This is a genomic window from Methanobacteriaceae archaeon (assembly GCA_030656015.1).
Lineage (GTDB): Archaea > Methanobacteriota > Methanobacteria > Methanobacteriales > Methanobacteriaceae > UBA349.
On the sequence record JAUSNX010000002.1, the window covers coordinates 1 to 57,671 of the forward strand.

At 32.5% G+C, this 57,671-nt stretch carries 56 protein-coding genes and 1 tRNA gene (1 of these 57 running past the window's edge); 20 read left to right on the forward strand and 37 right to left on the reverse strand.

Features of this window, described 5'->3' with window-relative positions:
- Nucleotides 1-110: 110 nt before the first annotated feature.
- Entirely contained in the window at nt 111-1,016 is a 906-nt protein-coding gene (locus Q7I96_02700) for a transglutaminase-like domain-containing protein (GenBank protein MDO9626521.1), read from the forward strand.
- A 318-nt stretch (nt 1,017-1,334) separates the two neighbouring features.
- Complete coding sequence (locus Q7I96_02705; protein MDO9626522.1) at nt 1,335-1,778, forward strand: hypothetical protein; 444 nt, start codon at nt 1,335-1,337, stop codon at nt 1,776-1,778.
- A 102-nt stretch (nt 1,779-1,880) separates the two neighbouring features.
- Here the strand turns inward: Q7I96_02705 and Q7I96_02710 are convergent, their stop codons facing one another.
- Entirely contained in the window at nt 1,881-2,264 is a 384-nt protein-coding gene (locus tag Q7I96_02710; GenBank protein MDO9626523.1) for a nuclear transport factor 2 family protein, read from the reverse strand.
- A 163-nt stretch (nt 2,265-2,427) separates the two neighbouring features.
- Here Q7I96_02710 and nudC point away from each other — a divergent pair, with 163 nt between their 5' ends.
- Entirely contained in the window at nt 2,428-3,264 is an 837-nt protein-coding gene (gene nudC / locus Q7I96_02715) for an NAD(+) diphosphatase (GenBank protein MDO9626524.1), read from the forward strand.
- An 88-nt stretch (nt 3,265-3,352) separates the two neighbouring features.
- Nucleotides 3,353-3,781 carry a hypothetical protein gene (locus Q7I96_02720; GenBank protein MDO9626525.1) on the forward strand — a complete coding sequence of 143 codons (429 nt, stop codon included), beginning with the start codon at nt 3,353-3,355 and terminating at the stop codon, nt 3,779-3,781.
- Between the two features lie 126 nt (nt 3,782-3,907).
- Here Q7I96_02720 and hdrA read toward each other — a convergent pair whose 3' ends face one another.
- The 5 genes from hdrA to Q7I96_02745 all read right to left on the reverse strand — a co-directional run bounded on the left by hdrA (nt 3,908) and on the right by Q7I96_02745 (nt 11,580).
- Entirely contained in the window at nt 3,908-6,322 is a 2,415-nt protein-coding gene (hdrA, locus tag Q7I96_02725; GenBank protein MDO9626526.1) for a ferredoxin:CoB-CoM heterodisulfide reductase subunit HdrA, read from the reverse strand.
- Nucleotides 6,323-6,494: 172 nt separating this feature from the next.
- Nucleotides 6,495-7,427, reverse strand: coding sequence for a ferredoxin:CoB-CoM heterodisulfide reductase subunit HdrB (hdrB, locus tag Q7I96_02730; protein MDO9626527.1), 933 nt, complete (start codon nt 7,425-7,427; stop codon nt 6,495-6,497).
- A 102-nt stretch (nt 7,428-7,529) separates the two neighbouring features.
- Nucleotides 7,530-8,126 (reverse strand): 4Fe-4S dicluster domain-containing protein, encoded by a 597-nt coding sequence (locus Q7I96_02735; GenBank protein MDO9626528.1) that lies wholly within the window; start codon nt 8,124-8,126, stop codon nt 7,530-7,532.
- A 264-nt stretch (nt 8,127-8,390) separates the two neighbouring features.
- The gene (locus tag Q7I96_02740) at nt 8,391-10,541 is read right to left on the reverse strand and encodes a cation-translocating P-type ATPase (protein ID MDO9626529.1); all 2,151 of its coding nucleotides are present in this window, start codon (nt 10,539-10,541) and stop codon (nt 8,391-8,393) included.
- A gap of 214 nt (nt 10,542-10,755) precedes the next feature.
- On the reverse strand, nt 10,756-11,580 hold the full coding sequence (locus Q7I96_02745; protein ID MDO9626530.1) for a DUF4013 domain-containing protein: 825 nt from the start codon (nt 11,578-11,580) through the stop codon (nt 10,756-10,758).
- A 260-nt stretch (nt 11,581-11,840) separates the two neighbouring features.
- Here Q7I96_02745 and Q7I96_02750 point away from each other — a divergent pair, with 260 nt between their 5' ends.
- The 3 genes from Q7I96_02750 (at nt 11,841) to Q7I96_02760 (ending at nt 13,953) form a co-directional block, all read left to right on the forward strand.
- Entirely contained in the window at nt 11,841-12,302 is a 462-nt protein-coding gene (locus Q7I96_02750) for an HXXEE domain-containing protein (protein MDO9626531.1), read from the forward strand.
- 42 nt (nt 12,303-12,344) lie between these two features.
- A complete protein-coding gene (locus tag Q7I96_02755) occupies nt 12,345-13,175 on the forward strand; it encodes a GNAT family N-acetyltransferase (GenBank protein MDO9626532.1) in 831 nt (276 codons plus the stop codon).
- A 151-nt stretch (nt 13,176-13,326) separates the two neighbouring features.
- Nucleotides 13,327-13,953 carry a type 1 glutamine amidotransferase family protein gene (locus Q7I96_02760; GenBank protein MDO9626533.1) on the forward strand — a complete coding sequence of 209 codons (627 nt, stop codon included), beginning with the start codon at nt 13,327-13,329 and terminating at the stop codon, nt 13,951-13,953.
- Between the two features lie 223 nt (nt 13,954-14,176).
- On the opposite strand, the gene Q7I96_02765 is transcribed toward Q7I96_02760, so the two are convergent.
- On the reverse strand, nt 14,177-15,832 hold the full coding sequence (locus Q7I96_02765) for a lipocalin-like domain-containing protein (protein MDO9626534.1): 1,656 nt from the start codon (nt 15,830-15,832) through the stop codon (nt 14,177-14,179).
- Nucleotides 15,833-16,184: 352 nt separating this feature from the next.
- Here Q7I96_02765 and rsgA point away from each other — a divergent pair, with 352 nt between their 5' ends.
- The 4 genes from rsgA (at nt 16,185) to Q7I96_02785 (ending at nt 21,617) form a co-directional block, all read left to right on the forward strand.
- The gene (gene rsgA / locus Q7I96_02770) at nt 16,185-17,234 is read left to right on the forward strand and encodes a ribosome small subunit-dependent GTPase A (protein ID MDO9626535.1); all 1,050 of its coding nucleotides are present in this window, start codon (nt 16,185-16,187) and stop codon (nt 17,232-17,234) included.
- Nucleotides 17,235-17,298: 64 nt separating this feature from the next.
- Nucleotides 17,299-17,463, forward strand: a complete 165-nt coding sequence (locus tag Q7I96_02775; protein ID MDO9626536.1) for a hypothetical protein — start codon at nt 17,299-17,301, stop codon at nt 17,461-17,463.
- 240 nt (nt 17,464-17,703) lie between these two features.
- Complete coding sequence (locus Q7I96_02780) at nt 17,704-20,478, forward strand: DUF3578 domain-containing protein (protein ID MDO9626537.1); 2,775 nt, start codon at nt 17,704-17,706, stop codon at nt 20,476-20,478.
- A 5-nt stretch (nt 20,479-20,483) separates the two neighbouring features.
- Nucleotides 20,484-21,617, forward strand: coding sequence for a 5-methylcytosine-specific restriction endonuclease system specificity protein McrC (locus tag Q7I96_02785; protein MDO9626538.1), 1,134 nt, complete (start codon nt 20,484-20,486; stop codon nt 21,615-21,617).
- A 321-nt stretch (nt 21,618-21,938) separates the two neighbouring features.
- On the opposite strand, the gene Q7I96_02790 is transcribed toward Q7I96_02785, so the two are convergent.
- The 3 genes from Q7I96_02790 to Q7I96_02800 form a co-directional block, all read right to left on the reverse strand.
- Complete coding sequence (locus Q7I96_02790; GenBank protein MDO9626539.1) at nt 21,939-22,394, reverse strand: GNAT family N-acetyltransferase; 456 nt, start codon at nt 22,392-22,394, stop codon at nt 21,939-21,941.
- Nucleotides 22,395-22,740: 346 nt separating this feature from the next.
- Entirely contained in the window at nt 22,741-23,283 is a 543-nt protein-coding gene (locus Q7I96_02795) for a DUF4411 family protein (protein MDO9626540.1), read from the reverse strand.
- On the reverse strand, nt 23,283-24,494 hold the full coding sequence (locus Q7I96_02800) for an ImmA/IrrE family metallo-endopeptidase (protein ID MDO9626541.1): 1,212 nt from the start codon (nt 24,492-24,494) through the stop codon (nt 23,283-23,285). The genes Q7I96_02795 and Q7I96_02800 overlap by 1 nt, the downstream gene beginning before the upstream one ends.
- A 209-nt stretch (nt 24,495-24,703) precedes the next feature.
- Between Q7I96_02800 and Q7I96_02805 the strand changes: the two genes are divergently transcribed.
- Nucleotides 24,704-26,725 carry a hypothetical protein gene (locus Q7I96_02805; GenBank protein ID MDO9626542.1) on the forward strand — a complete coding sequence of 674 codons (2,022 nt, stop codon included), beginning with the start codon at nt 24,704-24,706 and terminating at the stop codon, nt 26,723-26,725.
- An 87-nt stretch (nt 26,726-26,812) separates the two neighbouring features.
- On the opposite strand, the gene cysS is transcribed toward Q7I96_02805, so the two are convergent.
- Together cysS and Q7I96_02815 are read right to left on the reverse strand one after the other, a co-directional pair.
- Nucleotides 26,813-28,180 (reverse strand): cysteine--tRNA ligase, encoded by a 1,368-nt coding sequence (cysS, locus tag Q7I96_02810; protein MDO9626543.1) that lies wholly within the window; start codon nt 28,178-28,180, stop codon nt 26,813-26,815.
- Between the two features lie 83 nt (nt 28,181-28,263).
- Nucleotides 28,264-28,334 (reverse strand) — tRNA-Cys (locus Q7I96_02815).
- Nucleotides 28,335-28,560: 226 nt separating this feature from the next.
- Between Q7I96_02815 and Q7I96_02820 the strand changes: the two genes are divergently transcribed.
- From Q7I96_02820 to nifU, 4 genes are all read left to right on the forward strand, one after another.
- Complete coding sequence (locus Q7I96_02820; protein MDO9626544.1) at nt 28,561-29,868, forward strand: O-acetylhomoserine aminocarboxypropyltransferase/cysteine synthase; 1,308 nt, start codon at nt 28,561-28,563, stop codon at nt 29,866-29,868.
- A gap of 133 nt (nt 29,869-30,001) precedes the next feature.
- Nucleotides 30,002-31,471, forward strand: coding sequence for a homoserine O-acetyltransferase (locus Q7I96_02825; protein MDO9626545.1), 1,470 nt, complete (start codon nt 30,002-30,004; stop codon nt 31,469-31,471).
- Nucleotides 31,472-31,601: 130 nt separating this feature from the next.
- Nucleotides 31,602-32,765 carry a cysteine desulfurase NifS gene (gene nifS, locus Q7I96_02830; GenBank protein ID MDO9626546.1) on the forward strand — a complete coding sequence of 388 codons (1,164 nt, stop codon included), beginning with the start codon at nt 31,602-31,604 and terminating at the stop codon, nt 32,763-32,765.
- A gap of 9 nt (nt 32,766-32,774) precedes the next feature.
- A complete protein-coding gene (nifU, locus tag Q7I96_02835) occupies nt 32,775-33,158 on the forward strand; it encodes a Fe-S cluster assembly scaffold protein NifU (GenBank protein MDO9626547.1) in 384 nt (127 codons plus the stop codon).
- A 110-nt stretch (nt 33,159-33,268) separates the two neighbouring features.
- Here the strand turns inward: nifU and Q7I96_02840 are convergent, their stop codons facing one another.
- Together Q7I96_02840 and Q7I96_02845 are read right to left on the reverse strand one after the other, a co-directional pair.
- The gene (locus Q7I96_02840; protein ID MDO9626548.1) at nt 33,269-33,634 is read right to left on the reverse strand and encodes a response regulator; all 366 of its coding nucleotides are present in this window, start codon (nt 33,632-33,634) and stop codon (nt 33,269-33,271) included.
- Between the two features lie 134 nt (nt 33,635-33,768).
- Nucleotides 33,769-34,128 carry a VOC family protein gene (locus Q7I96_02845; GenBank protein MDO9626549.1) on the reverse strand — a complete coding sequence of 120 codons (360 nt, stop codon included), beginning with the start codon at nt 34,126-34,128 and terminating at the stop codon, nt 33,769-33,771.
- Nucleotides 34,129-34,566: 438 nt separating this feature from the next.
- Between Q7I96_02845 and Q7I96_02850 the strand changes: the two genes are divergently transcribed.
- The 3 genes from Q7I96_02850 (at nt 34,567) to Q7I96_02860 (ending at nt 37,822) form a co-directional block, all read left to right on the forward strand.
- Nucleotides 34,567-35,007 (forward strand): Lrp/AsnC family transcriptional regulator, encoded by a 441-nt coding sequence (locus tag Q7I96_02850; GenBank protein ID MDO9626550.1) that lies wholly within the window; start codon nt 34,567-34,569, stop codon nt 35,005-35,007.
- Between the two features lie 71 nt (nt 35,008-35,078).
- A complete protein-coding gene (locus tag Q7I96_02855) occupies nt 35,079-36,329 on the forward strand; it encodes a CBS domain-containing protein (protein MDO9626551.1) in 1,251 nt (416 codons plus the stop codon).
- A gap of 233 nt (nt 36,330-36,562) precedes the next feature.
- A complete protein-coding gene (locus Q7I96_02860; protein MDO9626552.1) occupies nt 36,563-37,822 on the forward strand; it encodes an Nramp family divalent metal transporter in 1,260 nt (419 codons plus the stop codon).
- A gap of 112 nt (nt 37,823-37,934) precedes the next feature.
- Here the strand turns inward: Q7I96_02860 and Q7I96_02865 are convergent, their stop codons facing one another.
- The 23 genes from Q7I96_02865 to Q7I96_02975 form a co-directional block, all read right to left on the reverse strand.
- The gene (locus tag Q7I96_02865; protein MDO9626553.1) at nt 37,935-38,153 is read right to left on the reverse strand and encodes a TIGR04165 family Cys-rich peptide; all 219 of its coding nucleotides are present in this window, start codon (nt 38,151-38,153) and stop codon (nt 37,935-37,937) included.
- Between the two features lie 752 nt (nt 38,154-38,905).
- Entirely contained in the window at nt 38,906-39,541 is a 636-nt protein-coding gene (locus tag Q7I96_02870) for a CBS domain-containing protein (protein MDO9626554.1), read from the reverse strand.
- Nucleotides 39,531-40,295 carry a 4Fe-4S binding protein gene (locus Q7I96_02875; protein MDO9626555.1) on the reverse strand — a complete coding sequence of 255 codons (765 nt, stop codon included), beginning with the start codon at nt 40,293-40,295 and terminating at the stop codon, nt 39,531-39,533. The genes Q7I96_02870 and Q7I96_02875 overlap by 11 nt, the downstream gene beginning before the upstream one ends.
- Nucleotides 40,296-40,496: 201 nt before the next feature.
- Entirely contained in the window at nt 40,497-41,519 is a 1,023-nt protein-coding gene (locus Q7I96_02880) for a carbohydrate kinase family protein (protein ID MDO9626556.1), read from the reverse strand.
- Between the two features lie 147 nt (nt 41,520-41,666).
- Nucleotides 41,667-42,557, reverse strand: coding sequence for a formylmethanofuran--tetrahydromethanopterin N-formyltransferase (locus tag Q7I96_02885; protein MDO9626557.1), 891 nt, complete (start codon nt 42,555-42,557; stop codon nt 41,667-41,669).
- Nucleotides 42,558-42,610: 53 nt separating this feature from the next.
- The gene (locus tag Q7I96_02890; GenBank protein ID MDO9626558.1) at nt 42,611-43,645 is read right to left on the reverse strand and encodes a hypothetical protein; all 1,035 of its coding nucleotides are present in this window, start codon (nt 43,643-43,645) and stop codon (nt 42,611-42,613) included.
- Nucleotides 43,646-43,766: 121 nt separating this feature from the next.
- Nucleotides 43,767-45,122 (reverse strand): 4Fe-4S binding protein, encoded by a 1,356-nt coding sequence (locus Q7I96_02895; GenBank protein MDO9626559.1) that lies wholly within the window; start codon nt 45,120-45,122, stop codon nt 43,767-43,769.
- A gap of 157 nt (nt 45,123-45,279) precedes the next feature.
- Complete coding sequence (locus Q7I96_02900; protein MDO9626560.1) at nt 45,280-46,308, reverse strand: 4Fe-4S binding protein; 1,029 nt, start codon at nt 46,306-46,308, stop codon at nt 45,280-45,282.
- 139 nt (nt 46,309-46,447) lie between these two features.
- Nucleotides 46,448-47,575, reverse strand: coding sequence for a nickel-dependent hydrogenase large subunit (locus tag Q7I96_02905; protein ID MDO9626561.1), 1,128 nt, complete (start codon nt 47,573-47,575; stop codon nt 46,448-46,450).
- Nucleotides 47,575-48,021, reverse strand: a complete 447-nt coding sequence (locus Q7I96_02910; protein MDO9626562.1) for an NADH-quinone oxidoreductase subunit B family protein — start codon at nt 48,019-48,021, stop codon at nt 47,575-47,577. The genes Q7I96_02905 and Q7I96_02910 overlap by 1 nt, the downstream gene beginning before the upstream one ends.
- 117 nt (nt 48,022-48,138) lie before the next feature.
- On the reverse strand, nt 48,139-48,522 hold the full coding sequence (locus tag Q7I96_02915; protein ID MDO9626563.1) for a DUF1959 family protein: 384 nt from the start codon (nt 48,520-48,522) through the stop codon (nt 48,139-48,141).
- Between the two features lie 128 nt (nt 48,523-48,650).
- A complete protein-coding gene (locus tag Q7I96_02920; protein MDO9626564.1) occupies nt 48,651-48,974 on the reverse strand; it encodes a DUF2104 domain-containing protein in 324 nt (107 codons plus the stop codon).
- Nucleotides 48,975-48,986: 12 nt separating this feature from the next.
- Nucleotides 48,987-49,244 (reverse strand): hydrogenase, encoded by a 258-nt coding sequence (locus Q7I96_02925; GenBank protein ID MDO9626565.1) that lies wholly within the window; start codon nt 49,242-49,244, stop codon nt 48,987-48,989.
- A 155-nt stretch (nt 49,245-49,399) separates the two neighbouring features.
- Nucleotides 49,400-50,263 (reverse strand): NADH-quinone oxidoreductase subunit H, encoded by an 864-nt coding sequence (locus Q7I96_02930; GenBank protein ID MDO9626566.1) that lies wholly within the window; start codon nt 50,261-50,263, stop codon nt 49,400-49,402.
- Nucleotides 50,264-50,415: 152 nt separating this feature from the next.
- Nucleotides 50,416-50,631 (reverse strand): DUF788 domain-containing protein, encoded by a 216-nt coding sequence (locus tag Q7I96_02935; protein ID MDO9626567.1) that lies wholly within the window; start codon nt 50,629-50,631, stop codon nt 50,416-50,418.
- A gap of 100 nt (nt 50,632-50,731) precedes the next feature.
- Nucleotides 50,732-51,409: a proton-conducting transporter membrane subunit gene (locus Q7I96_02940; protein ID MDO9626568.1), complete on the reverse strand. Its 678-nt coding sequence runs from the start codon at nt 51,407-51,409 to the stop codon at nt 50,732-50,734.
- Between the two features lie 112 nt (nt 51,410-51,521).
- Complete coding sequence (locus Q7I96_02945) at nt 51,522-52,193, reverse strand: EhaG family protein (GenBank protein ID MDO9626569.1); 672 nt, start codon at nt 52,191-52,193, stop codon at nt 51,522-51,524.
- Entirely contained in the window at nt 52,190-52,672 is a 483-nt protein-coding gene (locus Q7I96_02950; protein MDO9626570.1) for an EhaF family protein, read from the reverse strand. Before Q7I96_02950 ends, Q7I96_02945 begins: the two co-directional genes overlap by 4 nt.
- Complete coding sequence (locus tag Q7I96_02955; protein ID MDO9626571.1) at nt 52,669-52,929, reverse strand: EhaE family protein; 261 nt, start codon at nt 52,927-52,929, stop codon at nt 52,669-52,671. The genes Q7I96_02950 and Q7I96_02955 overlap by 4 nt, the downstream gene beginning before the upstream one ends.
- Nucleotides 52,922-53,197, reverse strand: coding sequence for a DUF2108 domain-containing protein (locus Q7I96_02960; protein ID MDO9626572.1), 276 nt, complete (start codon nt 53,195-53,197; stop codon nt 52,922-52,924). The genes Q7I96_02955 and Q7I96_02960 overlap by 8 nt, the downstream gene beginning before the upstream one ends.
- A gap of 130 nt (nt 53,198-53,327) precedes the next feature.
- On the reverse strand, nt 53,328-53,579 hold the full coding sequence (locus Q7I96_02965) for a DUF2109 domain-containing protein (GenBank protein ID MDO9626573.1): 252 nt from the start codon (nt 53,577-53,579) through the stop codon (nt 53,328-53,330).
- A 158-nt stretch (nt 53,580-53,737) separates the two neighbouring features.
- Nucleotides 53,738-54,241, reverse strand: a complete 504-nt coding sequence (locus tag Q7I96_02970; protein ID MDO9626574.1) for a hypothetical protein — start codon at nt 54,239-54,241, stop codon at nt 53,738-53,740.
- Complete coding sequence (locus Q7I96_02975) at nt 54,234-54,551, reverse strand: energy-converting hydrogenase A subunit A EhaA (GenBank protein MDO9626575.1); 318 nt, start codon at nt 54,549-54,551, stop codon at nt 54,234-54,236. Before Q7I96_02975 ends, Q7I96_02970 begins: the two co-directional genes overlap by 8 nt.
- 609 nt (nt 54,552-55,160) lie before the next feature.
- Here Q7I96_02975 and Q7I96_02980 point away from each other — a divergent pair.
- Nucleotides 55,161-57,671 carry the 5' portion of a DUF1616 domain-containing protein gene (locus Q7I96_02980; GenBank protein MDO9626576.1) on the forward strand. 750 nt of this gene lie beyond the right edge of the window, so 2,511 of the gene's 3,261 nt are visible here — the first part of the coding sequence; its start codon is at nt 55,161-55,163; its stop codon lies off the right edge, out of view.

Sequence of the window (57,671 nt, forward strand, 5' to 3'; positions counted from 1 at the left end):
TAAAGTGGCATTGATATGGAGGCGGTAAAATTTCGCGAAAATTAAATCTAGTTTTCGTATTATCATTATGTTTAGCTTTTTTAAGCTTTAGTGGAATTCACGCCACTGACGTGAATCAAACATCACTGGAAAACGCAAATAGTACCAGTGGTGGAACAATACAAAATCCAACTAACACTACAAACCAAACAACAAGTAAAACACTTAGTACCAGCAGTGATTCAGTAATTGACAACAGTAGCAGCAGTGTTAAAAACAATACAACTTATTACAACGTAACAGTTAAAGTACCCTACCAGTACTGGTATAAGGCCAAAGTCAAAGTAGCACATAGCAAGTATGTAAACCAGAAAGTAAAGGTAAAATACAAGTCATACTACAAGGTTAAGTACAAATACCACGGAAAATGGTATATCAAAAACAAATACACCTGGAAATACAAGTACGTCTATAAAACAGTGCAAAAAACTTACTACACCTATACTTACAAGTGGACCTACCAGATCAGATACAAAACAGAAACCAAATTAACAACAACTAAACCAACATCATCATCACAATCAATCAGCAGCGATCCCTACCTTAGTTCCAGTAAAAATTGTCAGGTAACGGACTCAACTATACAATCAATGGCCAAAAAAATAACCAGCGGCGCAACCACTTACACTGCCAAAGCAACCAAGATCTTCAACTGGGTCAGAGATAATTTAGCATACAGCTTTTACTACAATACCAAATACGGAGCTGTAAAAACTCTTCAATACAAAAAAGGAAACTGTGTAGATCACTCACACCTTATGAATGCTTTGATGAGAGCTGTGGGAATAAAAACCCAGTATGTGCACGTTAATGCTAAATTTACCAGTGGAAGTACTTACGGTCACGTCTTTTCCGAAGCATATGTCAATGGAAAATGGGTAAAAGCAGATGCTACCAGTTCCAAAAACAGTTTTGGTGTAATTAAGAGTTGGACACTTTCTAAATTCAAGGGCTATTATTCATCATTGCCCTTTTAAATATTAGGGATTTTCCCTAATACTTTTTTTATTTTAAAATCAAGCATTTTTACTAAATAGTTTTTATTAAAAGTTTTAATTTTATTAAATAATCTTTTTAAGAGCTTTTTTAACTATTTTAATACCAATAATATTCCTAATTTATTTTAAATACTCTTATTTGTTTTAAATTGTTTTTAGAATCATAATAGGATATATAAAAAAATTATTGACTATTAATTTTACTTAATAAATTTAATCATTACTCCATGAAAATATTTATAGTATTTAATACTCAAATTAAAAACTATATAAAAGTAAAATATGAGGAGGGTTTTTATGGAAAAGAAAATGAATTTTTTAGCAGTACTAACTGTTCTGTTCATGGTTTGTGCAATTGTTCAAGTTGCAGAACCTGCAGTTGCTGCAAAAACTACTCAAAAAGCATTTAAAGTAGACCAGGGAACCAAATATTTTTATAGTGGCCAAAGTGGGCCTATGAAAATGTCATGGAAAACTTATCTATATCTTCCTAGTAACAATAGAAAAATATACCAAACATTTTATGTGAAAGATAATGGAAGATCCAGTGGGCACTGGGTAGTAAGTTGGCATGAAATTATCACCCTACAAAAGATTTCTAAAACTAAAATGAAAATCACAGACTACAGTGACAGTGAATTAGGCCCAGGGACAACCGTTACTTATAAAAACACCAAATTAAGTACCAGAAAATACTACTGGTATGTTTATCGTCCAGCTATGCTCAGAAACCTCAGTTAAATTCATTAATTTTTTTATTTTTTTATCTAATTAAAAAATAATATTTTAAAATAATATTTGAATTTTTATAAAATAGGATATACAAATATAACTGATTAATTCTTAGCTAATATCCTCAATAGAACTTATTTTACCGTCTTGGAACTTTAATACAGTCCTGCCTTTAAGTTCAACTTTTTCTCCTTTAGAAGGGCCTTCAGGAACATCCACTGCCAAAATACCCATAAAATTGATTTTAATATCCGCAACATCCTCATCAAATTCAATTTCATCGATTTTAAGTTCCCTCTTTTCAAATAAACTAACTGCTTGGCGGGCCTGATTAATAAAAGCTTTTTTGCCATTTAAAGATAGTGTGACATGGCCCTGAGAAATATTTTTGAATTCTACATCTTCATGGAGATAGGAAACCATTTTATCCACATCAAATTCATTATAAGATTTGAAATACTTTTCGACCATTAATTTCTTTTCTTGATTTTCCATAATATGACCTTGTTAGTGATTTAGTAAATGATTATCAAATTAACTTAACTATTTAACATTCATAGTTAATTATATTTTTGTTGAATATATTATTTCTAATTTAAAATCTATTACATTAAACTCTGCATTAATTATTTATAAACATCCCCCCAATATTAATGCTATGCCAAGGGAAAGTATTTACAAACGATACCAGCCAGAAAATAGGCCTAATCATGAAAAAGACTCTAAAGCATACTGGTTTGTTTTTAATTCTGATAAGATATTAATAAATGTTAAAAATAATACTATCCCTTTTATAAAAGACTTGGAAGAATTTAATCTTAACCCTCTGAGAAAAATATATTTAGGAACTCTTATGGGCCATTCCTGCTATGCTGCCGAAGTTGAAGATACAGCTTATCCTGAAGGTTGGGATTTTAAGGATTTAAGATACATTTACTCAAACTTAGAAGAAGATATATACCTTTTAGCCGGTAGAGCAATCCAAATAATTAACTGGGATAAAAATCACCAGTTTTGTGGTAAATGTGGCACTCCCACAGAAACCATGGATGAAGAAATGGCCAAATTTTGCCCAGAATGTGGATTTACCAGTTTTACTCGTCTCTCACCAGCAGTTATAACAGCCATTGTTAAAGATAGAAGATTGCTCATGGCCAAACACACTTACACTCGCTCCAACATGTATGGCCTTATTGCCGGGTTTGTAGAAGCTGGAGAAACCTTAGAAGAAGCAGTGAAAAGAGAAACTATGGAAGAAGTGGGTTTGAAAGTGAAAAATATTAAATATTTTGGAAGTCAGCCCTGGCCTTTCCCCCATTCTTTGATGATTGGTTTTACTGCGGAGTATGAAAGTGGTGAAATAACTGTTGATGGTGAGGAAATTGCTCATGCTAAATGGTTTGGTGTGAATGAGCTTCCAGTGATGCCTTCCCGAATCAGCATTGCTCGGGAACTGATTGATTGGTTTGTGGAGAATTATTCTGACTCTTTTTAAAATCTAATTTTAAATTAAAACATATATCATAACAAACAAAAATCAAACAATAATATTAAACTTAATGAATCTCACTAGGAGGAATTTTATGGGACATGAACAAGTAGATGTTAAAATTGATGAAGACTTCTTTATTTGTGTGGATGAAGGAATGGAAGGTATAATAAAGAACTTCTTTCACTGGGAAATTGAGACATGCAATTCTTGCATCGATTATAAAGGAATGGTATGGATAGAGTTTTGTGAATATGGTGATTGGGAACAATTTCTTCAATTAGCTCTCCGCCATAATATAGAATCAAAGGGAGCAAACAGCGAAAAAGAAACACTCTGGGATTTTCTCCAGGAAAAATCAAATGTAAATTTAGTATTTGATGAAGAATTAATAGAAGACCCTAACCATGAAGAAAATACTATTGGAACTGGTATTTTACTTATTTTAGTGGGCCTGAAATTCCCTAAAGAATTATTATCTGAATTTAAAGAATTATTCTTTGAGGTATTCCCTCCAGAATAAATTTTTATTTATTTTTAATATTTAATTTATCTAATAAGTAAAGAAAAATAAAAAATAAAATTGAATTTAAAAAATTGGAATAAATTAGAATTTAGATTTAGAATTTAAAATTAATGTTTTTCTAAATTATCCTTTTAATTTAGCGGCCTCATCTGCAGATAAATCCTTATAGAAATCCTCAAACTGCTTGGCCAGTCCCCGGTAGTGAGGAGCATAGGCCTTGTAGAACCTTAATCTATCAGCAGGAATTCCTTCATTAGCCACAAATTCAGATAATTCTTTTATTTTGGCCTTATGTGCTTCTAACATGCACTCATCAGGATATTCGGCCATCAAGATACCATCAGCCCCATGATTAAAGGCAAACATTATATGTTCTGGCATTATTCTATTTATGGAAGGTATTTTAATTATGCGGATGGCCTCTGGATAACTTACCCGATTATTTCCAATGGTATCGGCAGCAGTATAACCTACATTATCCAGGAAGGTTAGAATTCTAACTTCACCCTCTTTTTTATCCGCAAGCAGGCCTTCAATTTGAGCATAAAGTTCATGGTCATTTAATCCTTTTATTTCGATGGCATCCTCTGGACAGACCCCAGCACAGGCTCCACATCCCCTACAAGCCATAGGATCAATGGACATGAATTCTTCATCCTGATAAACTGCCTTAAATCCACAAATTTCTCTGCATTTGCCGCAATGAGAGCAGCGAGAAGTTTTAATAATGGCCACCGGAGGTTCAGCTTCCGTTCCGCACTTAATCTGTTCCGATACTTTAGCTGCCGCAGCATTGGCCTGGGAAACACTATCTGTAATGTCTTTAGGGCCTTGAGCAGTTCCACAGACAAAAATCCTTTCCACATCAGTATTCGCGGGCTTGATTTTAGAATGCTTTTCTTTAATAAAGAGGTCCTGACTTAAACCTACATTAAGTTTTTTGGCCAGATCCATAGTCCCTTCAGATGGTTCAATGGCTTCAGAAAGTACCACCATATCTGTTTCAATTTCTAATGGCTTTCTTTGAAGGGTATCTTCCACTCGCACTACCAGTTGGCCATTACGTTGGGAAACTTCACCGGGCCTGCCCCGAATCAGTTTAATACCTTTATCTTGAACATATCTAAGGTAGTTCTCATACATTCCTGGTGTTCGAAGATCAGTATAACATATCACTACTTCTGTTTCTGGAAACTTCTCTCTGATGATACTGGCATGCTTTAGGGCAACCATACAGCAAACTTTAGAGCAGTATCTTTTCCCACCAGTTTTCTCATCCCTAGAACCAGTACATTGTATCATGACTACTCTTTTAGGGACTTTTTCATCAGAGATTTTTTGCAACTTTCCCAGTGTTGGGCCATTTACCCCCAGTATACGAGCCAGGTCCATCTGAGAAATAACATCATCAAAACGTTCATAACCGTATTCCGGTCTTTTGGTAAGATCAAAGCTCTCATGACCTGTAGCAATAATTACACTACCTGCTTTTAATGAAATAACCTCTGATTTAAGTGAAAAATCAATAGCATCCATATTACATTCTTTCTGACATTTTCCACATTTTATGCAGTTTTCCACATCAATGGTGTAAACATCAGGAACTGCCTGGGAAAATGGTTTATAAATGGCCTTACGCATGGTCATCTTCTGGTTCCATTCATCAGGAACTTCCACTGGACACACATCTACGCAGTTTCCACAGGCAATACAGCGGTCTTCATGGACAAAACTAGTATCCTTTTCCAGAATAAGGTTGAAGTAACTGGATCGCCTACCAGCCCTTAGTAAGTGAGTTTTAGTCATTATCTGGATGTTTTTATGGTTAACTACATCATTTATTATGGGATTTAAAATACATAGGGAGCATTCTTCGGCCAGTTTTTCTGGAGAGAATACTTTTCCTATTTTTACCATATTTCCCCCAATAGTTGGGTTTTTTTCGATAATAGTAACTTTAACTCCTTGATTAGCAAGTGACAAAGCCGCAGTTATTCCCGAAATTCCTCCTCCAAATATAGCTGCACTTTTTTCAGTGCGGCTAATAATCTTTTTCAATGGACGGGCCTTTTTGACCTTTTCCACACCGGCCTGAGTTAATCCAATGGCCTTAGGAGTAGCTTTTTCCATATCCGAATGGACCCAAGAGCATTGTTCCCGAATGTTTACCATTTCCACCATGTAAGGATTTAATGGATCTGCATAGTTTTGAAAAGTCCTGAGGTGGGTAAGAGGAGAGCAAGCAGCAATTACCACTCGATCCAAATCCTGATCAATTATTTCTTCCCGAATATGGCGACGGCAGTTAAGAGAACATAGGTTCTCATAGTCTTCCACAAAATCAGCGTTGATACTGGATTTAAGTTCTTCAATATCAACTTTGTCAGATATGTTTCCTCCACACCGACATATGAAGACCCCTACTTTTTCACCAGCCGTTTTAGCAGAGCTCTTGGCCTTATTTTTATAATCTCTGGTTTTTTGATCCCGGTTATCAGCATCAGGACTAATTTGCAGAGTTTTTGAATTTGTGCTCATGATATCAGATCAATTTTTAATCTAATTGTAAATTAATAAATTTTTAAGTTTTTGAAATTCTATTATTGAATTTTAATATAATTAATCTTCAATTGTTCAAATAAATATCTTCCAAATAAATATCTTCCAAATAAATATTGTTCAAATAACAATAATCTTCAAATAAATTTCATTATATGTCCTTAATTTTCTCCAGTAACCCTTCAACCGGTACGCTGTGGGTCTGTATACCCAGTACTTTGTAAGGGTCGGCACCCATTCCCAAGGCCGCCATCTGGGCCACACTTAAATGAACCAAATTGAGTTTTCTACCCAGTTCCTTCTCCAAAACCGGTTGATAACGGTCTAATTGAGTCTGACAGTTGGGACACATATGTAATAATAAATCTGCTTCTCCTTCTAGGGCCAATAGTTTATCAGCTGTGGCAGACATAGATAATTCCTTGTTAGCAAATATTTGACTAAACCCAGCACCACATGTTGCTTTTTTAAAGTCGTACCATTCCACCACTTCTCCTCCAAAGGCCTCTGCAATTTCATCCAGTAGCATGGGATTTCTAAAATCCGTCAGAGAATCCTCAGTATAAATTTTACAGTAGTGACAGGCATGATGAGTGGCTATCTTAATATTAGAAAAGTCCTTTTTAATTTTTGGTGCAAGTTCATTTATTTTAGAATATAATATTTCCACCATGTGGAATACATTATTCTCGCTACTTAAATCATTAACCTCATATTTCATGTGGGATAACCCTGCCCTTTCTAGAATCCCATTTATCTCATTTCGAGCCCCTGTATTGTTATTTAGTAAATTAATGGATTTTTTTAGTATGGCATAGCAGGTGGAACATAGTGTCACAATATTTTCATGTCCAGTACTTCTGGCCAGAAATATATTACGGGCTGCTACAGCCGAGGTTGAAACCTGATCAAAAAGGTCGTAATAATGACCTAAACCCGTACAGCAGGATTGATTAGGATCTATAGTATAATCGATTCCCAATTTATCAAATACATACTTAGTGGATGATTCTACTCCAGGATACTCCACATTTACCATGCAGCTTTTAAATAGGAAAATATTCTTATCAGGAATGTTTTTCATCGTATCTTACCCGTTATAAATTTTTAATTGAGTTATAAATTTGGTGTTATAATTTAAAGGATTTTAATTTATAGTCTTTTGGTAATTAAATAAAATAAAGAATTATAATGATTCTCCTGCTTCTTTAAATGTTTTTAATCGTTTTTTGAATCCGGATTCGATGAGTATGTTCTTTACTTCTTCTTGGTCTTCTCCAGTTAAGATGTATTCACCCAGACCCAATTCATCCCTGATATCTTCTAATTTGTCTTTAAATTCCCTGTATTTTTCACCAAAGTCATTGGCCCTTATTTCAAAAAAGTCAGTAGGTATTAATCCTACCCCAAATTCCATGAAACTGTAACCATAGGTTAGAAACTGGTATATCCTTTCGTTTTTTCCCCCAATTTGGAGTACTTTTTGCCTTAGAATCTGGTTAACTTGAGAGGGACTATTATTTACCGGGCAGTTACTCTGACAGGTATAACAGTAAAAACAGTTCCAGATATCCGGGTTTTCCAAAATTTCCTCGTTATCATCCAGAACCATTTTTACCATTTCTCGAGGATCATAATTACTGTGACGAGCAGCAGGACAGTTAGACGTACACATACCACACTGAATGCAGCGATTTAATCCCAGGTCGGCCGAAGCTCTGTAATCTTTTTTGATTTCTTCAACCAGGCCATTAGAACAGCTATTTATTTCTTTTTTTATCATTTTTCTAAAGCCTCTAAAGTTAGATTTATGACTGTCTTATTAATTATGGTTATTTATCTAATTAATATGAGTATTTAGAATTATTCATAACATTAATTTATGCATATTTCATGTATTATTTGCAACATCGATTAAATTTTATATTATAAGATTTTATAACTATTGTTATAATTCTACATTATTCAATATAAAGTTAATGGATAGAAAAAATTTTTAAAATATTAAGTCATCAATAAAAAAATTGTTTTATAAAATCCATATAATTTATTTTTCAATACCAATACGCATGGCATTAATGATAACTGCCAGACTTAATCCCATGTCCCCTATAGCCACAGCCATCCACAAAGAAACAAATCCCAGAACGGCCATTAAAGCAAAGGAAGACTTTATAATTATAGATACAGTTACATTCTGTTTAACCACAGCCATGGTTCTTTTACTTAAATCAATAAGATAATTGACATTGGAAATATCATCATTCATAAGGGCCACATCCGCAGTTTCAATGGCCACATCTGAACCAGCCACTCCCATGGCAATACCAATGTTTGATAAAGCCAAAGCAGGGGCATCATTGACCCCATCTCCCACCACAGCCACATGCTGGCCTTGTTCAATTAATTTTTCCACAATATCCACTTTATCCTGGGGAAGGAGATTAGAATAATAAGTATCCACTCCGATTTTAGCAGATACTGCTCTAGCAGTCCCTTCATTATCACCAGTTAACATCAATGTGTGAATTTTATTCTCTTTAAGGCTTTTAATAGTGTTTAATGATTTTTCCCTGATTTTATCCATTAATCCAAATAAAGCCATCAAATTGGAATTTTTACCTAAAATTATAACTGTTTTACCCTGTTTTTCCAAATTGGAAATAATTTCATTAATGGAATCCATTTCTGTATTTGATATTTTTAAATCATCAAAAAGTGTTTTTTTCCCAATGATGAATTTATCATCATTAACTTTTCCCTTGAGACCTTCACCAGTTATAGATTCAAACTCTTCAACTTCAGGAAGGGTTAAATCATTGATATTACCTTTTTCAGAATTTTCAGGCATTTCATTGTTTTCACTGGCAAATTTTACAATGGCTCGAGCTAAGGGATGTTTAGATTTAGATTCTAAAGCAGCGGCAATTGATAAAATTTCACCGTCAACAAAGTTATTTAAGGAGATTAAATCTGTTACTTCTAAGTTACCCTCAGTAAGAGTACCTGTTTTGTCAAAAATCACCGTCTGGATGTTTTGCATCTCTTCTATGAATTCTCCACCTTTAATTAGTAATCCTTTACGAGTACCCGCAGTGATCCCAGATACCATGGCCACAGGAGTGGAAATAGCTAATGCACAGGGGCAGGATACTACCAGCAAAACTAAAGCACGATAAAACCAGGTATCAAAAGACTGTCCCAAAACAGAGGTGGGTATTACCGCCACCATGGCCGCAATCCCCATAACTGCGGGAGTATAATATTTAGCAAATTTTTCAATGAATTGCTCAGTAGGTGATTTTTTACTTTGTGCTTCTTTAACCAGGTCAATAATTTTTGATATAACTGTTTCTGTAGATTTTTTGCTCACTTCTATTTCTAAATAACCTTCTTCATTTAAAGTACCTGCAAAAACCGGATCACCAGGATTTTTAGTGATGGGAAGACTTTCTCCAGTTATTGCTGCCTGGTTAACCGAAGATATTCCTTCTTTTACTTCCCCATCAACCGGGATTTTGTCTCCAGGTTTTACCAGAACCACATCTTTAAGATCTACTTGTGAAACATTGATTTCCATAGATTCTCCATTTCGTCGGATAGTTGCCTTCTCAGGAGCCATTTTTAGAAGGGATTTTATTGATTTTCTAGCCCTGCTTGAAGCATATTCTTCTAAATATTCTGCTAGATAAAATAATAAAAATACAGAGGCCCCTTCAGCACCTTCACCAATTAGAAAGGCACCAAAAGCGGCAAATGTTATGAGAATATTAATGGTGAATCGGCCCTTTAAGAGTGACTTTATTCCCGATTTTATGGTATTATATCCCGACAATCCTACTACTATTAAGAATAATAACTCAGATAATAAACTTTGAGATGTAAAAAAGTCCAAATATAGGGCAAAACTGAATATAGCTGCGGAAATAGAGATAACTAAAACATGTTTGCGTTTCCATAAGGGATCTTTTTCATCCATTAAATCTCCACTACAACAGGAACAAAATTCATTCTCTCCATCATCACATTCAACATGACAGATTTCACTACTTTTTTCATGGTTATGGGAATTAGATTGCTTTGTTTTCTCACTGCAACCACACTCACACGATTTTTCCATACGATTATTGTCTGAAATTTCATGTTCGCAGGTGTCTTTATTATGAGAAGTGTGGTTTTTTTCACTGTTTTTTGACATTTAGGGCACCTTATTAAACTGTAGATTATTAATAACAATATTTGATAAGAATAATTAAATATTATTAATAAATGTTCATATGAGCATATATTCATATATATTTTATATATTTAAATCTTTTGTCCTAAAACATACAAAAAAAATAAGTGAAAAATAGTAAAAGAATGTTGAAAAAATAGCAAAAATAAATTCTAAAAAAAATAAAAAGTAGGTTTTATTCATTTAAATATAATAAACCAGTTGATCTAGCATAGAAAATGATCATTAATGGAATTATTATAAGTGGAACTAGAATTAAACCTACCAACAACAGGCCCAATATATAAGATATTAATACAGCCACTATAATCACAAAATATATGGCAACGACCCATATTACTGCTTTTCCCCATCTGATATCTTTTATTTTTTCTCTTAATTGAGAAAGTTCAAAAGCAGCACTCATTTTATCATAGTAGGCCATATTGGCAATTCCTAATGGGAACATTATGGCATACAACACCATTACGACCAGCATTATCAAATAGGTCAAGAATATGGCTAAGTACATTCCCCAGAATAATAATCCTGAGCTAAGTAATGCTCCGGGAGTAAGTGCAGCTGAGCTGGAAAGGGCTCCGGTGAAAATACTCAAGAAACCACCAAGAAGGCCAAATATTAGAAATATTACTATTATAGGAATGATTGCTATAATGCCGAATATTATGTTATAGACAACTTGTACCAGCAGCACCTTTAAACCACTCGTAAACATTTCACCCCATTCATCAAAATCAGGCAAATCATCCAGGCCGGCCAGGGTTGACTTTATCACCCGGTAAAAATATCCCTGAACAAGGATTGCGGCAATAATGAATAATATGGTTCCCATTATCCCTAAAGTAATGATAATCGCTGCATTGTTAGATAATGCACCTAAGAAAACAATGGCCAAGAAAATAATAAATGGAACAATAAGAACAGCACCCAGGGTAGCAACTTTACCCCAATTTGATCGTGCATATTCCAAAGAATTAACAATATTTTGATCAATATCCATAGTTATACCTCCATATTAATGATATTATATAATTTTATCAAATACAGAATATATTTTTATTTATTTATTTGAATCTAATAGAAATAAGAATATTTTTTTGAAGGTTATAATCGCTAAATCGAAGAATAAAAATGGATTGGTACTATATTTGGCCTTATTTTTGATTTTAAGTCCGAGAGTTTCTATGGTTGGTGGCCGGGTAACTATAAATTAAATAAAAGTGCAGATTAATGTATGAATATTATATGGGAGATATTACAATGGATTTAACTATTTTATGGCTGGTACCGGTAGCATATTTTGTACATATTTTAGAAGAGACACCACGTTTTGTTCCCTGGGCCATTAAATATCTTGGTGCGCCTGAAACATTTGGGCAGTTCGTTCTGGGAAATATTATTTTCATGGCCTACGTTATCATAGCAACATCACTGGCAATATTTTATCCTAGCGAATTGACGCTGGTTATCGGATTATCGGCTGCGGCATGGATATTCTCAAATTTCTTAATCCATGCATATTACACTCTACGAACAGGTGAATATTCTCCAGGTGTTGTGACTGCAAGTGCAATATATGTCCCTGTTTCATTATATATTTACTACAACTTTTTAGGATCTGGAATGTTAAGTACCCTGGACTTTGTATTGTCCATAATCATAGGTTTTGCAATAATGTATGTTCCAACCATAATACAAGAAAAGAGAAAGGGAAAAATATAGGTTAGGTGATACTTTATTAATGATAAATCAGGTTAAGATATTATGATATTACTCGGAAAAGAAAAATATGAAGAGGTGAAAGAGCCACTGGAAACTGTGACTTTAAATAATTTATTTGCACGTTCTGTCGTTGAAAAACAGGTATCTGGTGAGATTTATGTGGATAATGAAACCAATCCAGAAACATTTTACATAATCCATCCTTATGGTATGTCATTACTTTTCGGCGATTTAAATAATTCTGATTTCAATGCAAAATTCAGGGTTTATGCTTTAAATTTAAATCAAACTCGAAATAGGCACGAATGGATGCAAGTATTTCCAAAAGAGTGGGATGCTGTTTTAAACGATCTATTAAAGGATTCTATCGTGAAATCCTCAGATAATGCTGAAGATATTAAAAAAGGGATAGTTGAAATAAATACTCGGATAAATTTTAAATTCAACTTGGATAAATATCTAGAATTTAAAAAAAATAATATTAATCATGATTTAAGGATTGTTCGCACTGATAAAAATATATTTACAGATATGAAGGGTACTGTTGTACCGATTTACTTTTGGGACAGTGCCAATGATTTCTATGGGAATGGTATTGGTTTCAGTTTATATCATGAGAATAGTTTAGCTTCAACGGCTTTTTCTGCATTTATTCACGATAATATGCTAGAATTGGGAATGGAGACCATTGAAGAATTTCGTGGTAGAGGATTTGCTCAGCATACCTGTTCGGCACTTATAGATTATTGTCTGGAAAACAATTATGAACCAATATGGGCATGTGGACAAGAAAATATTGGTTCTTATAAGTTAGCTCTAAAGCTTGGATTTGAACCTGCTGGAAGATTTTCATATTATAGATTAAGCGATTAAGCAAATTTGGAAAAAACCACATCTGGAGTATATAACAGACCATATGGAGAAATAAATCATTTATAGGAAAGGAGTGCATTATATAATTTTTTTGATGAATTTTTACTCAGAAAACGATAAAATTATAAACATTAATGCTTAAGGAAATTTTATGAAAGTATATCTATACGTATTAAATACATTAGCAGATTGGGAAATCGGTTATTTAACTGCTGAACTCAATAGTGGCAGATATTTGGATAAAACAATACCTCCGGTTGAGATTATAAAAATTGGGAATACCACAGAACCCATAAAAACAATGGGAGGTATTAAAATTACTCCAGATGAGACTATTGATAATATCAAGTTTGAGGAAGATGATTTACTTATTTTACCCGGAGCAGACACCTGGACAGAAGAGGAAAATAAAAAAATAATAGATATCGTTTCCAGTATTATAAATAAAAAAGTAATCATTGCCGCAGTTTGTGGAGCCACAATAGCCCTTGCCAATAAAGGAATATTAAACAATAAAAAACATACCAGCAATGACATAGAAGTTTTAAAGATGTTTTGTCCTGAATACACCGGAGAAAATTTCTATTTAAATCAAGCAGCAGTTACAGACGACAACTTAATAACAGCCAGTGGTCTTGCCCCCTTAGAGTTTTCATATGAAGTATTAAAAAGAACAAATCTAATGAAGACTGAAACACTGGAAGCATGGTACCAATTATATAAAACTAACGAATCAAAGTATTTTTATGCCCTAATGGAATCCATTAAAGGAGCATAGGGGAATTTTTGAATTAAATATTAATTTGATTAAAATTTTTATCTTAAAAAATAAGATTAAAAATTTTAGTTTTTATATAATTTAGTATGGGTTAATTGGTGCTGTTTTTTCTTATGTATAGCATTAAGCGGATTATATGGTAAAGGTTTTGTCTCTTCTAAATTTTACAAGCTTATTGTGATAACATTGGCTACTTCATACTATTTTCATGTGGAAAATGATTTTACAATGTATCCACACAATTGGAAAGTAATTTTTTTAGTTTAGATCTATTTGAAGGCCATAAAATATATAAAAAGCTAATTAGTTTTAACAACGAGGAAGGTTCAGGTATCTCAAGTTTATCACGCATTTCCACTGTTGCTGGAAGCCCAGCTAATCTGAGTCTATTTAGTATTGGGTCAGAATAGCCGGTTGATTCTGCAAAACCTCGACCAATGGAATTTCCTTCGGGATCTTTTAAGTATACAGCACCTTCTGAATAATGTAGTCCATTTGCAAAAAATCCTGATTGACCAACGTTTACGATTGGAATCATGGTAAAATTCCGGATATCCTCTGGAACATCTTCATCAAAGCTAAATTTCCATTCTTGAGGATACCACACGTTAGTAACGGGGTATAAATCGGGGTCCTGTGATTTTTCGCTTCTTATCCATTTAGTAATCTTTAAGGTTCCTTTAACTTTTTTAGAGTTGCTTTCCTCATCCACATATTTCCCTGAAACATCAGCATCCATTGTTCCTGGAGGATTGGCCCCTGTCTGATTAAGAAACTGCAACATATCATGTGAATGTATGGAGGCCATTGTTAATTCCCTATCTCCATTAAATTGGGCCATGAACCAGTCCCATCCTCCTGCAGCCTTTTTATTCATATTATTAGCTGCTCTTAAAACCTTTACGCGAGGGTTACCTGCTGGAAGCATTCCATTGCACCACTGATGGTCGTACCAGAATTTACCGCTTTTTAAGGAAACTTCTTCTTCATTAATTCTTAAAATACTTTGATCTGGATCGACTCTAAGGTTTGGTACAGAATAATATAGCGTTCCAACTCCGCCACAGCAAGGATCGCATCCATCTTTGCCCTGAATTAAATATTCTTTGGTTTGTGTAAGTGTAATATCCACTTCAATTTCTGACCCGGAATCAGGATTTAAATCTACTCCCCAACCTTTAATTTCTAGGGGAAAGGTGCTATCTTCACTTAAAGACTTTATTTTATTCTTTCCCAGGGTATAATCAAATGGATTGTTTGAAAAATCTATTAATCCGGTTGTACCTGCAATGGCTAAAGGTTTAGAGCGATGATGCTTTCCTCCAGCCTCACTCACAGCAAGGTGCAATTCAATGAACTGATTTTCAATATCAGAAAGTCCAAAATGCTTAGCTATTTCTGGAGGTAGCAGTGCATATTGCCAAAACATGAATTGAACGCCATATTCTTTTCCATTCTCTCCAATACAGCTTCCAACAATAAAATGCCAGCCCAATTGGTAATCCCATTGAGGAGCATCCTCCTGTGGAATTTTAAAATCCGCCTTTGCAGGTATAGATTTATAACCTTTAGAACTATCCATTCCTAAAAAGAATGTCATTGCATATGCTTGATGTGGTGTGAGTGATGTTGAATGCTCAATTAAGGTTTCGTAAACATTTTTGTACTTTGGAGTGAATGAATCAGGATTTTTTAGCTTTTCCCTCAAAAGATACTGCATTCTCTCTCCAAAACTTTCATTGCTGTTTTTTTCGCTTTCCAATCTTTCAATAATCTCTTCTGGAATTTCTTCAGCATTAAATTCATGCATCCATAGAACTTTGGATATATTATCCTTAGTTTCTTCATCCAATTTAGCCAGTGAATTTCGAGTTTCCATATTTATCTATTTAATTCTATTATTTTCTTTAAATATTATTCTTTTGGAGGAATACTATAAATTTTCCATAATGATCTCCTCAATCTAAAAATCTCAGACTTCAATGATGGCATAATAGCGAAGTATGATAAAAATCCATTTTAGATAAAAATTAATTGAAATATGAATCGATACAGCCCCTAAAATATCCTGAAACCCCACCAATATTATTTATCTTTTTCTATTTACTAAAAGGCGCATGATACTTATATATCTATGAACAATTCTTAATTCAGTGAAAAATTAATAAATTATCAGAGCCAGGATTTAAAAAGCTGAAAACTGTTGATATTAATAAAATGGAGATATTAAATTGAATAATTTATTAAAGAAATTGGGATGGGATGCCTTTTTTGGTAAACATTTTAAGGAGTATCTAGAGTTATATGAACCCGCAAGGGTCTCAACTGTATATAAAAACGGTTATAAAGTATATACTAAATCTGAAGAGGTTCGTGCAAGAGTTTCAGGTAATTTACACCAAAATGGAGAACTTCCCGCAGTAGGGGATTGGGTGGTCATATCAAAAGATGACATAGGTTCTGCGGTTATACATGTGATTTTACCTCGAAAAAACAAATTTTCTAGGAAAGGAGCGGGAAATGTAACCGAAGAACAGATTATTGTCACGAATATTGACACTGTTTTCATAGTTACCTCATTAAACAAAGATTTTAACTTAAGAAGGATAGAACGATACATTGCTATCGCCAATGAAAACAAAGTAGAGCCCGTAGTGGTTCTAAGTAAATTAGATCTTTTCAAAGATGTTGATCAGAAAATAAGAGATGTTCAAGAGATTGCACCTAATACAAAGGTTGTTGCTATTAGTTCTACAGAGAATAAAGGCATAGATCAACTATCACCTTATCTTAAAGATGGTAAAACAGTGACACTTTTAGGATCCTCAGGTGTGGGCAAATCTACACTTATCAATATTCTTGAAGGTTATGAAAGACAAAATGTCGGTGAAATCAGGGAAAAGGACAGCAGAGGAAGGCATGTCACAACTGAAAGAGAAATGATCCTTTTAGAAAACGGCGGCTTAATTATAGACAATCCCGGAATGAGGGAACTGCAGTTATGGGATGCTGGAGAAGGATTGATTGATCTTTTCAGTGATATTGTAGAACTTGAGATGCAGTGTAAATTTTCTGATTGCTTGCATGAAACCGAACCTGGTTGTGCCGTCAAAAAAGCAATAAGAGACGGAACACTGTCAAATAAAAGGCTGGAAAGTTACAGAAAATTACAAAGAGAAATACTGGCTGTTGAAAGGAAAAAGAACCCTAAAATTGCAGAAAAAAAGAAATGGAAAGATATAAAAAAAATGGCCAAAGAGATTAAAAAAACTAGGAAATGAAATGATGACTCAAAGTATTTTTATGCCCTAATGGAATCCAGCACACCATAATCTTCAGGATAAAATGGGATACAATCCCGGATTCCTCACAACATGGCTATTTCTAAACCCATTCTGCATTTTAACCATATTCTATGCCTGGAAATTCAACATCTTAACCCATGGAATGGATTCTGGCCTTTATCGTGGGTGGGGCCTATATTTTGATACTTATGTTGAATACGACTAGGTTAAGAAGGGAGAAAAGTTCTTCTTAAGGTAACAAGCCAACTAGAGTAGTGAATGTTCAGAAAAAAGACTCAAAGAGAATATATTATCAAATCTAATGAATCCGCGACAAACATTAACACTAACTAATCAAAAAATCAGATATTATGTTTAAAAAAATTTAATACTCATTAACAGGTATACTTTTTCATTCCATTATTTTATATCAATGATTAATAAGTAAATAGTAGGGGGAAGTTCCTTGTTATCAGATGATTTTAAAGAAATATTAGATCAATATCCCATAGAGAAGAAAAAAGATATTAAAGACAATCCTTTTGCTTTTAAAATGCGTAAAGATTTTTTAAATGATTTTAGAAATTTTTTAAACCCAATATTGGATCTTGATAAATATAAAATAAAGATATCTCATGGACTGGGTAAATGGGTTGAAACACCATGGGCAGGGATTACAGAGTTCGATAGCTTCAAAGAGGGACTTAATATAGGGTTTACTTTTTTTACCGACAAAAAATTTGTTGCATTACATATTATACAGGGACACAGTAAAATCTCAAATTCAACATTTAGTGATAGAAACAAGGTTCTAGTTGAGATAATCAATCAACATAAAGATTTTGCGAAATTAGAAAGACAAAGTTTTTCAGTTGATAATCCTTTAAACACCGAAGATAGCGGTGTCGTTATAGAGAAATATTATGGATATAATGAACTTAATGATGATGACTTAAAAAAAGATTTGGAATTACTTTTAGAAGTTTATCAAGAATTAAGTCCGAAATATGAAGAAATGATGGGTGGAAAAACAGGTTTTCATAATTTAAATTCGGTTTTGAAATATACAAGTAATATCTCTAATGACCCCAATTTACATGATGGTTCTTATGAATTAGTAAATAAAACAGTCGAGTTTATCGCTAAGGTAAATCCGTCCAAACTTAACGTAAAAGATATGGATTTATTGTATTTAATGACTGTAGGAACATGGACGTGCGGATGGAACTGTAAGGAACTTAGAATTGAAAACAGTAATCTTAAAGAAGACGATAAAATGTCCTTGATTGAAATTTTAAATTCAATCCATGGGAAATTGGAAAACGGAGAATACAATAATTCACAAGATCATGTGGGAATGTTTGGAACTGGATTTAAGACTTTTAAAGGAAAACTGGATGTCGAGGATGCCAGAAAATTTTTAAGTCTGTGTGTAGAACTTCAAGAAACTGATGATGATGAATTAATGTACAAAGAAGCTGAAAAAGTTTTAAGTGGAGGAATTAAAGGTTTAGGTGTTGGCACCGTTTCACAAATTTTGCATTGTTTAAAACCATTCACATTCCCCATAATCAATGGTGCTATGAAAAAAGGCACAACTGTCTATTTTAACTTAGGAATTGAATTAAAAAAGCCTGTCTCAGAAACTAATTATATTGAAAATTCGAAACGAATTAAAAAATTTAAAGATAGTAATTATGGTTTTGTTAAGAATTATCGGGCGTTTGATCTTTTAAATTTTGATAACATTAATGATTTGAAAAACAGCAAAAATGTTTGGTTATTAAGTCCTGGTGAAAACGCAGTTTATTGGGATGAATTTAAAGAAAATAACATAATAACTATCGGTTGGGGAGATTTAGGAGATTTAAACAAATTTGGAGAAGACAAAGAAAAAATTTTAAATGCTCTGGAAAAAAAATATCCCAAGAAAAAAGAAACATACAATGCTTCAAATTCGAATAAAACATCTAAACAAACAAATAACGCAAGAGCTCTTTTAGATTTTTCAAAAGAAATGAAAATAGGAGATTTTGTTTTTATTAAAAAAGGCATAACCACACTTCTAGGTGTAGGGGTTGTAACATCTGATTATAAGTTTTCAGAAGAACCTAAAATTCCAGGAACTGACTATAAAAATTTTCGTGATGTTAAATGGTTGAAAACTGGGGAATTTGATGTTTCACATGCATTTAAATTGGTACTAAAAACTTTAACCAATATTACAAGCTATACTTCTGGGGCCTTTGAAGGATTGCTTTATTATCAGGCTTTAGGAAAATTAATGGATTTTTCAATTGATAATTATGTTAACACCACTATAGAACTTGAAGATGATGATAATAAAGATATTAAATACCGTAAAGAAGATTTTCTACAAGATGTGGTATTTCTAGAAAAAAACTACAATCAATTAGTCAATCTCATAAAAAGAAAGAAAAACATTATTCTTCAAGGTCCTCCAGGTGTTGGGAAGAGTTTTATAGCAAAAAAATTAGCTTATTCCATCATGGGATGTAAGGATGAAACCCGCGTTCAATTCATCCAATTCCATCAAAGCTATTCTTATGAAGATTTTATTCAAGGTTTTCGCCCTCGTGAAGATGGATTTTATTTAAAAAACGGAATTTTCTACAATTTCTGCAGAAAAGCACAAGATGATCAAAATAATGATTATTATTTCATCATTGATGAAATCAACCGGGGAAATATAAGTAAAATCTTTGGTGAACTAATGATGCTCATTGAAGAAGATAAAAGAGGAGAGGAGTTTGCAATGCATTTAACCTACTCTGATAAGGATGAACCTAAATTTTTTATTCCTAACAATGTGTATGTCATTGGAATGATGAATACTGCAGATAGAAGTTTGGCTATGATAGATTATGCTTTAAGAAGAAGATTTGTTTTCTACTCTGTCAATCCACTCTTTGAAGAGGATAATCTATTTAAAAATCATTTGATTAATCTAGGGCTTGAAGAAGAACTAGCTAAAAATATTATATCTCGTTTCAAAACATTAAATCAGAAAATTTCCGAAGATGATAGTTTGGGAGATGGTTTTAAAATTGGCCATAGCTATTTCTGCGGAAAAGGACACGTAAATGATCATAAGTCTGAAGATGATGAAAATTGGTATAGTTCTATAATAAATTATGAGATAGACCCTCTTTTAAAGGAATATTGGTTTGATGATTTAGAAACTGCTCAAGAAGAAATTGATAAACTAAAAATTAATTGATTTTAATGATAATCGAAAGTGGATCAAATAAAAACAGATGGGATGAATTTCAGCCAGATGGAGACATAGTTTCCAGTAAAAATGAGATTCCTATTAAAAATATTTATTATATGCTTAGTTATTCTTATAAAAACCTTAAAATCGATAATAATATTAAAAAAGAGTCTGAACGCTTTGAAAACATATATGAACTCTTATCTCGGGTTTTAATTTCTGGTGCAAATAATCTGATAAAAAGAGGATTTTGTAAAGAGTACCTAACAAAAGATGAAGATACAAACAATATACGCGGGAAAATCAACATAACTAAAACTATAAAAAGACAAACACACACCTATAAAAGATTAAACTGTCTTTACGATGAGTTTAGTGAGGATGTTTTATTTAATTCTATTATAAAAACCACGATTAATAATTTAATCATAATTAAAGATTTAAATAAGGAATTGAAAGGTGAATTAAACAAATTAACTCTATTTTTCGATTCTGTAACCTCAATTGATTTAAACAAACGTGTTTTTGGTTTAATTTTATGGAATAGGAATAATCAACATTATAAGTTACTAATAAATATATGTGAATTGATCTTTAAATTAGAACTTCCTGATGAATCTAAAGATGGAGAAATCCATTTTAAGAACTTCATAAAAAGACATGAGAAAGAAATGGCTAACCTTTTCGAGAATTTTGTATTTAATTACTATAAAAAAGAATTTAAGGATTTAAAAGTTCGTAAATCCCACATAAATTGGTATTTAGATAGTGAATATGAAAATAATTCTAAAAACAACTTACTCCCTACTATGAGAACAGATATTGTTTTAGAAAACAAAGATCTAGAACCTACCAATCCTAAACAGCTTATAATTGATACTAAATTTTACTCAAATATTTTATCTACTTTTCATGAAAAATCTTCCTTAAACTCTGGAAATCTTTATCAAATCTATTCTTATGTAAATAACAGCTTATTTCCTGGTGAAATTAGGGGAATGTTACTTTATGCTGCTCTTGGAGAAGAAATTGATTTAGAGTATAAAATAGGAGAACATATTATATATATAAAAACTCTTAATCTAAATCAAGATTGGGGTGGAATAGATAAAAGATTGAAAGAGATAGCGAATTTAATAGCTTAATAGTTAGCCCCTAATCTGATAGAATTAGATTTCTTTTTGATGATATAAGAAAAGTATTACTGTAAATATACGAGTTAAATAGAAATATAAAAAATAAATTGAATGTGCTATTTTTTTTCTTATCACTGGTTTTTTTTCTCGTGGTTCAAATTTGCATTTGCAACGCATTTTGATTCATCTTTCTCTCCATAAACTTCACTTGCAGAAAAAAAGAAATGGAAAGATATAAAAAAAATGGCCAAAGAGATTAAAAAAACTAGGAAATGAAATGATTGTATTGAATATCCTATCTTTTCTGCTCATTTTAGATTGATCATATCACTACTGCTGGCAATTATAATTTTTTTCCAGATAAACCATGTCCATAAGTTGTACTCCCTCTTCAAACATGGGATGATCATAGTTATCAGTGAAAAAATTCTTGATAACATGTGATTTCTCAAATCCGCAACTTTCATAAAATGACAATATTGAAGGGACATCACCTGTTCCGACTAACATTGTTTTATAGTTGTTTTTATAAAAATCAGAGACGAATTTTATCATGGCCTTGGCATATCCTTTACCTTGATATTTTTCATATGTTGCTATGTTTTTCAATTCACAGGTTTCTCTGTCTATGGCCACAACAACACAAACAGTCTTCAAGTCATCATCAAATAATGCAAACATGTCGCCATTTGCCAAATACCTGTCAATCATATTCTCTTGCTCGTCGGCTAATAGTAACAAGTCAAGGTATTGTTTCTTGTTATCAGTAATCTTTTCTACTCTCATTTTTTTCTCCTTTCAATAAAATGTTACATTAAAAGTTACTCTTTCCTAACAATTAATAAACAACCATAAGGCAAAATATAGTCAGTACATCTATTTATAAAGCATTTCAATATTACTTGCTCTTTTATAATATCCAAAATTAATTTAATGATATCTATATCAATATAAGTAAAAGTTAGATGATGGAATATACATCTACCATGTGATTTAGCGTGGTTTTGGATTTTTAGGCCTGAAATTGAACTTCGTAAATTCCGGTTTAGCGAAGATGTTTTGAATTCAATTTAAATACATAGAACTATAAGAAAAAATAGAATTTAATGAAATATAAAAATGATAAATAGTTTTAACCATGTAGACTTTCTCTTTTAATAAGTTCAAAAAAATCTATGCATTGGAAAGGTACATTATTATCAATATCTTCTGATTCTTTACTATTAATTTTGCAATAAGCTCCTAACTTAGAGCAAATAGTAGGAATTTTATAATTATGTTCTTCAGTAGCATTGAGATTCCAGTCTTCTTGGGTGACAAGTACTATGTTATATGCCATTGCAAATGCTATTAATTGAGGATCTGCCCAAGGTTTATCTTCTTCTGTATTTTTTTCATACCACACTGGAAACTTGGATGAAAGTATATTGGCTGAATTTACTACATTATCATCAAGTTTTTTGAAAATTATATCATTTTCTTCAGGCCAATCCAGCAGTGCTCTTTTAGGATGATTATTCATCTCAGTTTTGACTAATGGAGCTGAAATGATGGCTTCATGAAGTATTAAATCATCAAAATTTTTCCAATGAATAGGAAACGAGTCTTTTTCATATGTATCATATTTTGTTCTTCTTAGAATCACATTAGTATCGACAACATATTTCCATTTCATTAGAACTCCTCCTCATTAAACCGAGTTCTAATTTCATCAACTACTTCTAAAGGAACACCTAAAACCTCAACTAAATCGTCTTTAGATATTAACTGGTCATCATATGCTTTGATAATCGTTTTAGTGAAATAACTACCATTTTTATTTAAAACATTAGTAGCTTTTTGTTTATAAGACAATGCAGGATCTTTTGATTTTTCTTTCTCTTCAGATTCTTTTTTATCATTAGATAAATCTTTAGGTTTCTTGGAAGAGGAGATTCTTGTTTCTTTTCTGCTAATATAAGCATCCCATACTTCTTTTTTATTTTTATATTCTTTTTTGGAAATAAACTTCAAAGTCAGTAATCTTCTAATTATAACTTCTTTACTAACTCTGAAATGTTTAGAAAGAAAATTAATTTTATTATCATCAATTGTTGAGTTTTCACTACTAATAATAAGATTACTTAAAATTTTGGAGGGTACTAAAATTTCAGCAGCAATTTTATTGCAATAAATTTCATCAGGATTTTCTAAATAATATTTATTAAAATTACTTAAACCTTCTTTTTTACTGATTATGTGAGCTAATTCATGAAATAATGTAAATTTTTTACCATTTACATATTCTTTTCCATTAATTCCAATGATTGGAAGTTTATCATGATATAAAGCATAACCCCTAATGTCATCAGGCTCTATTTTGTAAAATTGAAAAACTAATATTCCTAAATTTTCAACTTCTTTAATCCAATGGTTCAAATCCCTTCTTTTCATGTTTGCAGAATTCATGCCTATTTCATTTCTTATAAAATATCCTATTTCAACAGGATCTTTTATATTAATATCTGATAAAGCAAATTTGGGGATTTGATAATCATTTGACTCTTCTTCTAAATGCAATAATTTTTTACGTCTGACTTCCGCACTTCTAAGTTCAAAACTAATTTGGGGAGTAATTTTTACTTTTTTACCATCAAAAGTTCTAAAATCTTGGATAGGTTCCTTTTCAGCAGGTTTGTTAGTATTAAAAAATATCATAGGTGGTCTTTTATAATGTTTAGCGAGATTCACCAAATCATCATATTCGATTTTACCTGTGTTTTCCCATTCTATTATTTGATCGGAACTAACATTCATTTCTTCTGCAATTTTATCAATATCATAGTATGCTGTTTTCCTAGCCCAGACTAACCAATCATTATTTGCTTGAAGTTTTGCTGAGCTCATTTAATCCACATCCATTAATATTATAAAATTTTTAAATTTATCATAATTAATAATATATTTTACAAAAAGTGATATATAACTATTGAAAATGATAATGATTCTAAAACAATTAAAATCGCATATTTTAAATTTTCACTCTATAATATTTATTATAGAATATGCTATTATTTAGATAATAATGATTTTTATATAAATATTGAGGGAAACAATTGCAAAAACATAATTCGATTATAATATTATTTGCCTTAGGTTTAGGATTATTGTGTTTCAGTAATGTTAATTTTGATCATTTAATAACTACTGACTCAACAATTATTTCAGATGTTTTGTCAGCAAGTTTAGCTTTTATCGGTACAGTTATAGCACTGTTTTTTACTTTAATAGCACTACCTATTCAGAACATATTAGGACGATATTCTCAAGATTTGGTAAAAAAAATTACAGGTGATAAAAAACTTAGAGCTTATTTTATAGCTTCTTTAATGATATTTGGATTTAATTTATCTGTCTTTTTGTTTATAAAATCATATTTTGTCATTCCATTAACTGAAATTAAGATATATTTCATATCTTTTAGCTTTACTTTGACATTGCTTTATCTAATTTTATTATTTTTCTATATTAACCGAGTTTACCATCTTTTGGATATTAGAAATACTATAAAAGAAATTTCTAGCGATATTACGAGCATAATGAAAAAAGAAGAGGGTGCTGAAATTAATGATTCTATCGAACAGTCTGTAGATCTCATTTTGGATGTTACACAGAAAGCAATTCAAGAAAATCGTTTTGAAATAGTAGAAAGTGGTTTTAAAGAAATTAGAAATATTATATTAGAATATATTACTATCAATAATGGAGTATTAGGGAACTTTGGAGAAAAATTGTTTGATATAGTCAAAACCAATATAATTATTTCAATAAGCATGGTTTCAAATACAAGTCACCCTAAAATTATAAAATCCATTTCTACTTGTGTTGGAGATATTACACTAGATTCATTAGAAATTAAACGAATTAATAATATTGATGGTTATATTTTCACTGAAGAATGGATCCAAATAATAAAAAATATCCTTATAAGCCCAGAATTAGTTAAAGATACATCCAATATACCTGTAGAATTAATAAATAGGTTAGTTAAAATAGCTGGAAATAGCTTAGACTTAAAAGGATCTATAGGTCAGAAAATCATTGTAGGAAGAGTAATATCTGTTTTGATTGAAGTAAACAAAATTGCAACAATAGACATAGCGAATTTACGTGGAACTGTAATTGCACAAAAAGTAAATAATAGTATAACTTCCATTTTAAATTATATACTAGATAACTATGAAAAGATTGATGATCATAAGGAAATTTTCATAAAGAAGATAATAAACGAGCTTGGTGAAAATCTAAAAATTATTTTTACAGCCCAATCACCGATTGATAATATTGCTTTTTCTCCACTTACAATTGGTGAAAATAACTTTTCAAAATTGTCACAGAAAATACTTGAAATAACTATTAAAGACACGACATTTAATGGATTAATTATCATAAGTGATATTATAACTATTCTAAGTGAAAATATCAATATTACTATTCAAACAAAATATGATCTTGCAATTCAACTCTTAAAAACGAATTATACAATTGGGTTTCGTTTGATTAATTTCTTAGACAATATAAATAATGAAAATTTGAAAAATAGAACTTCTAAATTAATTTCTAACTTATTAACAGTTTTATTTAATAATATGGAAATTTATTTAAATTCTTCTGAAGACAGGATTTATGAAGTAATAGATTTATATTTCTCTTTTATTGGAATAATTTTTGTTAAAGATAGTGATCAATATCTTTCTGAAATTATTCAAGATAATATCTCAAAAACTATAGAATTGTTATCGGATATTCCAGACAAATCTTTGTTAGAACCTTATATTAGGCTTATGGGTGTTTGGATTTTAAAATTTAATCCTGATGACGTTTCTAATCTTGAAAAAATAAAAAATGAAACCATAAAACAAAGCGAATTATTAAAAAATATGTCAGAAAGAGATTTAATTATAATTGGAGGCATAATAGGAATAGCATATCCTGATATGGTAAAAAATAAGGATATTGACCGACCAGACATATCTTATTCGGAAGATAGTCATGATCTGAAGGATTTAGATATTATTAATCAAAAATTATTTAATGAAGAAGATATAGAGAAATTTGAAAATTATTTAGATAACTAAATAAAATTATTTCAAAAAAAAAAATCTTGAAAATAAAAATCTCACTACGTTTTTGAAAATATTGTATTTATAAAATAAAGATTAAATTTATAGATCCTCAACATCAATCCCCAAATCATTCAATCGGCCACGAATATCATCAGATAAATCCCATTCTTTCTTTTCTCTGAGTTTCTGGCGAACATCCTTAATAATATCAAGTAATTCTCCAGAAATATCTCCATCATTAGACTTAACGGCCAAATCAAAGCCCATAATTTCCCCGAATTCATTGAAGAATGAAATTATATCTTTCAATACTTTTTCTGAAGGCCTTTTATCATCAAGGGCCTTATTCAATTCCTTAACAAAATTAAATATATTTGATAAAGCTTCAGGTGTATTAAAGTCATTGTCCATGGATTCCAGGAATTTAGTCTGATATTCTTCTAACAACCCAATAAAATACTCATCATCATTACCAGCAGAACTACCCAATAATTCATTAATCCTTTCCACCGTCTTTTGAATTCTCTTCAAACTCTTAGCGGCCTGTTCCAGCGTCTTCTCACTGAAATCAATAGGACTCCTATAATGAGTAGATAATACAAAGAATCTGAATACCTGGGGATCGTGGTCCTCCAGTAAATCCCGGATGGTGATGAAGTTCCCCAGTGATTTAGACATCTTCTCCCCAGAAACATTTAAAAAGCCAGTGTGCATCCAGTATCTGACCATGGGGCTTTTACCAGAGGCAGCTTCCATCTGAGCTATCTCGGCCTCGTGGTGAGGAAATATTAAATCCAGGCCTCCCCCGTGGATATCGTACTGTGGCCCGAAGTATTCTTCGGTAATGGCCGTATCCTCAATGTGCCAGCCCGGTCTCCCAGTTCCCCAGGGTGAATCCCATAGTGGTTCTTCATCTCGCTTTTTCCACAAGGCGAAATCTCCCGGGTTCTTCTTGGTTTGATCAATATTCACCCGGTGAACATTTAAATCCTCTAAATTACGCCTGGAAAGTTTCCCAAAGTTTTCAAATTTATCCTCATCAAAGTAAACTCCAGTGGAAGTTTCATAAGCAAAGCCCTTTTTAATAAGGGTTTCAATTTGAGTTATGATCTCTTGAACATGATCTGTGGCCCGGGCAAATAAATTAACTCCATTTACTCCTAGGGCTTCCATATCTTCCTGGTATCTCTTTTCAAACTTACGAGCTAATACTTTCGTGTCAGCATCTACCTCAGCAGACCTATTAATAATCTTATCATCAATATCAGTCACATTCTGGAGGTAGAATACAGAATATCCCTTATATTCCAGGTACCGTTTTATCATATCAAAGGAGATGTAGGTACGGCCATGGCCAATATGGGCATCGTCATAGACAGTGGGTCCGCATACAAACAGTTTTACCCGTTGATCGTTCATCGGCTTAAACTCTTCTTTTTCACGGCTCATGGTGTTGTAAATTTTCATTTTTCCCACTCTCTCGATATAAATGATATACTCACTCTTTTAATTAATATAAAATTAGTTTTTAATTATTTAAATATAAAAAAGGCCAAGATTGGGATTTGAACCCAAGTATCATGGTTTGCAGCCATGCACCTCGCCTCTCGGTCATCTTGGCATAATTATCAGATAATACAATTAATTATCTAATGTTAATTATGAATCTCCTACCAAAAATTCTTTTCAGTTGGAATCCAACAAACTAAAGTTAACTATTGTTATATAAATAGTTTTTGATGAAGAATTACAAACCAGATAAGCAAAACATTTATAAATAGAAATAACATAACAATTGTTATAATAGTAAATCTTACTAAATAAAAAAATATAATCCGAGGGATAAAATGACAGGAAAACGGAAATACGGACCTCAAACAATAGAATTACACACTGGACAGGAGACCGCAGATCCTGCTACTGGAGCTAGAGCAGTACCCATATATCAAACTTCATCCTATGTCTTTGAAAATACAGAACATGCTGCTAACTTATTTGCTCTGAAGGAATTTGGGAATATATATAGTAGAATAATGAACCCTACCAATGATGCTTTTGAAAAAAGGATTGCAGCAGTAGAAGGAGGTAATGCAGCATTATCTGTTTCATCAGGAATGGCCGCCATAACTCTGGCCTTGTTAAATATCACTCAGTTAGGTGACGAGATAGTATCTGCCAATAACCTTTATGGAGGAACTTATCAGTTATTTAATTACACTTTCCCCAAATTAGGAAGAAAAGTTAAATTTGTAGATTCCACCAAGCCAGAAGAATTTAAAGAAGCAATTACTCCCAAAACCAGAGCTATTTACGCAGAATCCATTGGTAATCCTAAATTGGACATACCCGACTTTGAAAAATTAGCTGAAATTGCTCATGAAGCAGATATTCCACTGGTGGTGGATAATACCACGGGAGTAGGCCTGGTAAGGCCCATAGAACATGGAGCAGATATTACTGTGCTTTCGGCCACTAAATTTATCGGAGGCCACGGCACTTCCATCGGCGGAGTAATAGTAGATTCCGGTAAATTTAACTGGGGAAATGGCAAATTTCCAGAATTTACCCAACCAGATCCCAGTTATCACGGACTTAAATTTTGGGAAACCTTTAGAGATATTCCCGAAGCAGGAAACATCGCTTACATCACCAAGGCCCGTGTACAACTTTTGAGAGATCTGGGAGCTGCACTGAGTCCGTTTAATGCATTTTTATTTATTCAGGGACTGGAAACCCTGACCTTGAGAGTTCAAAAACACTCTGAAAATGCATTAAAAGTCGCAGAATTCCTTAAAAATCATCCTGACGTGGAATGGGTTAACTACCCTGGTTTAGACGATGATCCTTCTTATGAATTAGCTTCAAAATATTTGAGTGGTGGATATGGGGCCTTAGTAGGTTTTGGAATAAAAGGGGGATTAGAATCCGGGAAAAAATTCATAGAAAGTTTAGAATTGCTCTCTCACCTGGCCAATATCGGCGATGCCAAAAGTCTGGTAATTCATCCTGCGTCTACCACCCACCAGCAGCTTAGTGAAGCAGAAAGAGTTCAAACCGGAGTCACCGATGACTTTATCAGGGTATCTGTGGGACTGGAAAACGTGGAAGACATAATTTATGATATTAATCAGGCCCTGGAAAAAGCGACTGAATGATTAAGTAATTATCCACTAATTCATTCCATTTTTTGTATTTTTGATTAATCACTTGAAAAAAATGGCTAAAATAAAAAATAATTTAATAAATGCAGCCTAATATTTAGATATGCATCTGGTAAAGAGGAAGAATATGAAAAAAGAATCCGTGGGATTGGTAGAAACAAAATACTTTAATCTACCTGATGAACTTGATCTGGAAAGTGGTAAAAAGATCAAAAACATTACTTTAGCCTATGAAACCTATGGTAAATTAAATAAAAATAGAAACAACGCTATTTTAGTTTGCCATGCCCTTACCGGAGATGCTCATGCCGCAGGTTGGCATGAAGGGGATCGGAAGGCAGGATGGTGGGATATAATTATTGGTCCCGGTAAATGTCTGGACACTGAAAAATATTTCATAATTTGTTCCAATGTTCTGGGTGGATGTAAGGGTTCTACCGGGCCAGCATCAATTAATCCTCAAACAAAAAAACCATATGGTTTGGATTTTCCTTTGATAACTATTAAAGACATGATCAATGCTCAAAAAGAGCTCATTGATTATTTAGAAATAGAAAAATTATTGGCAGTTATTGGAGGATCCATGGGAGGCCTTCAAGTTTTACAATGGTGTGTATCATATCCCGAAATGGTTAAAATGGGAATTCCCATAGCAACAACTGCACTGTCATCTCCTCAGCAAATTGCATTTAATGAAGTAGGTAGAAGAGCCATCATATCCGATCCGGAATGGAATGAAGGAGATTACTACCATAAAAATGCTCCCAAAAATGGTTTAAGTCTGGCCAGGATGATTGGACATATAACTTATCTCTCTTCAGAATCTATGTATCAGAAATTTGGCCGTAGGCTTCAGGACAAGGAAGAATACAGTTTTGATTTTGATCTGGATTTTGAGGTGGAAAGTTACCTCCACTACCAGGGCGAATCATTTGTAAAGAGGTTTGATGCAAATTCATATCTTTATATTACAAAAGCTGTGGATTATTTTGATTTAACCAGTAATGGTTCACTGGCCGAAGGTTTAAAAAATATTAAAGCCAAAATAATGGTTATCTCTGTTGATTCTGACTGGTTATACACCCCAGAAGAGTCAGAAGAAATAGTTATGGCATTAAACGCTAATGAAATAGATGTTAGTTACTTTGAAATTAAATCTCCCTATGGACATGATGCTTTTTTACTAGAATCAGGCCAATTAAATTATATAATTGGCGGTTTTCTATCAGATATGGTGGTTCAGGACGTTATGGCAGATGAAATACCACTAATTCATGAAGAATCAACCATTGAAGATGCCGCTAATTTAATGATGGATTGTAAAGTTACCCATTTACCTGTGGTATCAAATGACAAGATATTAATCGGAATTGTGACTGCATGGGACATATCAAAAGCTGTAGCCCTTAAATGCAGTAATTTAGAGCAGATAATGACTCGAGAGGTTATTGTATGTCAAGCAGATGAACCTATAGAAAAAGCTGCTGAGAAGATGAAAAAATATAATATATCCTCACTTCCGGTGGTTGATGAAGATCAGAAAATTAAGGGAATCATTACTACTGATCAGATTAGTACACTTATCACTAAACACTGATTAATTCTAAAATTTCTTAGTCTGAAACATTATATGAATCTCATACAAAATATATAACCTATTAAATGTCATAAAACATAATTTAAACTAATTAATTTAACAATTTGAATTAGGAGATAATGATATTATGATTTATATGGATAACTCAGCCACTTCACACTTAGATCCTGAAGTTCTAAGAGAAATGGAACCATTTTTAAAAGAAGAATTTGGTAATGCATCTACTTTCTATTCTCTAGGTAGAGATGCACGTAAAGCATTAGAAATCGCCAGAGAAAATGTTGCCGCACTAATAGGGGCCAGCCCACAGGAAATAATATTCACCAGTGGAGGTACTGAGTCCGATAACATGGCCATAAAAGGAACTGCTTATAAGTGGAAAAGTAAAGGAAAGCACATAATTACCAGTGTTATTGAGCATCCCGCTGTCAGAGAAACTTGTAAATACCTGGAAACACAGGGTTTTGAAGTTACTTATCTTCCGGTTTATGAGGAAGGAATAGTTAGAGTTTCTGATGTGGAAGCTGCCATAAGGGATGATACTATCCTTATCACTATAATGCACGCCAACAATGAGATTGGAACTATTCAACCCATTGCTGAAATTGGAAAAATAGCCCGAGAAAAAGGAATTTACTTCCACACCGATGCGGTGCAAAGTGTTGGTAAAATACCGGTGGATGTTGCTGAATTAAATGTAGACCTTTTATCATTATCTGCCCATAAATTGAATGGGCCAAAAGGTATTGGTGCCATTTATATAAGAAAAGGAATAGTTCTAGAGCCTTTAATTCACGGTGGAGGTCATGAGCGAGGTATTAGGCCGGGAACTGAAAATATTCCCAGTATAGTTGGATTAGGAAAAGCATGCTCTCTGGCCAATTCTAATTTAGAAGAAAACAGGGTTTATATCAGTAAATTAAGGGATTCATTAATTGATGGTGTTCTGGAGAATATTGAAGAGTCTTACCTTAATGGTGATAGAACCAATAGACTACCAAATAATGCTCATTTCAGATTCACTGGGATAGAAGGAGAATCACTAGTATTACATCTTGATTCTAAAAACATTGCTGCTTCTACCGGTTCTGCATGTTCTTCTAAGAATTTAGAGCCTTCACACGTTTTAATGGCTTTAGGATTGGAAGAAGTTGCAGCTCATGGATCACTTAGATTAACTTTGGGCAAAGAAAATAAACCGGAAGACATACCATATACTATAACATCTATTAAAGAAGCTGTTGAAACTCTGCGGAAATTATCACCCCTATGGTGTAGTGCAGAGAATTTATGAGGTGAAATAATGTATACTGACAAAGTAATGGATCATTTCTCTAATCCCAGAAACGTGGGAGATATTCCTGATGCAAGCGGTGAGGGAACCGTGGGAAATCCTACATGTGGTGATTTAATGACTATTTACATCAAAGTTAAAGACGATGTAATTGAAGACATTAAATTTAAAACCTTTGGCTGTGGTGCAGCTATTGCTACCAGCAGTATGGTAACTGAACTGGCCATGGGCAAAAACGTGGATGAAGCCTTAAAAATAACCCGAAACGATGTGGCCGATGCTCTGGAAGGTTTACCACCAGTTAAAATGCATTGTTCCAATTTGGCCGCCGATGCCTTGCAGGCTGCTATTGAAGATTATAAGAAGAAAAAGGCCGAAAAGAAAAAAGAATAATAATTTTTAATTTCTTTTCTTTAATTTTAATTTTTTTAAAATACCTTATTTAAATTCTATTAATTAAATGGATTTAATAACTGTGAATCACATTTTTATATCCGAATATTCTATTTATGATCCGAAATAGCTCTGGAGATAGCATATTCTAGATGTTCCTTCTTTATAGGTTTACTTAAAACAATAGCGTCTTCTGATAGTTGTAAAGATTTATTTAAGCAATTTTTAATAAAAACAGTTATGAATATTATTGGAATTTTATAAAGATTTTCTATTTTATGGGCCGCTTCTACACCACTCATGGGGCATTTCAATTTTATATTGATTAAAATTAGATCTGGATTTAAATTTCCGGCATATTGAATTGCCTCTTCTCCACTGGAAGCTACAGCTATCACATTATGGCCTAAATTTCCTAAAATGGTTTTTAAATCCAAAATAGTGCTAGATTCAGTTTCAGCAATTAAAATATTCATGAAAATCAACACATTTTCCTATAGCGATTAATAATTATTAATATTTTATATTTACTATTATTTTTATAGATATTAATTTAAAAAGATGCAAATATTTCAGAATAATAAAAAAATTAATAACTATTTCAATTGAGCTATTCCATAATCGGCTCCATAATAACTGAAACATTACCCTCAGTATCCTCAAAGGCGGCCATTACCCCAATTCCAGGAACAATCATTTTCTCAGTGATCATGGTACCACCATTCTTTTGAATTTTCTCAGCAAATTTATCAAAAGAATCAACAGCAATGGTGTTTTTAACAATATCACCCATTTCTTTAGTCATTAAGGCCCCATCGATTCCAGGTTCACCTTCTTCACCGGTTTTTATTAACCAGTAATCAAATGGTCCATCCCATTTTGTTATTTCCCATCCAAACACATCTTCATAGAATTTTATGGCCCTTTCTGGATTATCTACAGGTATTTCAAAATGAATTACTCTATTCATATAATCACTCCTTTTTAACTTCCATTGTATATATTTGAATTTATGAGATATAATTTTATGAGACCTATAATTCCTTAAAAAATGAATATTAATATTTTTTAAAAAATTGTAAAAAATAGGCCTAGCTTATATTTATTTTTAGATTTCCTTATTTACACAATAGATGCTCTACTCATGATTTTAATGGATAATTAATTCATTTTAAAGGAATTTACTCTAAAATAGGTTTATTTTGATTCCCTAGTATTGCATGAGAATATGCATATGTGGTGATTATCACCCAAATACTAAAAATTTCTCAAAATAAAAATTTTATTTGGTAAATTTCCTAATAAATAAAAAAATATTGGTAATCTTCCCATATATTTATATATTAATAGTAGGATACTAAGTTTAATTATAAAAATTTAGAAAATTTAATAAATATGGTGAAATTAAATGGATGAGATAGATTCGGATATAATTCGCTCCCTGATGAAAAATTCTAGGATAACCCTCTCCCAAATGTCAAAAGACATAGACGTGCCGGATGCCACAATTTCCAACCGACTGAAAAAGCTGGAAAATGATGCTATAAAACAATATACTGTAATTTTAGATCAAAACAAACTAGGTTTAACAGTTACGGCTATTATAATTATTCAAACAGAATCAGAAAAGCATGGAAATGTTGAAATTGAACTATCTAAGCTCGCAGAAGTGTCAGAAGTTTATAGTATTTCTGGAGAATATGATATTCTTATTAAAGTCTGGGCCCAGGATCTAGAAGAGCTTAATAAGATAGTAAACAGTAAAATTCGTTCGGTAGATGGAGTAGAAGACTTAACTGAAATGATTGTAATGGAAAGAGTTAAAGAAACCATGACTCCGCCGTTTTAATTAAATCTAGCCATATTATATCCATTCATATTATAAATCATTATAAATAATCAATATAATCAAAAAAGGAGGTGAACGGCTTGTACATAAGTGAGTTTATTAAAAAACCAGTCATTACCCCAGATGGTGCTGAAATTGGAAAATTAAAAGACGTGATAGTCTCACCACTTCACTCATACCCCATAATTAAAGCCCTTACAATAAATACTTCTGATAAAAAATTAATGAATATATCCTGGAAATATGTGGATAATATAAATAAAGAAATAATCCTTAAATCTGATTTAAATCAATTAAAAGAATACGAATTAAAAAAGCATGAAATATATCTTTTTAAAGATGTCATTGATAGACAAGTAGTAGATATTGAGGATAAAAAAGTCAGACGAGTGAATGATCTTAAAATATCACCTACTAATGGCCATTATCATGTAATTGGCGTTGATATTGGATTCAGCGGCATATTAAGAAGATTAGGCTTGGAAAAAATTACTAAACCACTGGGCATTAGTTCAAGCGAAGACCTCATCTCCTGGGAAGATATTGACACTTTAAAAAGTGATTATTCAAAACTTAAATTAAAAGTTCCTAAACAAAATATAAAAAAGCTCCACCCGGCAGATATGGCCGAAATTATGGACCAATTAGGCCTAAACGAATCATTAACCATTTTAAATTCATTGGATGATGAATCTGCAGCAGACGCTTTAGAGGAAATTTCCCCGGAAAGACAAGTATCTTTACTGGAAGGGATGGAAAGTAAACGTGCTGCAGAAATTCTGGATGAAATGTCTCCTGATGATGCTGCAGATGTTTTAGCAGATTTAACAGAAGAAAAAGCTGAAGAATTACTGGATTTAATGGAACCTGAAGAATCTAAAGATTTGAGGGAGTTATTAGAATATCCTGAAAACACCGCCGGTGGAATAATGACCACCGAATTTGCAGAAGTAAATCAGAAATTAACTGCCGGTGAAGTAATGAATTCACTCCGTGAGATTGCTAAAGATGTAGAAACAATTTATTATATCTATGTAGTTTCTAAAGATGAAGATCTGGTGGGAGTAACTTCCATAAGAGATATTCTATTAGTAGATCCAGAAACCCCGGTTGCTGATTTTATGCACACTAACATCATCAAAGTGGATGTGATGGAAGATCAACATGATGTGGCCCAACAAATTGCTAAATACAATTTGATAGCTCTACCCGTTGTGGAAAATGAAAGTAAATTAAAGGGTATTATTACTGTAGATGATGCCATAGATATTGTTCTTCCCACCGCATGGAAAAAAAGAGTTCCCAGGATGTTTGGAAGATAAATAATAATTTTCAATTAAATTTTTAATATGGATTTAAAATAAATTAAAGTTGATTTAACGATTTAATTCCAGTTATAGTTTAATAGTTATAGTATAATTATAGCCCATAAGGTCTTTTTAACCTAATATCCTCCTGATTTAATAATAATTTAAAAAATAGTCATTATCCTTAATTTTTTAAATTAATTTCAACTGATTAAATTAATAATAAACTAATAATAGCCGTGATAACTATGGATTTCCGTATTTTTAGCCGTAAGATTCTTAAAAATCCTTTCATTATCAGCTTTATAATTTTTCTCTCAGTGATGGGACCCGGTATAATTACTGCAAACGTGGATAATGATGCTGGAGGAATAACCACATATTCACTGGCCGGTTCACAGTTTGGTTATAGTTTATTATGGCTATTTGTTCCCATGATAATAGCATTAGCTGTTATTCAAGAAATGGGAGTGAGAATGGGTATTGTAACGGGTAAAGGATTGGCTGATCTAATTCGTGAGAAGGTAGGGGTTAAATTCACATTCTTAATGATGATAGCTCTTCTACTTGCCAATTTTGGTAATGTATTGGCTGAATTTTCAGGAATTGCAGTGAGTACTGGAATTTTTGGTATACCTCGAGTTATAGCCTTACCCCTGGCCGCACTATTTGTATGGCTTTTGGTAGTAAAAGGAACTTATAAAAGTGTGGAAAAAATCTTTTTGTTAGCTTCTGCTCTTTATATTTCATACATCATTGCTGGATTTCTAGCCCAGCCCAACTGGGGATTTGCTGCCCAAAGTTTGATAATACCCCAGGTAACCCTTAGTACTGCATATATAACCATGGTAATAGGAATGGTAGGTACTACTATTGCTCCCTGGATGATGTTCTATCTCCAATCCTCCGTGGTAGAAAAAGGAATTAGTTTAAAAAACCTGAAATATTCTAAAGCAGACGCGGTTATTGGAGCTATTGTAGTTAATATTGTGGCTTTTTTCATAGTTTTGGCCTGTGCTGCAACCATATTTAGTAGTGGAATAGAAGTAAACGATGTTGCAGATGTTTCAAAAGCACTGGTTCCTCTCGCCGGGCAATATGCTAGTATACTATTTGCCTTTGGTTTTTTAAATGCTTCTTTATTTGCAGCCAGTATATTGCCTCTTTCTACGGCATATTATGTTTGTGAAAGTTTAGGTTTTGAAGCTGGAGTTTCTAAAAGCTTCCGGGAAGCACCCATCTTTCATGGATTATATCTGGGATTGATAATATTAGCCGTTATAATAATCATGATTCCTAATGTGCCTTTATTATCCATTCTTTATCTTTCCCAAGTAGCTAATGGATTGCTTCTACCATTTGTATTGATATTAATGCTTTTAATCATTAATGACAAAACAATTATGGGTGAACATGTTAATTCCCGATTATTTAACTTCATTTCCATTGCTACTGTTTTAATTGTAATGGGCCTTAGTGTCGGACTGGTAATAAGTATGATAATCTAGAATTAATTATTTTATTCTAGTAGTTTTTCAAATCCAGTTAAAATTAGTATTAAATCAGGCTTAACTAAATTAAAAATATTAAAAAGTAGCACCTAAATAAATAAAATATATATTATACCCGCGTCTTTTTGACTTCAACTGGCATCTTACTATTCTCACATATTTCAAATACATGGCCACATTCACCACATTTAACAATTCCCACCGAACCTTGTGGTATATGTGGAATATAAAAAGCATCTTCACTGGAATTGGAATTCCTTCTTCGGGATATTCTTTTATCTTTGCAACCACATTCTGGACATTCTTGATTTAGATTTTCGCATTTCATTTTATTTTCCCCAACCAATTATAATTTTAATAAATTCACTAACTAAAAATTAGTTCGTGTCTTATCGAATGTACTATATTATACGAACAATAGTATTTAAAGTTTACTCTTTGTAAAAAAATGAGTAAATAATCATTAAAATAATAGGAAATTTTGAAAAGAAAAAATAATAAAAAAAATAATAAAAGATAATAAAAAGAGTTTAAAAGAGAAAAAATAAAAACATGCCCATCATTAGTTCCATTAATTACTAATCTTAATATTAGTTTCTTATTTAATGATATTTTCCATATCTTATTTCTTAAAACTAAAAAAACCGCCCAAATAGGCCAGTGCATCTATATGTCATTGATTAAATACCAATGTTTTGAATACATTAATAGCATCAATTTTGACTCAAATAGCAAGCATCTAAGTTCGCTAAACTCGACTATAACGAATATATGATTAAAATCAATTTTTTATCAATGTTTTGATTTTATTTGATTAGTTAAAATTACTAAAAAAATATTTTAGATGTTTTATAATTAATTTTCAAGTATTTATTATCAGGAAAATTTTTTTGTAAATATTTATGAATAAAATTCTGATAATAAAAAGAAATCTAAAAAAATAATTTTTAATTTTATATTTTTATTCTAAAAAAAAAGAATTGATAAAAATCTAAAGAAAAATAAAAAAATAACAAATCAAAAATGATTTTAAATAAAAAAAATAAGAAATAGAAAAAATAAGAAATAGAAAAAATTAAGCTATTTACGTGCCCTGGCAACTTTACGGGCAATAACCATTTCCCCTATAGCAATTAAACCAACAAAGAATTTTTCTAAACCACCAGTGGCCCAAATTGCTTCTCCAAAGGTAGCATCTTTGATATTTTTTTCATATTCTTGAGGTTTAATACGTTTACCAGTTCTACGACGAGTAACAATAGCAGAAGCTTCCATAAGTTCGTCCCAGCTAACACCTTTCAATTCCTGTTCCATGGCCTCAAATATTTTGGAAACCTTAATTTCATAAAGCTGAGAAAGAGTTTCTACGATATCAAAAGATCTTACAACACCCATAACTACATCATTATCATCAATAACGGGTATACTAACTAATTTATGGTGGGAAGTCTCCAGAACAGCCAATCGAGCAGGATCATTTTCATGGACATGAACAATATCATCTTTGGGATGCATAATATCCGAAACAGTTTTTAAATTTTCTCTTAATCCTCTCGTAACATCCAGTGATGTAATCCATCCCACTAAATGGTTTTCACTATCAACCACCGGTGTAGTGAACTTTTTATGTTTTTCCATTTTAATAGAAACTTCTATCAAACCTTGATTAGGGGCTACATCAATAAATTCCTTGTCCATAATCTCCTTAACTTTCATGGGCCATCCTCTCCAGTTTTAAAGCGTTTACCGGACATTTTGTCGAGCAAACATCACATAATATACATTTATCTTTATCAAGAACAACTTCGCCATCTTCTAATTTAATGGCCATTGTAGGGCAATTTTCTTCACAAATTAAACATTCCACACAAGTATCCTGATTAATTAGTAATTCCTTGGTTTCAATAACAGGTCCAATTTTCCTTTCCAGGTTTATGGCCTGTTGTGGACATACACTGGCACAAGAGCCACATCCCACACACAATTTTTTGTTTATCTCTGCCGGAAGCTCATTTTCTACAGTGATAGCTTGAGTAGGGCATAATTTAACGCAGGTCTCACAGGAAGTACACTTTTCAGGTGATACTTCAATATTTTTCATGCGAATAACTCTATGAGGAACATTAATGCTTTCCAGCCTATAGTCGATTTGATCATCAACAGCAGCCGTGGTTTTTAAAACATTAATACAACGTACTGGGCAGGTTTGAGCACATATTTCACATTTAACACAATTATTAAGTATTTTAGCAGGCTTTATGGTATTAGCCATTTCAATTGCATCAACCGGGCATTCTTGAGCACATAGATTACAGCGGACACATCGGGGAGAAATATTAATGAATTTATCTGAAAGAGAACATTTCTCGATTTCAACCTCAAAATCCTCAACATATTCTTCTAAATCAGCTGATTTTAAGGCAACCTCTTTTTGCAGGTCTCCAACTTTCTTTTTAAAACTTATATCCATAATCAAACCTCTGGACTAAAATAATTGCGAAATATTTTGTATATATAACTGTAAGGGATAACTATTATAATTTAATTATAATTTAACTTAATTTTATTTATTAATATCCAATTTTAAATGAACTTTATTGAATTCTTCTTGATTAAACAAAATTATTTTAATTCATTAATGTTTCAATTAAATATGCATAGTTTTAACTTATTAATTCTTTTCATATTTTTCTAGGTCAATGTTAGAAATTGAGGGCAGGCCATAAGTAGCTCCGGTACACTCCACACATTTTGAGGCCACCAAATTTCCAAATTCACATGATTTTTCCAGTGAAAAATCATTAATTTGAGCATATAAAAAGCCAGCATTAAATGAATCTCCAGCACCAGTAGTATCAATACATTTCACATCAAAACAGGGCACAAAAACCTCTTGAGATCCATCAAAGGCAAAAGATCCTTTATCTCCCATTTTAACCACTATAGTATCAATACCTAGGTCCGTAAAAATGTCAAATGATTTAATTAAATTAGATTTATCATTAGACTCTTTATCAAGATTAGATAATAAATCAAAGTTATTTAAATTAGATTTAATGTTAGAATCAGTTTTATCATTTTCACTGGCCAACATTATCTTTAATTCTGCTTGATTAATTAGCAAAATATCAGTTCGATTTAAAATCTTTTTTAAAGCATTAAATCCTTTTTCAGCATAGATTCTGCCGGGATCAAAGCTCACTATGACTTCATCTGGGATTTGGGACAATAAATCTTCCTGGGCCTTAAAAGAATTACCAACAAAGGAACTTAAATGAATAATTTTAGTTTTAGATGCATAGTCAATATCAATTTGATCAATGCTTATTTCATCATTAATTCCAGGCTCAACATATAGTGCTCGGTCACCTTTTTTATCTACAAAACCCATGACCCGGCCACTTCTACCTTTTGGTGAGATAATAAGGCCATTTACATCAACACCTTCCTGGATTAAATTTTGATGAAGTAAATCTCCCTCACCATCAGAAGCTAATTTACCAACAAAACCTGTTTTAAGGCCTAAACGTGAAGCCCCTATAATTGTATTAGCAGCAGAACCACCACAAGACTCCTGGAATCCATGGATAAAGCTTTCTTCGTCAGGACCGGCAATTTTATCTACCAGGTGGAGTTGGTCCATATTAAGGGCTCCAAAGCCAATAATATCCATTTGATCGTTTTTATTTGTCATAATTGTCTTTTAATAGTTTAAATTTGTTAAACAAAGATTTAATCTATTTTAATAATTTTACTGATTTAATTTATGATTCAATTTACACATTGATTTAATATGAATGATTTATGAAATTGATCTTTTTAATAAATATAAATTGATAAATTAAAAAAGATCTTTTAAATTAAGTTTATATTTACCTAATTGGCCATTATAATTGCCGGCAGAGATTTTAGTAACACCATCTACTTCACAGGCCGCTTCAATACCTACTTTCATGGCTTTTTTTACACTTTCCATGTCCAGCCCATTAATAACTATTTCTGGAATGAAATTTGCATTTTCAGGTACTAAAGACTGTTCTTTGAGTTTGGGCCTTAGTGAAGGACAATAAGGGTGATTAGTTGTAGGGCCAATCCAGGGATAATTAGTTTCAGGTTTAGAAGCCGCTGAACAAATATCAAATGGTGTTATAATTCCTTCAACTTCTTTAATGGCCTCCAATGCCCTTTGGCCTGCTTCAATTACCGCTTCTCTGGTCTGGCACATGTACCAAAAATTGGCACCCATGAAACCTGTTTTATATCCTAATTTACTCTCAATTTTAAAGTCAGGAATAGCAATAGGAACTATAATCATATTACGACCATATAATTCTTCTTCCCATTCATAACCATCACCACAATGGCCTACTTGTTTCATCATGCCTATGAAACCATCGGCATCAGGAGTGGCATTGAACATAGAAGTAAATGGTTTTACCAGTATATCTTGGCGAATTCTATAGGATAATTCTACTTCAAATTTCTCCATATCATCTAATCCAAACCAGAATTGTAATATGGCACCATTTCTACCATCAGGAGTTTTAGATGAATCAATGAATGATTCTAAACCACCTTCAACTCTTCCAATAACTGCACCTGGAGTGGAAGTTGCATCATAGGCAGCTCTTTCAATGATTTGATCATTATCCCCAGTTATAATGGCCCTTACGCAAGTCCCATCAAAAATCTCACAGTAAGTATCCTCAATTTCTATTCCATTAATTTCCATTATTTTATCTCCAAAGCATCCCATATTCAATAAACTATTATTCCAGAATTAAATTATCCTAATCCACCAATAGATTCTCCTCTAAGTTCTTTTCGACATATTAAACTTTTTTTGATGAGTTCTTTCCGGTTTTCATCATTAATTAATTCAATTATAGGTAAATCTGAACCAAATATTTCTTTAAATTGTTCCAAAAGCTGGAAACTTACCCTGAAGTTGGCCAATGCTCGTTGAGGATCTATGACATAACCTTCCACGAATCTTCTTACATACTCGCTATTGAATTTAGAATGTAGATCAATTAATAGGGAGGTAGCCATGGTATTTTTGGATATTATAGCAATATCTGCAGCATTGATGGCATATTCATTACCATTAAATGAAACTGAAACTCCATGATTTTCCTTTGCAAATTTTAAGGGCTCCACATCAGTAATGCTGTCACCAACGTACATGACACTATCTGCGGAGGCATCATTCTTTTTTAAAATATCTTCAACAGCCAGTTTTTTCCCTTCTCCTCCCACAGTTTTTACATCACACAGTATTTTACCAATTTCCATTTGGGGAAGCTCTTCAGAGAAGATTTTATCCATGGTTTCAAAATCAGCACCATTAACTATTAGGTCCTTGATTTCCATCAATCTTTGCTTTTCGGTAGGTGAAAGAACATGTTTATCCAGATCAGCTTGAGTAAAATATGTATTTTTAAAGGAGAATCCAGTTAAATCACATAGTGCATTAATATACTGACCATAACTGGTGCTTACTATAAATGAAGGCATGGTAGATTCAACATAAGACATGGTTTCAGTAGCACCAGGAACCATCATGACATTTTCTCGAGAAAAATCAATGATTTTTTGGTTATCCACACCATATGCTTTTAAAAAAGGAATAATCAATTTAAGAGTGTCACCCGCATTATAACCTGGCCTTTTTACTTCTTCTACCAGTACATCATCATAATGGCTGACTTCTGAGAAGAATTTTTCTCCATCAGGGATGAAATGGCCCGCTAATTCAAATGCATTGTCATTAACAGACAAAGGTCCTTCACAATCAGTAATAAATATTTTTTTTGGCAAAGTGCCTCCTCCCAGGGAATATTGTAAATAAAATTATAAAATTTCTTATAAAGTTAAATGTAATCCAATTAAAATGTTAATTTAAAATTCAAGATTTTAAATCAATTAACATTAAATAATATTAATCTTTCACACTAACTTTAATTGAATTTACAGGACATAATGACTGACATTCACCACAGGCAATGCAGATTTCCTGATTAACACTAATTTTATCATTTTCAAGTGTTAGAGCATCTACGGGGCAATTATTAACACAAACGCCGCAAGCTTGGCATATAGAATCATTTACTTCAACTTCCCCATTTCTAGGGCCAGTTATCTTACGCCTTTTAAGAATTATTTCATCATTTTCAGCTTCAAAATACTCTTCTTTCAATTCAACTGCTGAGACGGGACATATTGCACTGCATTTACCACAATAAACACATTCTGAACCAATATGTACTGGAGAGGGCATTTCCAGTTCAATACACCTTACAGGGCATTGATCCATACAAGCACCACAACCAATACAATTCTCGTCTATGACCGTTATTTGACGTTTAGGAGAAGTGAATTCAATAATTTCTTTAATATCAATCATTTCAAGACCAGAATCAACAAAACCTTCAATCTTTTCTTTTATAATAGAAGTAACGTCAATTGAGAATTCATCTTCCTCATTTTGATAACCAACATCTCTTAAAATTTTGTTTAAAACATTATCAATTCTTCCTGCATCTTTGGCCAATTTTTCAGATTCTTTTTCAAGAAGTTCAGATACAATTTCCATAGTTTTAATTTTAGAGAATTGTTCATAGGCCCTTTTTCGGGAGGAATATTTAATAGCTGTGGAAGGACATACTTCGAGACATTCCTCACATCTTGCACAATAAGAAGGATCAATATATGGTAGTTTACTTATTTTACCTACATTAATTGCTCCTTTGGAAGGACAAACTCTGGTACAAGTCATACAACCAATACAATCTTTTTGGTTGACTACTATTGCTTTTCCACCAACGACCGATCTAGGTAAAATCTTACCATATTTTATGGCCTCGGTAGGGCAAACTCTGGAGCAGTACCCGCATCTTACGCATTTATCTTCATCAATAACACTGTGAGCTTCCTCAGTTCCAGAGGCAATTAATTGAATAGCTCCGGTCTTACAAGTACCGACACAAGCACCACATCTTCTACAAAGTTTAGGGTTAATATTAGGAATATTTTCTCTAATTGGTTCTGAGAGGATGGTTTTCATCTTAATAGCATCATAAGGGCATGCTTCTCTGCATAAAACACATCCAAAACATTTATCATCTATTTCAATGTGTTTATCTGGAGGTATCTCATGTACTGCTTCCACCGGGCAAGATTTCAAACAAGGCCTATCTTTACACACTTTACACTTGCTTTGGTCAATTTCATAGTCCACTTCAACTTCCCTAAGGGGCTTGAAGACTTTTTTAGTTGTGACAGGAATACTAATCAACTCCTAAGAGACTTTAATCCATTATTAAATAATTTTAATCGGAATATATTTTTATTTTAATAAAATTCAAGGATTTATAAATTTAAATTTTAAATAATTTAATTGACAATTGATAGTTTAATTAATTTTAGACTTGATTTTAATTTACTAAGTTTAATTAATCAACAACTGGCAATTGTGAAGGTTTTAGGGTTATTAAAATCACATCTTCACCATCAGAATTTTTATCAATAAGGAATTTAGCTAGATAATAACCAGCCACACCAAATGGACATGTTTGATGGCAAGTACTACATCTTAAGCACTTTTCAGGATTTCTGGTAACACCAGTTTCTTTATTATAAGTTATAGCACCAGAAGGACATTCTTCTACACACAAGCGACATTTAGTACACTTATCTTCATCCCAGGTGATAATTCTCATTTTCAAACGATCAGTGATTTTTTCCATTAAATCCATGACCATTTCTTCTTTAGGGATTATATTAAGGGCTTTTTCCTTTAATTCCACCAGAGGATATTCCATTTTGAATATTTTATCAGATGACAAATTTTTAAGATCTTCCTGACGATCTTCGATGGTTTTTTCCAGTGTTTGGACAATAAGATTAATAATCTGTTTTTGCTCTTCTATATTTGAAATGTAAATACCTTTTAGTGCACCTTTTACCGGGCAAGCATCTAAACAGTCTCCACAGGCAATGCACTTTTTCTGATCAACCAGTATTTTATTATCTTCTTCTTGAATGGCGTCAACTTGACAGGATTTCATACATTTTTTACATCTAATACAGAGATAATCATCAATAACAAACATCTTATCCACGGGAAGAATGGTAAATTCTTCACGGATTAAGTGATTTTCACCACAGGTAAGTGTTTTAGGATCAGTAGGACATACTTCCGCACAAAAACCACATCGAATACAAGCACCCATAACAATTACTGGATAGGTTAGGCCTTCCGTATCTGCAGTATCTTCATCTCTGACTAATTTTATCGCTCCAGGCGCGGGACAAGCTGCTGTGCAAGCTCCACAACCAATACAATATTCTTTGAAAACTTCTGGAAAGTCTCTAAACCGATCAGGTTTTTCTACTATATCGTGTTCAGATTTTGCTCCAGCAAATTTCTCTGCCCATGATTTTCGAGCGAATTCATACATGTACCATATTACAGAAGACATAGGACACCATCACATTGTAAATATTTAATTAGTTAATTATTTAACCATTAATTACTGATTTTAGATTTAATTTAAATATTTGCCATTTTAGATATTTCAAATAATTAAATTTTAATTATTGATTTAAATTCAATATATTCTATTTAATATCGAAAATACCTTGGAATTGTTTTTCTCCACCTTTTTCATCCACAATTACCACCCGTTCTGCACAGGCAATACATGGATCAACACTGGCATAGGCCGCAATGGCATCTGATACAGTAGCCACGTCTTTTAGCATATACTTAGCACAGGCATCAATATTCATGATACTGGGAGTTCTAATGGAGGCATTATTAATTAAATTACCATTAGTTTCAATCATATAGGTAACTTCGCCCCGAGGAGCTTCATTTCTCCATTCTCCGAATCCTGCACCAATATCTATTTTTTTACGGATATCTCCTTCAGGTAAATTCTCAATAACTTGTTTTATAAGACTAATAGATTGTGGAATCTCATCAAATCGATTCATATTACGTGCAAAGGTATCTCCTTCTTTTCTCCAGATAACTTTAAAGTCAAAATTATCACGGTAGGTATGATGATCCTCTCGAAGATCGTGTTTTAAACCAGAAGCCCTTCCAATAGGCCCTACAGCTCGGGCTTTAATAGCTTCTTCTTTGGTCATTCGACCAACCTTTTTAGACCTCAATCCCATTAAAGGACCTTGCTCGTACATTTCCACATATTTTTGATATTCCACTTCTAATTTATTCATTATGGTCATGATCTGCTGGAGATGAACATCTTTAACATCCATACGAACTCCACCAACCACATTCCAACCCATATTAACCCTATTACCAGTTAAAAGCTCAATGGCATCCATGACCGGTTCTCTTAAATGAAGCATGTACATGAATAATGTTTCATGTTCAACGGCCTTGAAAAATGTGGAATTGGCCAGTAAGTGGCTTTGAATTCTGTCCAGTTCATTGGTAAGTACTCGCAAATACTGGGCTCTGAGAGGCGCTCTTTCACCAGATATCTTTTCAAATGTTTCAGCAAAGGTTTGGGTATGGACATAAGAGCAAATTCCACAAACTCGCTCAGCAAGATAAATGGATTTTTGCCAGGTTTTACCAACCATTATACGTTCAATTCCTCGGTGAACATAACCATAATCTATTTCTGCACTTATTACTCTTTCTCCTTGAGTTTTAAGTTTTAAACGAAGAGGTTCCTTTAATCCAGGGTGAATTGGACCTATAGGTAGAATCATTATTTTTGCCTCCCTTTAGCAGCTATGGCACCAGGGGCCACAGCTAAGATAGCTTCTAATATTTCTGAAGGTCGAGGTGGGCATCCAGATACTTCAGCATCTACTGGAATGAAATCAGAAACAGGTGCATTGACACATCCACCTTCTTGATTAAAGACATCCCCCGATATAGGGCAGTTTCCAAGAGCCACTACTATTTTAGGTTCAGGTGCTTTGGTATAAATCCGCCTTAGATTTTCTTTCCACTGTTCAGTGACTGCACCAGTAACTAAAATAACATCCGCCTCCCGTGGATTATTGTGAACATATATACCATACTGTTCTAGATCGTATCTGGGAGATAGTAAGGCAACAACTTCAATATCACAGCCATTACATCCTCCAGAATTCACCAGACAAACGTGAATTGAACTCTTTCTTACAATATCTTTAAGAGCATCTAACATTTCTTTACCTCTAATTTCCCTCGTTAATGTTAATTTATTAAATTTTTTAATAGATGAATTATGATTTACTATCATGTAAGCATTAATTATATGTTATTGAACAATTACTTCAAAACACTATTCAGATAAAATTTTTAGAAGTTCTTTCTTACCGTCTTCCAGGGCATCAGTATATGGTATGCCATCAATTACTTCTTGAGATATTTTCTTTTTAATATATTCCGACTTTTGAGGGGATACAATTTCCATTACATCTTCTAGCCAGCACAACTGTAAGTCTGCGTGTACTCTTTCTTTTATACATCTTTGGCGTGCTGATTCAAAGCGGGGGTGAAGTGCTTCTAAACTAGACATGTCAAGTTTATTAATTAGAATTTGTTCAAAAAGGTCCAGATCAATTTCCAGTTCCTCAGCTAAAGGTTTGACAATGTCTTCCCTCCACCTGTAACTTCTAATTATCCTGGTTTTCATTAATTCCAGACGTGATTGTTCATCATCCATTATAACACCGGTTTAAATTTTTAAAGTTATTGCGTTATTATATGTGAATTTATTTTAATTATTAAGATATATTCAGATGGATATTTGATTAATATCCCCTATTTCGAATTATATTAATGATAATAATCTTATGAAATTGCGTTTGTGAGTAACCAGAGCGCACCAGATATAACTACCCCAATCACTGTTTCATAACGGCCGTATCCCGGCCTCATACCTAAAACCATGGCCACCATGAAAAGACCGACTGTGATGGAAATAAATGGTTGAATTAGAACTATAAGCTGATTATTTAAAAGGATTACCCATCCAATAACAGATACTATAAGTGCAATAATATCTATTTTTTCTGTTACAAAAGGGGCTGAGTATTTTTTATAACTCAATAGGAGTCCTACTATGGACCCTATTACAAATGATATTAAATATATGAGATAGAAAGTTTCGGTCACTTTATCACACCATTAAGCTGGTTTGTAGAGAACTATGAATGCCACTATAAAGAATAATAAAGCGGCTATAAAAGCCCATTTTTCTAAGTTTTCGGAAAAATGTACTACTTTGTCATTATGCTGTTTTAGTAGAAGTCCCGTAAATAGAATTGCTACTAAAGTGATTGGAATTACCACCATCCATTGCAAAAAGGCCGCCAATCCACTAGCCAATATTACTCCAAAAGCTACTAAAGCTACCAGGAATAGTAAATCTTTTTCTTCTGCCATTTCTAATTCTCCTTCCAGATGAAGATTTTATAATATTAATAAATGTTTATTAATTAACTTTTTTTGTTGAAGTTTTTTTTTGATAGTTTAAATCACTAAATTAACTGTTTTTTTCTTTGAATATATAATAATAGTTTAAATCACTAAATTAATAGTTAAAACACTATCATTAGTAAAATGGAACCGAATATTCCAATGAATGCAAATGTCACCTGCATCATAACCGAGTGATTTGGGTTTAATATAGGAGTAACTGCATTAATAAAGGCCACAATCGCAGTGATAATTACCATTCCAATAACATATCCTATTAAACTTAAAGGCCCTATGAAAACTGTTAAAAATACCCATAGGAGCATATACCAAGCAATTGATTCTGAAATCATTAAGTATCCACGTAAAACACCAAAGTGCTCTGTTTCATAACCAGAAATTATATCTTTTCCTTTAGTAATTGCAAAGGGAGAGTATGGTGCCTTGGAAAGGATAAGAACTAAGAACATCACTGCAGCCAGAGGTATGGTAAATAATAATGGGCCGTGAATGGCCTGATAATTCACAATATTACCAATCATCATGGTACCGGTCTGAAGGTAAATGATTATTAAAACTGCAAAAAGGGGAACCTCCGCGGCTGCAGAAAATACAGCTCTGACACAGCTAAGTTTTCCATAGGGAGAACCAGAGGATGAACCAGCATTGTGTTCCACGATTTTGTGCATAGTGTAAACCGCAAATATTATTAAAAGTGATCCTCCAATTACGGGACCTACAATTACTGCGGTGATCCATATAGCACAAAGGGTACTGGAAATTGCCACATAAAATGGCATTGCTGCTGTTTTAGGGAAAGATGATTCTTTAATATAAAATTTTAATGTGTGTAGAAGATGTTGTATGATGGGAGGCCCAGGTCTCATCTGTATACGGGCCATGATCTTCCTTTGCAATCCAAACAGGATACTTCCCATCAAGAAAGCAATGAGAACATTTAGAAGGATGTTTGCCATTAGATTCATTTCATCACCGTTGAGTCGAGAGATTTAACCATTACTTTGATTAGCATTTCAATTTAGTTAATATAAAGATTAAATGGAATTAATAAATTGAAATTAAAATAATCCATTAAATATCAGAATATTAATATTTTGAATAATATGTTTTCATCAATTTAATATCCAATGAATGGTTCATTAGTTCTCTCATCTTCCTCCTCTTTTGTACTCTTAGCCATGGTAAGAAGGCCTAGAGATAGTAAAAATACGGGTATTAATACAATAGCTATTCCATAAACAATCCAGCTAGCTGGATTAAAGATCATGGCATAAACTATACCTATAACTGAAATTGCAAACATCAAATAGCTTGCTATTTTTAATTGATTCATTTTATCACCTGCACCCCAAACCGGACATTTAATGATTATTTTAGTAATAGACAATTTTAATGATTTTAATTATTAAATCAATTATTTTAATGTTTAACTGTTAAAATGGTTTATTTATGATTAATAATATTTCAATTGCTCTTATAATTATTAATAAAGAACTTAAGTGAATTATAAGGATAAATGGAGATCCTGGTGTTCTAAACATTTCTGCTTTGGTAGCATAAAAAGGAGCCACCCCAGTTTCGCCAACAATTCCCATTAGTAATAATAAAGATGCGAAATACATCATAGGAGTAGTAACAGTCTGAGAGAGCTGGAAGAGACTTAAAGTCCCGGTAGCACCTAATATCAAAGCCGCACCTGCAAACAATGGCATTGATGCAATCATGGCCACCAGACCATATTGATAAGCTGCATTAAGCACATCAACCTGCTTTACAGCAGATACAATACCAATGTTAACTATACCAATAAGGGCTACGAATAAAGTAAAGTTAAACAGGTCTCCCGTAATCATGGCACCTGCTGTGGCCAGACCACAAACAATAGCCAAAAATCTTCTAATTTTGAATTCTTCAAGATCTACTTGTACTTTCTTATCTTTAAGTGAACCAAACTCTGCTTCTATTTGAGTTTCAGTTCGACTTATGGCAATTAAAGTAGTAAATATAAGGGCACCGGCAAACATGAACAGGTTGAAAGGAGTAAGGTAAAGTACAATATCACCCAGAGGTATTTGACCCAGTATTTGCCCGCCTAATGTTGCTATATCCATCTGCTACTCCTCTTTTTATTTTTAACTTGAAATTTAATAAATTTAATTATTGGACCAGGTCCTACATCTGATATCTTGCATTTTATCAAATGATTAAATTAGGTTATGATTTTTACTCTCTTTTGAATTCCTCTCTAGCCATCACACCAATCAGGCCCATTTTAGATGCTACTTTGATTAAAATACCAAATGCAGACATGAATAGACCTAAAAGCCAGTAATCTGGAGCTACAAAGAATATTAAAAATCCGGCCAACCATATAGTCCAGGCAATACCTGAGATACCAGCAATACCTTCCCAGATTTTTATAGGAAGTCCACGGGATTTTCTAGAGATAGCATAGAATAATATTCCTCCACCGGCAATGGCCCCACCAGTAAATCCACTTAAGAATACCCCATACACCACCAATATGACTGCAATGAAATTTGCAGCAGTGGTCATTATTTCCATATCCGCAGTGAACGGGAATGGAAGTAAAGGAGCTGTTTTACCAGTTTTGCGCATTTCTCTACTCATTAATATCTCAGAGATAGCCATGATTTCTGCCAGTTCTACTACTAAACCGGGTAAAATTAATGCTTCTGCTAGATCAGTACCTACTGAAGCCACTATAACCAGCATGGAAAGTCCCACAATATCGGTAAGTATTAATGCACTAAGGTCATTTTTCTGGAAAGATATAGCCAGAAGGCCAATAAACCCCGTGATTAAACCGGCATAAAGTGCTGGAAGGAACAAAGAAACCGTGTATGCTGGTACAAGTTCAGGAACTAACATCAATCTTTCCTCCTTCTCATAGTGAAGTTCAAAGCAACCCAGGAAGCAATCACAAAGGCCATCATGAGTATGGTAGATTCTAATATAGTGTCAAAACCACGCGTGTAGTATAATATCTCGTCAATTAAACCACCAGGAGATGAATAGATAGAAGTACCATAATAACGGGTGGTATTTTTCACACCAATGGCAATAGGTGATAAATAACCAGTTATCATACCTAATTTAGCAGAATTTTGAGGATATTGTGCTTTAACAATTCCAGGTTCTACTAAAGGAACTCCGCCCCTATCATAAGGAGCCAGAGGGTTTTGTTGATTTACCTGTTCCTGAGGTAAAGGACGTGGATAAATTTGATGGTCATTAAGAGCCATGGGGACAAAAAATCCCACAATTAAAATTAATCCCAGAACTACGGAAAATAGTCTAGGGATCCTCTTAGGGTTGGCCAGATCATTCCATAATTGACCAATATCCTTCATAGCTCAACCCCCATTTCTTCCATTCTGACAACGACTCTTAAAAGAATCATAGTAATAATAACAGAAGCTGCAATGTAAGTTAAAAGCGCTATAGTATGATTATAAGTTAAAAATATCAAAGAAAGACCAATTGCTGGGATTTCAGTATTCAAAGTCCTTATAATTGGATCTTTTACACCAGGGCCAATAGCCGTGGCAATACTACCTCCAACCAGAAGAACGATTCCTGTATAAAACCATATTTGCGTTTCAATCAAGTTGTTCTCCCTCCAGGTCTCTTTTTTTTACTCTTATTTCATTCAACTTTATAATTGCCATTAAAAAAATGACGGTGGCAATAGGATCAAATATTGCTGCTGCCATGGCCACATCCAGATATTTTGCAGCCACTACAGTACCAATAAAACCTGCTTGAAGTAAAGCAAACATTATAACCTTATCCATAGGTTTTGGCAGAATTATTACACCAATAGCTCCAATGAGCATTAGCACCGCCGATATTGTAGTTAGATTTATGAAATCCAGGGGATTCATGAGTTTCACCAGGGCATGAGTATTCCATTAAATGAGTAATTTATGTTTTTTATAAGTTATATTGAGTTTATTGAAACCTTTCATTAGAGATTTCAAATACTCTCTTAGTAATAATCAAGGTTTATTCATCATATATTATTTCTTCTTTAACTCTTCCCAATGAATAAGCAATGGCATTGGAACTTAAAGTAGAAGTTACAAAGAATGTAATAGCAATTATGGCTCCAAAAGGAGTCTGGATATACAAAGCAATTAATGCAGACATTCCAAATCCTATAACATTAAGGTAAAGAAGTCTTTCTGACCTATCTTGAGCTAGTAAAACTCTTATAGCCATTATAATAACTATTATTCCTACAATCTCAATCAACATGATTTATCATCCGGTTAAAGAATTTATTTTTATATTAAGATATATTTTAAGTGTATTTAGATATTCTAATTTCATTTTGTATTAAAGACTTAGAATTTACATTAGATATTCTTTCATTTTGTATTAATGAAATTAAGTAAAATTTTTTTATTTTTTAATTAGGTTAATTTTGTATGCCTACCCATTTTTTTAGCAATGGCACCTAGTAATCTGGATGCAAGAGGATGATGGATACCTTGAATAGTAGTGATAGCAATAATCATTCCCACAATAAACATAGCTGGGGTTAAACCAATTACTGAACAGGCAGCAATAATAACGGTAATAGTTAAGGCACCAGTGGTACCGGCATATCCGGGATCAGCACAAAGCCGATTTCCAATGAAAACCAGTAATGCAGCAATAAATCCACCTTCAGGGATTCCAATTAAATAACATCCCACCGCACCTAAGAGCGTACCTGCAGAAGCATCAGGAGAACAAACAATGTTTCCCTGAAAAAATCCACCAGCTAGATCGCCTCCTCTTTTTTTCACATCTCGACCAATAACATCGGCCCCTTTAACTCCAGGAGCTTCAGGAAGGCCCATCCAGGTATCAATTAAAACAAAGTTAAGCCAGGTAATAATAGCTGCTAGTGCAACTCCCAGTAATTCATTCATTTGATTCCTCCGATTTGGGTCTAGGGAAAGCATCTTCAAAGAGATATTTAGCAAAAAATGCGGTTAAAATACCAATTAATATAGCAAGATCCATACCCTGATAGAAACCTCTTATTCCCAGTTGGAAAAAGATGGCCAGTAAACCTAAAGCAATGACCGCAGTAGGAAACACGGCACTAACCGTCCATGACTGCCGCATTGGCCTTTCAGGAAGTAAAGGTAATTTTATTAATAGACCTATTCCTATGGCCGAACCCACTACCAGCAAGTAGCTGATTAATGTGTACATTTCATTAGCATGAATAATCATGTTAAATGGATATTACTCCAGAATATATAAATGTTTTTACTTGGCTTTTATCTATTAAAAATTAGCATAAATAATAAAAACTTCTATGGAATTCTAATTTACGTTAATTAGTTCTAAAATTAAATAAAATATAGATTATTTAGGATTTCTACAGTTCTTATCTTATTAAATGCATATATCGCTAAAATTAAAGATTTAAAAATAATATAACAGCGTTAAATATTATCTAATTGAAAAAACGTGTTTTTAAGAAATATGGTAATAATTTAAAAGATAAAAAGAAAACTATTGACAAAATAAGCGAATATAATTAAAATAAAATGAATTAAAAATGTTAAATCATTTGAAATATAACAATTGCTATTTAAAAAATTTATTGTGAAAAATATTCATTATAAATGAACATAAAATCCAATACAGGGAATATCTAAAATAAATTAAACTTTATAAAAATTATTATACCTCTAGTAATTCAATTATCATGCAATCTAATAACAATCTATATAATATATAATTCAATATTATGTAAGAAATTTATTATTATCTAAATCATTTAGATTTTATATTAATTAATAGCTTTTAATAAATATTTAGAATGAGAGGAATTGGATGGAAACAAAGGAAATAAATAAAAATCAAGTATTATCTATTAAAAGCGACATAATAGTTCTGATTGCTGCTGCTATTAGTCTATTTATTCTAAACTGGCACATTAATTTAGAAATAATTGCAGGAATAATTTTAGTTATGGCCACGGGTTATGGATTAAGCATCATATTTTTTCCAAAAAAAAATGATATTGATTTTTTGTCAAGATTATTATTATCTCCTATTTTAGGAATCTTTTTAATCGGTTTTTGGAGTATTTTATTGAATTATACACCATATCATGAGACTACTATATACTATGAACTTGCCATAATCCCAATTTTATTAATATTATTTATAATTAGAACTATTAGATTTTTAAGGTCAAAGAAATCTATTTCTAATTTGTCAATCAAAAGAAAGGATAAAAATAAGGCCAATATCCATGAAGACGAATATAAGAATTTAAATACTGCTAAAGCTGCTGCTAAAGCTGAAAAAGAAAAATTAATGAAAATAAATAAAAAAATCAATACCACTGAAACAGTTACAACTTCCAAATATTCCTCAAAATCATCAGACACCAAAACAGCACCCACCCCCAAATATTCCTCAAAATCATCAGAAATGCCTAGACCCCCCGGTTATGGTAAAAAATATATTGATAAAAGTAAACCTACCCCATCAGAATCAAAAAATAATATTAAAACTGGTAAATCAAAAAATAGATGGTCATTAAAATCTCAGGAAGATTCCAAAGTTGATAAATCAAAAGAAAAAATCGAGGTAATAAAAGTTAAAAAATCCATTAATGATATAATTATGGTTCTTATTTTAACTGTGATATGTGGAATTTTAATATTTTTACCTCAAACTTCAAGTTCCATTAAAATGGTATTTATAATACTACTTCTTTTCTTTATATTTGGATATTCCGTGCTATCTGGACTATTTATTAAATTTTCGGACCAGAAATTGTTAAAAAAGATCATTTACAGTGTTTTATTGAGTATGGGTATTGTTTTAAGTCTGTGTGCTTTATTAACCTTCCTCAAAATCCACCCACCATCAGCATATTTCTTAGCAGTTATTCTGGTTATTTCCTTAGCCATGGGAATTTTAGGATACTTAAGAACGACTAGAAATCATAAAAAAGTAAAAAAAAGTTTTAGATATGAAAAAAGTAAATTAATTTCAGAAAAAAGTGAATTTAATGTTTTAACTATATCCCAAAAAGAATCATTATCCGAAACTAATTTAAAAAATGATGAAATGGTTTTCAAAAAGTATTCCCGGGAAAATACCCATGAAAAACCCCTGCAAAATAGAATTAATAGTAAACTAAATGATGATAAGCAAAATTTAAAACTAAGTGATTTAGGAAAAGAAAAAATTACCCCGGTATTAAATGATAATACAAGTAAAGATATTAAAACAACGGATGAAATCAAGACATCTTTAAGTCCCTCAGATGCTAGAAAAAGGGTTATGTCCCGTAAAAAGGATATGGAAAAAGATGGCCGGGAAAAAAGCAAATCATCCCAAGTATATGATGAACTCGAAAAAGATAAGAAATCAGATGCTAAAAAGACTTCAAAACCTATTTCCAAGTTATTTAGAAGTTCATCTACATTGAAATTAATTATTGTTTTAATTTTTAGCATAATTGGTATTATTTTTACAATTCAACCAGTATCTTCATTTTTATCTTCAAATTTAGGAATTGCCTTAGGAGAAATTGTTAAGTTAATATTTATAGCGCCACTTCTTCTCTATTTGCCAGGATATGCTATAAAAGAGTTATTTATACCTGAAAAGTTCTCGGGAATTATATTTGCAGGAGCTATCAGCATAGTTATTAGTTTATCTTTGGATATCCTGATTTTATTTGGAATGCTGTACATAGGCCATTTATCTAACCAAACAGGCCTGAATCAAAGTTTGTATGTGGGAATTTTATCCAGTATATCCATTATATGTATATTAATTGCATTTTGGAAGTCTAATAAAAAAACAGTTCCAACCGACATATCCATGTATGAACTTTCTAAAAAGGACTCTGAAACAGATAAAGAAATGGAAGAAAATAAAGCAGGATTAGATAAAAATAAGGATGAAAAAGCATTAAATGATCTAAAAAAATATTCTAAAGAAAAGTCAGAGAATATTAAAAAAGAGAAGGGTATAGAAATTCTCAAAGAAGATATTGCTCTGGCAAAAAAAGAAGTTAAAGAAGATCCATTATTTACCCTTAAAAAACCTGACCCCGCAGTTATTAAAAAACCTGAATCAATACCTGTTAAAAAACCAGCTCGAAAAAATTACTTAGAAGAAGATCTGGCCAAATCATTTTCAGCATCAGATATTTTTGATGATAAAAAAGAGAATAAAGAAATTAAAAAGCCAGACCCCAGCAATCAAGATAATAAAAAGAGGTTTATACCCCTAGATCTTCTAATTGTTTTAAACATCACATTTTTAACTATTATAAGCATCTATGTTCCCATAATAAGTAAAACTCCATTGAATTCT

Coding starts and splice junctions, on each gene's coding strand:
- Q7I96_02785 (MDO9626538.1), top strand. CDS start 20,484: ATGATAATCGAAAGTGGATCAAATAAAAACAGATGGGATGAATTTCAG.
- Q7I96_02710 (MDO9626523.1), bottom strand. CDS start 2,264: ATGGAAAATCAAGAAAAGAAATTAATGGTCGAAAAGTATTTCAAATCT.
- Q7I96_02735 (MDO9626528.1), bottom strand. CDS start 8,126: ATGATAAAAAAAGAAATAAATAGCTGTTCTAATGGCCTGGTTGAAGAA.
- Q7I96_02950 (MDO9626570.1), bottom strand. CDS start 52,672: ATGAAGGATATTGGTCAATTATGGAATGATCTGGCCAACCCTAAGAGG.
- Q7I96_02795 (MDO9626540.1), bottom strand. CDS start 23,283: ATGAAATGGAAATATGTTGTCGATACTAATGTGATTCTAAGAAGAACA.
- Q7I96_02880 (MDO9626556.1), bottom strand. CDS start 41,519: ATGACAAATAAAAACGATCAAATGGATATTATTGGCTTTGGAGCCCTT.
- Q7I96_02845 (MDO9626549.1), bottom strand. CDS start 34,128: ATGAATAGAGTAATTCATTTTGAAATACCTGTAGATAATCCAGAAAGG.
- Q7I96_02970 (MDO9626574.1), bottom strand. CDS start 54,241: ATGAATGAATTACTGGGAGTTGCACTAGCAGCTATTATTACCTGGCTT.
- Q7I96_02910 (MDO9626562.1), bottom strand. CDS start 48,021: ATGTTAGATGCTCTTAAAGATATTGTAAGAAAGAGTTCAATTCACGTT.
- Q7I96_02850 (MDO9626550.1), top strand. CDS start 34,567: ATGGATGAGATAGATTCGGATATAATTCGCTCCCTGATGAAAAATTCT.
- Q7I96_02825 (MDO9626545.1), top strand. CDS start 30,002: ATGAAAAAAGAATCCGTGGGATTGGTAGAAACAAAATACTTTAATCTA.
- Q7I96_02935 (MDO9626567.1), bottom strand. CDS start 50,631: ATGAATCAATTAAAAATAGCAAGCTATTTGATGTTTGCAATTTCAGTT.
- Q7I96_02915 (MDO9626563.1), bottom strand. CDS start 48,522: ATGGATGATGAACAATCACGTCTGGAATTAATGAAAACCAGGATAATT.
- Q7I96_02740 (MDO9626529.1), bottom strand. CDS start 10,541: ATGTCAAAAAACAGTGAAAAAAACCACACTTCTCATAATAAAGACACC.
- Q7I96_02860 (MDO9626552.1), top strand. CDS start 36,563: ATGGATTTCCGTATTTTTAGCCGTAAGATTCTTAAAAATCCTTTCATT.
- Q7I96_02870 (MDO9626554.1), bottom strand. CDS start 39,541: ATGAAAGTTAAGGAGATTATGGACAAGGAATTTATTGATGTAGCCCCT.
- Q7I96_02790 (MDO9626539.1), bottom strand. CDS start 22,394: ATGAGAGTAGAAAAGATTACTGATAACAAGAAACAATACCTTGACTTG.
- Q7I96_02865 (MDO9626553.1), bottom strand. CDS start 38,153: ATGAAATGCGAAAATCTAAATCAAGAATGTCCAGAATGTGGTTGCAAA.
- Q7I96_02905 (MDO9626561.1), bottom strand. CDS start 47,575: ATGATTCTACCTATAGGTCCAATTCACCCTGGATTAAAGGAACCTCTT.
- Q7I96_02745 (MDO9626530.1), bottom strand. CDS start 11,580: ATGGATATTGATCAAAATATTGTTAATTCTTTGGAATATGCACGATCA.
- Q7I96_02720 (MDO9626525.1), top strand. CDS start 3,353: ATGGGACATGAACAAGTAGATGTTAAAATTGATGAAGACTTCTTTATT.
- cysS (MDO9626543.1), bottom strand. CDS start 28,180: ATGAAAATTTACAACACCATGAGCCGTGAAAAAGAAGAGTTTAAGCCG.
- Q7I96_02940 (MDO9626568.1), bottom strand. CDS start 51,409: ATGGATATAGCAACATTAGGCGGGCAAATACTGGGTCAAATACCTCTG.
- Q7I96_02930 (MDO9626566.1), bottom strand. CDS start 50,263: ATGAATCTAATGGCAAACATCCTTCTAAATGTTCTCATTGCTTTCTTG.
- Q7I96_02760 (MDO9626533.1), top strand. CDS start 13,327: ATGAAAGTATATCTATACGTATTAAATACATTAGCAGATTGGGAAATC.
- hdrA (MDO9626526.1), bottom strand. CDS start 6,322: ATGAGCACAAATTCAAAAACTCTGCAAATTAGTCCTGATGCTGATAAC.
- Q7I96_02820 (MDO9626544.1), top strand. CDS start 28,561: ATGACAGGAAAACGGAAATACGGACCTCAAACAATAGAATTACACACT.
- Q7I96_02875 (MDO9626555.1), bottom strand. CDS start 40,295: ATGGATATAAGTTTTAAAAAGAAAGTTGGAGACCTGCAAAAAGAGGTT.
- Q7I96_02900 (MDO9626560.1), bottom strand. CDS start 46,308: ATGTCTTCTGTAATATGGTACATGTATGAATTCGCTCGAAAATCATGG.
- Q7I96_02765 (MDO9626534.1), bottom strand. CDS start 15,832: ATGGAAACTCGAAATTCACTGGCTAAATTGGATGAAGAAACTAAGGAT.
- Q7I96_02925 (MDO9626565.1), bottom strand. CDS start 49,244: ATGGCAGAAGAAAAAGATTTACTATTCCTGGTAGCTTTAGTAGCTTTT.
- Q7I96_02975 (MDO9626575.1), bottom strand. CDS start 54,551: ATGATTATTCATGCTAATGAAATGTACACATTAATCAGCTACTTGCTG.
- Q7I96_02800 (MDO9626541.1), bottom strand. CDS start 24,494: ATGAGCTCAGCAAAACTTCAAGCAAATAATGATTGGTTAGTCTGGGCT.
- Q7I96_02775 (MDO9626536.1), top strand. CDS start 17,299: ATGGGATACAATCCCGGATTCCTCACAACATGGCTATTTCTAAACCCA.
- hdrB (MDO9626527.1), bottom strand. CDS start 7,427: ATGAAAAACATTCCTGATAAGAATATTTTCCTATTTAAAAGCTGCATG.
- Q7I96_02965 (MDO9626573.1), bottom strand. CDS start 53,579: ATGTTGATTGAGATTGTAGGAATAATAGTTATTATAATGGCTATAAGA.
- Q7I96_02705 (MDO9626522.1), top strand. CDS start 1,335: ATGGAAAAGAAAATGAATTTTTTAGCAGTACTAACTGTTCTGTTCATG.
- Q7I96_02840 (MDO9626548.1), bottom strand. CDS start 33,634: ATGAATATTTTAATTGCTGAAACTGAATCTAGCACTATTTTGGATTTA.
- Q7I96_02755 (MDO9626532.1), top strand. CDS start 12,345: ATGATATTACTCGGAAAAGAAAAATATGAAGAGGTGAAAGAGCCACTG.
- Q7I96_02750 (MDO9626531.1), top strand. CDS start 11,841: ATGGATTTAACTATTTTATGGCTGGTACCGGTAGCATATTTTGTACAT.
- nudC (MDO9626524.1), top strand. CDS start 2,428: ATGCCAAGGGAAAGTATTTACAAACGATACCAGCCAGAAAATAGGCCT.
- nifU (MDO9626547.1), top strand. CDS start 32,775: ATGTATACTGACAAAGTAATGGATCATTTCTCTAATCCCAGAAACGTG.
- Q7I96_02885 (MDO9626557.1), bottom strand. CDS start 42,557: ATGGAAATTAATGGAATAGAAATTGAGGATACTTACTGTGAGATTTTT.